The 57,019-nt window shown below is 67.4% G+C and carries 48 protein-coding genes and 1 pseudogene (2 of these 49 cut by a window edge); 33 read left to right on the top strand and 16 right to left on the bottom strand.

The features are described 5' to 3' along the window. Together Bsp3421_RS13960 and Bsp3421_RS13955 are read right to left on the bottom strand one after the other, a co-directional pair. Positions 1–1,155 carry the 5' portion of a lanthionine synthetase C family protein gene (locus tag Bsp3421_RS13960; protein WP_273996527.1) on the bottom strand. The gene continues 54 nt to the left of window position 1, outside the view, so 1,155 of the gene's 1,209 nt are visible here — the first part of the coding sequence; it begins with the start codon at positions 1,153–1,155; its stop codon lies off the left edge, out of view. Positions 1,156–1,978: 823 nt separating this feature from the next. Then, complete coding sequence (locus Bsp3421_RS13955) at positions 1,979–2,545, bottom strand: hypothetical protein (RefSeq protein ID WP_273996526.1); 567 nt, start codon at positions 2,543–2,545, stop codon at positions 1,979–1,981. 523 nt (positions 2,546–3,068) lie between these two features. Here Bsp3421_RS13955 and Bsp3421_RS13950 point away from each other — a divergent pair. From Bsp3421_RS13950 to Bsp3421_RS13925, 6 genes are all read left to right on the top strand, one after another. After that, positions 3,069–4,493, top strand: a complete 1,425-nt coding sequence (locus Bsp3421_RS13950) for a purine-cytosine permease family protein (protein WP_273996525.1) — start codon at positions 3,069–3,071, stop codon at positions 4,491–4,493. Continuing rightward, positions 4,490–5,395 (top strand): NAD-dependent protein deacetylase, encoded by a 906-nt coding sequence (locus Bsp3421_RS13945; protein ID WP_273996524.1) that lies wholly within the window; start codon positions 4,490–4,492, stop codon positions 5,393–5,395. Before Bsp3421_RS13950 ends, Bsp3421_RS13945 begins: the two co-directional genes overlap by 4 nt. Continuing rightward, positions 5,392–6,045 carry a DUF938 domain-containing protein gene (locus tag Bsp3421_RS13940; protein ID WP_273996522.1) on the top strand — a complete coding sequence of 218 codons (654 nt, stop codon included), beginning with the start codon at positions 5,392–5,394 and terminating at the stop codon, positions 6,043–6,045. Before Bsp3421_RS13945 ends, Bsp3421_RS13940 begins: the two co-directional genes overlap by 4 nt. 95 nt (positions 6,046–6,140) lie before the next feature. Then, positions 6,141–7,553, top strand: coding sequence for an NADP-dependent phosphogluconate dehydrogenase (gene gndA, locus Bsp3421_RS13935; RefSeq protein WP_273996521.1), 1,413 nt, complete (start codon positions 6,141–6,143; stop codon positions 7,551–7,553). 205 nt (positions 7,554–7,758) lie between these two features. Then, entirely contained in the window at positions 7,759–8,088 is a 330-nt protein-coding gene (locus Bsp3421_RS13930) for a DUF4148 domain-containing protein (protein ID WP_273996520.1), read from the top strand. A 655-nt stretch (positions 8,089–8,743) separates the two neighbouring features. Beyond that, positions 8,744–9,460, top strand: coding sequence for a peptidoglycan DD-metalloendopeptidase family protein (locus Bsp3421_RS13925; RefSeq protein ID WP_273996519.1), 717 nt, complete (start codon positions 8,744–8,746; stop codon positions 9,458–9,460). Between the two features lie 16 nt (positions 9,461–9,476). On the opposite strand, the gene Bsp3421_RS13920 is transcribed toward Bsp3421_RS13925, so the two are convergent. Continuing rightward, a complete protein-coding gene (locus Bsp3421_RS13920; RefSeq protein ID WP_273996518.1) occupies positions 9,477–10,115 on the bottom strand; it encodes a Pr6Pr family membrane protein in 639 nt (212 codons plus the stop codon). A 240-nt stretch (positions 10,116–10,355) separates the two neighbouring features. On the opposite strand from Bsp3421_RS13920, the gene Bsp3421_RS13915 reads away from it, so the two are divergent. The 5 genes from Bsp3421_RS13915 to Bsp3421_RS13895 all read left to right on the top strand — a co-directional run bounded on the left by Bsp3421_RS13915 (position 10,356) and on the right by Bsp3421_RS13895 (position 15,998). Further along, positions 10,356–10,892, top strand: coding sequence for a cytochrome b (locus Bsp3421_RS13915; protein ID WP_273996517.1), 537 nt, complete (start codon positions 10,356–10,358; stop codon positions 10,890–10,892). Positions 10,893–11,030: 138 nt separating this feature from the next. Further along, positions 11,031–11,390 carry a DUF2946 domain-containing protein gene (locus tag Bsp3421_RS13910; protein ID WP_273996516.1) on the top strand — a complete coding sequence of 120 codons (360 nt, stop codon included), beginning with the start codon at positions 11,031–11,033 and terminating at the stop codon, positions 11,388–11,390. Positions 11,391–11,474: 84 nt separating this feature from the next. Beyond that, the gene (locus tag Bsp3421_RS13905; protein WP_273996515.1) at positions 11,475–13,631 is read left to right on the top strand and encodes a TonB-dependent copper receptor; all 2,157 of its coding nucleotides are present in this window, start codon (positions 11,475–11,477) and stop codon (positions 13,629–13,631) included. Positions 13,632–13,868: 237 nt separating this feature from the next. After that, on the top strand, positions 13,869–14,960 hold the full coding sequence (locus Bsp3421_RS13900; RefSeq protein ID WP_273996514.1) for an esterase/lipase family protein: 1,092 nt from the start codon (positions 13,869–13,871) through the stop codon (positions 14,958–14,960). Between the two features lie 3 nt (positions 14,961–14,963). Continuing rightward, positions 14,964–15,998 carry a lipase secretion chaperone gene (locus Bsp3421_RS13895; RefSeq protein WP_273996513.1) on the top strand — a complete coding sequence of 345 codons (1,035 nt, stop codon included), beginning with the start codon at positions 14,964–14,966 and terminating at the stop codon, positions 15,996–15,998. Between the two features lie 3 nt (positions 15,999–16,001). Here Bsp3421_RS13895 and pdxR read toward each other — a convergent pair whose 3' ends face one another. Beyond that, positions 16,002–17,522 (bottom strand): MocR-like pyridoxine biosynthesis transcription factor PdxR, encoded by a 1,521-nt coding sequence (pdxR, locus tag Bsp3421_RS13890; protein ID WP_273996512.1) that lies wholly within the window; start codon positions 17,520–17,522, stop codon positions 16,002–16,004. 107 nt (positions 17,523–17,629) lie between these two features. On the opposite strand from pdxR, the gene Bsp3421_RS13885 reads away from it, so the two are divergent. From Bsp3421_RS13885 to Bsp3421_RS13870, 4 genes are all read left to right on the top strand, one after another. Beyond that, positions 17,630–18,718, top strand: a complete 1,089-nt coding sequence (locus Bsp3421_RS13885) for an ABC transporter ATP-binding protein (RefSeq protein WP_273996511.1) — start codon at positions 17,630–17,632, stop codon at positions 18,716–18,718. Between the two features lie 67 nt (positions 18,719–18,785). Beyond that, positions 18,786–19,832 (top strand): ABC transporter substrate-binding protein, encoded by a 1,047-nt coding sequence (locus tag Bsp3421_RS13880; RefSeq protein WP_273996510.1) that lies wholly within the window; start codon positions 18,786–18,788, stop codon positions 19,830–19,832. A gap of 102 nt (positions 19,833–19,934) precedes the next feature. Further along, entirely contained in the window at positions 19,935–21,194 is a 1,260-nt protein-coding gene (locus Bsp3421_RS13875; RefSeq protein WP_273998401.1) for an ABC transporter permease, read from the top strand. A gap of 22 nt (positions 21,195–21,216) precedes the next feature. Next, positions 21,217–22,056 (top strand): ABC transporter permease, encoded by an 840-nt coding sequence (locus Bsp3421_RS13870; RefSeq protein WP_273996509.1) that lies wholly within the window; start codon positions 21,217–21,219, stop codon positions 22,054–22,056. A gap of 43 nt (positions 22,057–22,099) precedes the next feature. Here the strand turns inward: Bsp3421_RS13870 and Bsp3421_RS13865 are convergent, their stop codons facing one another. Next, a complete protein-coding gene (locus Bsp3421_RS13865) occupies positions 22,100–23,848 on the bottom strand; it encodes a S53 family peptidase (protein WP_273996508.1) in 1,749 nt (582 codons plus the stop codon). 737 nt (positions 23,849–24,585) lie between these two features. Between Bsp3421_RS13865 and Bsp3421_RS13860 the strand changes: the two genes are divergently transcribed. Both Bsp3421_RS13860 and Bsp3421_RS13855 read left to right on the top strand, forming a co-directional pair. After that, positions 24,586–25,941: an MFS transporter gene (locus Bsp3421_RS13860; RefSeq protein WP_443111514.1), complete on the top strand. Its 1,356-nt coding sequence runs from the start codon at positions 24,586–24,588 to the stop codon at positions 25,939–25,941. 332 nt (positions 25,942–26,273) lie between these two features. Further along, positions 26,274–26,828, top strand: a complete 555-nt coding sequence (locus tag Bsp3421_RS13855; protein WP_443111449.1) for a LysE family transporter — start codon at positions 26,274–26,276, stop codon at positions 26,826–26,828. 94 nt (positions 26,829–26,922) lie between these two features. Here Bsp3421_RS13855 and Bsp3421_RS13850 read toward each other — a convergent pair whose 3' ends face one another. The 3 genes from Bsp3421_RS13850 to Bsp3421_RS13840 are packed head-to-tail and all read right to left on the bottom strand — an operon-like array spanning position 26,923 to position 28,674. Continuing rightward, positions 26,923–27,117, bottom strand: a complete 195-nt coding sequence (locus Bsp3421_RS13850; protein ID WP_273996506.1) for a DUF1289 domain-containing protein — start codon at positions 27,115–27,117, stop codon at positions 26,923–26,925. Between the two features lie 3 nt (positions 27,118–27,120). Continuing rightward, positions 27,121–28,392 carry a CDF family Co(II)/Ni(II) efflux transporter DmeF gene (gene dmeF, locus Bsp3421_RS13845; protein WP_273996505.1) on the bottom strand — a complete coding sequence of 424 codons (1,272 nt, stop codon included), beginning with the start codon at positions 28,390–28,392 and terminating at the stop codon, positions 27,121–27,123. Between the two features lie 9 nt (positions 28,393–28,401). Beyond that, a complete protein-coding gene (locus Bsp3421_RS13840; protein WP_028206235.1) occupies positions 28,402–28,674 on the bottom strand; it encodes a metal/formaldehyde-sensitive transcriptional repressor in 273 nt (90 codons plus the stop codon). 158 nt (positions 28,675–28,832) lie between these two features. On the opposite strand from Bsp3421_RS13840, the gene Bsp3421_RS13835 reads away from it, so the two are divergent. Further along, positions 28,833–29,060 carry a hypothetical protein gene (locus Bsp3421_RS13835; protein WP_273996504.1) on the top strand — a complete coding sequence of 76 codons (228 nt, stop codon included), beginning with the start codon at positions 28,833–28,835 and terminating at the stop codon, positions 29,058–29,060. A 174-nt stretch (positions 29,061–29,234) separates the two neighbouring features. On the opposite strand, the gene Bsp3421_RS13830 is transcribed toward Bsp3421_RS13835, so the two are convergent. The 6 genes from Bsp3421_RS13830 to Bsp3421_RS13805 form a co-directional block, all read right to left on the bottom strand. Further along, positions 29,235–30,455, bottom strand: coding sequence for an ISL3 family transposase (locus Bsp3421_RS13830; RefSeq protein WP_273998400.1), 1,221 nt, complete (start codon positions 30,453–30,455; stop codon positions 29,235–29,237). Positions 30,456–30,621: 166 nt separating this feature from the next. After that, a complete protein-coding gene (gene acnA, locus Bsp3421_RS13825) occupies positions 30,622–33,339 on the bottom strand; it encodes an aconitate hydratase AcnA (RefSeq protein ID WP_273996503.1) in 2,718 nt (905 codons plus the stop codon). A 50-nt stretch (positions 33,340–33,389) separates the two neighbouring features. Then, positions 33,390–34,841: a bifunctional 2-methylcitrate dehydratase/aconitate hydratase gene (locus tag Bsp3421_RS13820; protein WP_273996502.1), complete on the bottom strand. Its 1,452-nt coding sequence runs from the start codon at positions 34,839–34,841 to the stop codon at positions 33,390–33,392. A gap of 16 nt (positions 34,842–34,857) precedes the next feature. Then, positions 34,858–35,367, bottom strand: a complete 510-nt coding sequence (locus Bsp3421_RS13815) for a hypothetical protein (protein ID WP_273996501.1) — start codon at positions 35,365–35,367, stop codon at positions 34,858–34,860. A gap of 165 nt (positions 35,368–35,532) precedes the next feature. Then, complete coding sequence (locus Bsp3421_RS13810; protein ID WP_273996500.1) at positions 35,533–36,537, bottom strand: HpcH/HpaI aldolase/citrate lyase family protein; 1,005 nt, start codon at positions 36,535–36,537, stop codon at positions 35,533–35,535. Positions 36,538–36,680: 143 nt separating this feature from the next. After that, on the bottom strand, positions 36,681–37,664 hold the full coding sequence (locus tag Bsp3421_RS13805) for a malate dehydrogenase (protein ID WP_273996499.1): 984 nt from the start codon (positions 37,662–37,664) through the stop codon (positions 36,681–36,683). A 298-nt stretch (positions 37,665–37,962) separates the two neighbouring features. On the opposite strand from Bsp3421_RS13805, the pseudogene Bsp3421_RS13800 reads away from it, so the two are divergent. The 7 genes and pseudogenes from Bsp3421_RS13800 (at position 37,963) to gltA (ending at position 43,861) form a co-directional block, all read left to right on the top strand. Next, a pseudogene (locus tag Bsp3421_RS13800) lies at positions 37,963–38,782 on the top strand (GntR family transcriptional regulator). A 157-nt stretch (positions 38,783–38,939) separates the two neighbouring features. Next, positions 38,940–39,356 carry a succinate dehydrogenase, cytochrome b556 subunit gene (sdhC, locus tag Bsp3421_RS13795; RefSeq protein ID WP_273996498.1) on the top strand — a complete coding sequence of 139 codons (417 nt, stop codon included), beginning with the start codon at positions 38,940–38,942 and terminating at the stop codon, positions 39,354–39,356. Positions 39,357–39,360: 4 nt separating this feature from the next. Continuing rightward, positions 39,361–39,729: a succinate dehydrogenase, hydrophobic membrane anchor protein gene (gene sdhD, locus Bsp3421_RS13790; RefSeq protein ID WP_273996497.1), complete on the top strand. Its 369-nt coding sequence runs from the start codon at positions 39,361–39,363 to the stop codon at positions 39,727–39,729. A gap of 4 nt (positions 39,730–39,733) precedes the next feature. Continuing rightward, on the top strand, positions 39,734–41,509 hold the full coding sequence (gene sdhA / locus Bsp3421_RS13785; protein WP_273996496.1) for a succinate dehydrogenase flavoprotein subunit: 1,776 nt from the start codon (positions 39,734–39,736) through the stop codon (positions 41,507–41,509). Between the two features lie 21 nt (positions 41,510–41,530). Next, positions 41,531–42,232, top strand: a complete 702-nt coding sequence (locus tag Bsp3421_RS13780; protein WP_273996495.1) for a succinate dehydrogenase iron-sulfur subunit — start codon at positions 41,531–41,533, stop codon at positions 42,230–42,232. 1 nt (position 42,233) lies between these two features. Beyond that, positions 42,234–42,506 carry an FAD assembly factor SdhE gene (locus tag Bsp3421_RS13775; RefSeq protein WP_273996494.1) on the top strand — a complete coding sequence of 91 codons (273 nt, stop codon included), beginning with the start codon at positions 42,234–42,236 and terminating at the stop codon, positions 42,504–42,506. Between the two features lie 53 nt (positions 42,507–42,559). After that, a complete protein-coding gene (gene gltA / locus Bsp3421_RS13770) occupies positions 42,560–43,861 on the top strand; it encodes a citrate synthase (RefSeq protein ID WP_273996493.1) in 1,302 nt (433 codons plus the stop codon). Between the two features lie 50 nt (positions 43,862–43,911). Here gltA and Bsp3421_RS13765 read toward each other — a convergent pair whose 3' ends face one another. Beyond that, a complete protein-coding gene (locus tag Bsp3421_RS13765) occupies positions 43,912–44,892 on the bottom strand; it encodes an AraC family transcriptional regulator (protein ID WP_273998398.1) in 981 nt (326 codons plus the stop codon). A 119-nt stretch (positions 44,893–45,011) separates the two neighbouring features. On the opposite strand from Bsp3421_RS13765, the gene Bsp3421_RS13760 reads away from it, so the two are divergent. The 6 genes from Bsp3421_RS13760 (at position 45,012) to Bsp3421_RS13735 (ending at position 51,647) form a co-directional block, all read left to right on the top strand. Continuing rightward, positions 45,012–45,359: a VOC family protein gene (locus Bsp3421_RS13760; protein WP_443111448.1), complete on the top strand. Its 348-nt coding sequence runs from the start codon at positions 45,012–45,014 to the stop codon at positions 45,357–45,359. A gap of 44 nt (positions 45,360–45,403) precedes the next feature. Then, complete coding sequence (locus Bsp3421_RS13755) at positions 45,404–45,784, top strand: VOC family protein (RefSeq protein WP_273996491.1); 381 nt, start codon at positions 45,404–45,406, stop codon at positions 45,782–45,784. Between the two features lie 233 nt (positions 45,785–46,017). After that, a complete protein-coding gene (locus Bsp3421_RS13750) occupies positions 46,018–46,908 on the top strand; it encodes an ABC transporter six-transmembrane domain-containing protein (protein WP_273996490.1) in 891 nt (296 codons plus the stop codon). A gap of 349 nt (positions 46,909–47,257) precedes the next feature. Next, on the top strand, positions 47,258–48,493 hold the full coding sequence (locus Bsp3421_RS13745) for a DUF1479 domain-containing protein (RefSeq protein ID WP_273998397.1): 1,236 nt from the start codon (positions 47,258–47,260) through the stop codon (positions 48,491–48,493). A gap of 367 nt (positions 48,494–48,860) precedes the next feature. Beyond that, positions 48,861–51,185 (top strand): CHASE2 and HATPase_c domain-containing protein, encoded by a 2,325-nt coding sequence (locus tag Bsp3421_RS13740; RefSeq protein WP_273996489.1) that lies wholly within the window; start codon positions 48,861–48,863, stop codon positions 51,183–51,185. A 120-nt stretch (positions 51,186–51,305) separates the two neighbouring features. After that, on the top strand, positions 51,306–51,647 hold the full coding sequence (locus Bsp3421_RS13735) for a zinc ribbon domain-containing protein YjdM (RefSeq protein ID WP_273996488.1): 342 nt from the start codon (positions 51,306–51,308) through the stop codon (positions 51,645–51,647). A gap of 159 nt (positions 51,648–51,806) precedes the next feature. Here the strand turns inward: Bsp3421_RS13735 and Bsp3421_RS13730 are convergent, their stop codons facing one another. Beyond that, positions 51,807–54,668 (bottom strand): glycosyl hydrolase family 18 protein, encoded by a 2,862-nt coding sequence (locus Bsp3421_RS13730; RefSeq protein ID WP_273996487.1) that lies wholly within the window; start codon positions 54,666–54,668, stop codon positions 51,807–51,809. Positions 54,669–55,026: 358 nt separating this feature from the next. On the opposite strand from Bsp3421_RS13730, the gene gbpA reads away from it, so the two are divergent. Further along, entirely contained in the window at positions 55,027–56,427 is a 1,401-nt protein-coding gene (gene gbpA, locus Bsp3421_RS13725) for an N-acetylglucosamine-binding protein GbpA (RefSeq protein WP_273996486.1), read from the top strand. Positions 56,428–56,683: 256 nt separating this feature from the next. Continuing rightward, a protein-coding gene (gene gspG, locus Bsp3421_RS13720; RefSeq protein WP_273996485.1) for a type II secretion system major pseudopilin GspG crosses the window boundary here: on the top strand, positions 56,684–57,019 show its 5' portion. The gene runs 99 nt beyond the window's last position; the window shows 336 of its 435 coding nt (coding positions 1–336); its start codon is at positions 56,684–56,686; the stop codon falls past the right edge of the window.

Genomic DNA, 57,019 nt, shown 5'->3' with positions numbered 1-57,019 from the left:
CAGATAGACGGCGAAGCCGGGGTCGCCCGTCCATAATGCGTAGCGCAACTGACCATACTTGCGCTCGGCCGCGCGGGTCTGCGCGATCCCGTGCATCGCGAAGGCGCGCGCACGCGCCAGCCACATCGGATCGCCCGTTCGCCGATGAAGCGCGAGAAACGCATAGCCGTTGCCGCCCGTGCCGTGGCACAGATTCGAGCCCTTCGTCAGCGGTCCGGCCGCCCAGATCGCTTCACCCGCGGCCTGCAGCAGCGGATCGAGCGCATCGCCGGGCATCCGGGCGAGGCAGATCACGAATCCCGGCGCGCCGTGGCAGAACTGCATCATCCAGGGCGTTGCCGCACCCGGCTGCGCGTGAAGGCGGACGGGCCAGTTCGCGTGCCCGTCCTCGATGCGCGCCGCGCGCTGCACGGTGTTCACGATGCAGGCTTCCCAGCGCCGCCAGCGCTCGTCGCCCAGCAGACGGCGTCCGGCGATCAGCGGTACGGCCGTCGCGACGAAGCCATGCGCACCGCCGAGATAGCTCGCGCGGCGTCCATACAACTCGTGCACCCAGTAATGGCACGCGTGTTCGGGGCACCATTGCAGCACATCCCACAGCGCGTCCGCCCCTTGCCTGAACAGTTCGGCCCAGCGCGCTTCGCCGGTGCGCGCATGCAGGAAGCGCGCCGCGAGCAGCGTGCCGGGCGCACCCCACATCAGTTCGCGCGTGGGATGCGCGTGATTCGATGCGATCAGCACCGCCAGCTGGTCCGCGAGTTCAGGGCGGGGGCGGTGCGCGTACTCGAGCATCAGAATCGGCGTGTCGCCCATCAGGTACGACGCCGCCGGTGCGTCGGGTTCGGCTGAAAGCCAGGTGCGATTGCGCGCGAGCAGTGTCGCGAGATGTGCGCCCTCGGTCGCGCGGGTCGCGCCGATGCCCCGCGCGGCGAAATGGCCGAGCGCCCAACTCGTTCCGCATGCGCCGTGATAGAGCGGCGTGAGGCTGGGCGTATCGTCGCCCGGATCCGCGTCGAGCGGATGGACGGGCCAATAGGCTTGCGCGTCGAAGCGCGCCTCGGTATCGGCGACGATGTGCCGGATCAGGTCGATGGCCGCTGTCGGATCCCAGGCGGCGTCGATCAGCGGTTCGTGGCGGGCGGGGTCGAACAGCACGGATGGCTCGTCGGTGGGGCGCGGTGGCGAAAGCGTCATGCTAGCGCGGATTCGCGGCCGGGCGAACGCGCATCGCGGCGCGCGTCCGAATCCGTATCGGGCGGATCGCGGGGCCTGCATGGTCGGCGCGCCGCGCGATGCGCCGCGCAGTCACGCGGCCACAGGGCGAAGGCCCCGACCGCTTTTGCGACCGGGGCCTTCTGGCATCAAATCCTTTGGCACGAGGAAGGGATGCGTGGCGAAGTATAGCGGCGATACAGTCGGTGTCAAAGGCGATAAATAGAGGAAATCGTTTGCGAATCGAAAAAGAAATAGAGGGATCATGTCAAACGAAATCCGGCATGACTCGCCTGGGCAAATCGGCACGGACGGATGGCATGGTCGTGCAATGCGGAAGGTGGGCCGGCGGCGCCGAAATGTGTGGTTTCAGGGCAAGGTAGGAATAGCGGGCGGCCCTGATCGCAGGGCGTTGCGAACCCACGGCGATCGGACGTCGTCTCCGTCAGGCCCGGATATTTCCTTCGCAATTAAATGCGAAAGTGTCTGTGTGTCCATGCCGGCCAGACGGAATGAACGCCGGCACACCACCGGCGTATCGCGGGCCGAATATATGTTTTCAGTCCTATCTGATCGCCGACCACTGACTGTTGCGATCCTGTATGCCACCGACCTCGGCCCTGTAGTCGATCGCGTCACCGCTGAAGGTGCAACTTCGTATCGCATGGCTTCCATCGAAGTCGAGACGGCGTGATCTGCCGCCCCGAATTCGCAGCGTATGCAGGAGACGCACCTGTTCTAAGACGTACCCGGTAAGGTTCCGATCTTATTGCTTCATTGGTTGCCGTGACACGGATATCGGCTCTGAAATCGCCCGTACCAGCCTGTACCGCAGCCCCGACGTGCCACTATTGTCGTAGCGGATGTCATCGATTTTCCACTCGCCGAGCTCTTTCTTTAAAACGAGCACATTGGTCACGCTTGGCCTGGTATCGCCAACCAAGACATAACGGATCTCGACTTCAGGATGACTCCGCGTGCCGGAAACCGATCCCAACAAGCAGGTGGACGCTGCATCGGATACGCTTGTCCAGACTTGGTCTCCCATTTCGGGTTTGCCGCCAGTCGCAGCCTGTACCGCTGCGCTTCTGGCCACTGCGCGACTGTATAGATCCGCTGCTTCCGAGGTCAGGACCTGTCGATAGATTCCAGGCGGATCAGCGGAATCCATTGCTGATTTCGCAGTGACAATTTTCCCGCAGAAATTTTTGACGACTCGCCCGGCCTCGCTTTTGGACAGCGGCGAAAAAGCCCAGGCGACACTTGAGCTTGCAACGAACATCGCAAACCCGATCATCAGGAAGTGTTTTGCTTTACGCATAATAAATTGCATCGATATAAGGATTTCCACTCGCGGCATCTCGCGCGTATGCGGGCATATGCCCAGCGTCAGTGCGCTTGCGCAACTGCAACGGAACGAAATTCGTCAGGGAAATAATATTTGATATGTGCATCGCGTCACGGCGATGCCGGAGTATAGACGCACCTTGCCGGCTACAGGCTTCGCTAACATTTGTTGACTTCGCGATGGCTTCCCCGCGGGCGGATTTGCATGCTGTCGGCACTTATATGAGGCACATGCATTTCCCATTCGCCGCATCGCGAAGTCCGTATGTTCCGAACGCGTCGCCCGTTCCTCGCTGACCGAAGCGCCTGTCATTCGGCGTGCCAGTCGGCTGCATTGCCACAATTTTTTGAGAATCCATGCGGGTTGCGATCCGGCGCGCATGCGCAGTCGCCCTCGTGTCGGGGCTGAACCAACCACGAGCGTAAACCCGGACGTCATTTCGGTTGTCTATACAATTTGACGCGATTAGGGTGGTGTCCGGAACCGTTGCCACTACCCACTCGACGCCATGCCCAATTCTCCCGCTCCGACCCGCCGCCCGCTGCGCGAGCGCCGCACCATCGATTACATTCCGGACCACGAGCGTCATGGCAGGCTGTCGAGCCAGTTCACGCTGTGGCTCGGCGCGAATCTTCAGATCACGGCGATCGTCACGGGCGCGCTCGCGGTCGTCTTGGGCGGCGATGTGTTCTGGTCGCTGATCGGCCTTGCATTGGGCCAGCTGCTGGGCGGCGCGGTGATGGCGCTGCACGGCGCGCAGGGGCCGCAGCTCGGCCTGCCGCAGATGATCTCGAGCCGCGTGCAGTTCGGCGTGTACGGCGCGGTGATCCCGCTCGTGCTGGTGTGCCTGATGTACGTCGGCTTCTCCGCGAGCGGCACCGTGCTCGCGGGGCAGGCGCTTGCCCAGCTGTTCGGCATCGACGACGCGGCGGGCATTCTCGCGTTCATCTCGGTCGTCGTGGTGCTCGCGGTGTTCGGCTATCGGATGATCCATGCGCTCGGCCGCGTGTCGAGCCTGGTCGGCGTCGTGGCGTTCGTCTACATGTTCACGCGCCTGCTGTCCGGTCACGATATCGGCGCGCTGCTTGCGATCCGCGCGTTCACGCTGCCGAACTTCCTGCTCGCGGTGTCGCTGTCCGCGTCGTGGCAGATCGCCTACGGCCCCTACGTCGCCGATTATTCGCGCTACCTGCCGCGCACGACGCCCCCGCGCCGCACGTTCTGGGCGGTCGGGCTCGGCTCGGTGCTCGGCGCGCAGGCGTCGATGGTGTTCGGCGTCTTCGCGGCGGCGCTCGCCGGGCAGCAGTTCGCCGGCCATGAGGTGCGCTTCATCGTGAGCCTCGGCGCGAGCGGCGCGGCGGCGGCCGCGCTTTATTTCGCGATCGCGTTCGGCAAGCTGACGATCACGACGCTCAACGCGTACGGCAGCGTGATGTCGATCGCGACGATCGCGACGGGCTTCTCCGGCCGCAACCAGATCTCGCTGCGCGCGCGCATGGCCTATGTGCTGACGATGGTGGTGGCGGTCGCATGGCTCGCGCTCGCGGGCCGCCATGCGTTCCTCAAGGAGTTTTCCGCGTTCATCCTGTTCCTGCTCGCGTTCTTCACGCCGTGGAGCGCGATCAACCTGGTTGATTTCTACTGCGTGACGAAGGAGCGCTACGACGTGCCGGCGCTGTACGATCCGAATGGACGCTATGGGCGCTGGAACGTGCCCGGGGTGGCGATCTACGTGATCGGCGTGCTGGTGCAGATGCCGTTCCTGTCGACGCATTTCTACACCGGCGCGCTCGTCGAGCGTCTGGGCGGCACCGATATCTCGTGGATCATCGGCCTCGTCGTGCCCGGGCTTCTGTATTATGTGGCGGCACGCAGGAAGGCCGCGCACGTTCCGGAGCGGCTGATCCTGCCGGACGAACCCTCGTTGCCATGACCGATCCTGCTTTACCGCGCGTCGCCGATGCGGCGCGCGCCGTCCCCGATGCCGAGTCGCTCGACGCGCTGCATGCGTTCGTCGAGCGTCATCCGCGCCTGTTCGTGCTGAGTGGCGCGGGCATCAGCACCGAATCCGGCATTCCCGGCTATCGCGACGGCGAAGGCCGATGGATGCGCTCGCAACCGATCCAGCTGCAGGAATTTCTCGGCTCCGAACACGCGCGGCGGCGCTATTGGGCGCGCAGCATGCTGGGCTGGCCGGTGGTCGGCCGTGCGCGGCCGAATGCCTCGCATCGCGCGCTGGCGGCGCTCGCCGACACCGGGCGGATCGCGCGGCTCGTCACGCAGAACGTCGATGGCCTGCATCAACGCGCGGGCAGCCGCGACGTGATCGAGCTGCACGGCGGAATCGACGGCGTGACCTGTCTCGCCTGCGGCGCGCACCACGCGCGGGCAGCGATCCAGCTGCAACTGGAAGCCGACAATCCGGCGCTGCTGGAGGCGGAGGCCGAACCCGCCGCCGACGGCGACGCGCACCTCGAATGGGCGGCGCTCGACACGTTCCATGTGCCGGCGTGTACGCGATGCGGCGGCATGCTGAAGCCCGCCGTGGTGTTTTTCGGCGAAAGCGTGCCGCGCGAGCGCGTGACGGCCGCGGCCGATGCGCTCGCGTCGGCCGATGCGATGCTGGTCGTCGGATCGTCGCTGATGGTGTATTCCGGCTATCGCTTCTGCGTCTGGGCCGAACAGCAGCGCAAGCCGATCGCGGCGCTCAACCTCGGGCGCACGCGTGCCGATCCGCTGCTGGCGCTGAAGGTCGACGCCCCATGCGGTGCGATGCTCGCCGCGCTGGCCGAGCGCATCGGCGCGGCGCTGAACGACGACACGGAGAATCCATGACGACCGCCCCTCATCTTCCCGCCGGCGGCGATGCGGCGCGGCAGTGGTCGCCCGCCGCCGAGCGCAATCGCGAGCCAATCCTCGCGGTGCTGCGCGAGATCCTGCCCGCGCATGGCACCGTGCTCGAAATAGCGAGCGGCACGGGGCAGCACGCGGTGCATTTCGCCGCCGCGCTGCCGACGCTCGCCTGGCAGCCCAGCGATGCGGATCCGGCCGCGCGCGCGTCGGTTGCCGCATGGGCGGCGCAGGCGGCGCTGTCGAACCTGCGCGCGCCGCTCGCGCTCGACGTGTGCGAGACGTCGTGGCCGCTCGCGTCCGCGGACGCGCTCGTGTGCTGCAACATGATCCATATCGCGCCGTGGCGCGCGGCCGAGGGCCTGTTCGCGGGCGCGGCGCGCGTGCTGCCCGGCGCGGGCGCCCCGCTGGTGCTGTACGGCCCGTTCCGGCGCGCGGGCGCGCATACGGCGCCCTCCAACGCGGCCTTCGACGCGCAGTTGCGCGAGCGCGATCCGGCCTGGGGCGTGCGCGATCTGGAAGCGGTCGTCGCGCTCGGCGACGCGGCCGGCTTCGCGTTCGACGCGGCCATTCCGATGCCCGCGAACAACTTCTGCGTGGTATTCCGGCGGCTGCCGGCGCACCGCGGCGCGTGACCCAAAGCAGCGCTGCTCCGCAGTTTCCCTTATCCTTTCGCCTGTGCGCGCGGCTCGAGTGGGTCGCGCCCTGTTTTTATCCGGAGAATTGAATAATGGGCAAGCAAGCAATCGGTGTGGTCGGACTGGCGGTGATGGGTCGCAATCTGGCCTTGAATATCGAGAGCCGGGGTTATGCGGTGTCGGTCTACAACCGCAGCCGCGAGAAGACCGATGAACTGATCGCCGAATTTCCCGACCGCAAGCTCGTCCCGACGTACTCGCTCGAGGAGTTCGTCGCATCGCTCGAAACGCCGCGTCGGATCCTGATGATGGTGAAGGCGGGCGCCGCGACCGACGCGACCATCGCGGCGCTCAAGCCGCTGCTCGCGAAGGGCGACGTGCTGATCGACGGCGGCAACACGCATTTCACCGACACCGTTCGCCGCAACCAGGAGCTGGCGCAATCGGGCCTGCATTTCATCGGCACCGGCGTGTCGGGCGGCGAGGAGGGCGCATTGCACGGCCCGTCTATCATGCCGGGCGGCCAGCGCGACGCCTACGATCTCGTCGAGCCGATCCTCAAGCAGATCGCCGCGAAGGCGCCGGCGGACGGCGAGCCCTGCGTCGCCTATATGGGCCCGGACGGCGCGGGCCACTACGTGAAGATGGTTCACAACGGCATCGAGTACGGCGACATGCAGCTGATCGCCGAGAGCTACGCGGTGCTCAAGCAGGTCGCGGGGCTGACGAACGAGGAACTGGGCCGGGTGTACACCGACTGGAATCAGGGCGAGCTGGACAGCTACCTGATGGAGATCACCGCGAAGATCTTCGCCAAGAAGGACGACGAGACGGGCCAGCATCTGGTCGACGTGATTCTCGACCGCGCCGCGCAGAAGGGCACCGGCAAGTGGACGAGCCAGAACGCGCTCGATCTCGGCGTGCCGCTGCCGCTGATCACGGAATCGGTGTTCGCGCGCGTGCTGTCGTCGCTGAAGGAGCAGCGCGTCGCGGCGAGCAAGGTGCTGAGCGGCCCGGCGCCCGCGCCCATCGAGGGCGACCGCGCGGCATTCGTCGAGGCGGTGCGCCGCGCGCTGTACTTCAGCAAGGTGATTTCGTACGCGCAAGGTTTCGCGCAGCTCGACACGGCCTCGAAGGAATACGGCTGGAGCCTGGATCTCGGGACGATCGCGAAGATCTTCCGCGCAGGCTGCATTATCCGTGCGCGGTTCCTGCAAAAAATCACCGACGCGTACGTGAAGGCGCCGGGATTGGCGAATCTGCTGCTCGATCCGTACTTCCAGGACATCGCCGCCAACTACCAGTCCGCGCTGCGCGACGTGGTGATCGCCGCGGTGAAGGCCGGCGTGCCGGTGCCGGCGTTCGCGTCGGCGATCGCGTACTTCGACAGCTATCGTTCGGCCCGCCTGCCCGCGAACCTGGTGCAGGCGCAGCGCGATTTCTTCGGCGCGCACACGTTCGAGCGCACCGACAAGCCGGGCAGCTTCCACGCGAACTGGTCGTAACACGGCATGGCGCTCGGCGGTAATTGTTGCAAGTATCTATTCTATTAGTAGGGTTTTGGGCGAATGGATCTTCGATTGTTATCGCCGAGGAAACAGAGTTTTCGTCGATACATGGTTTTCCCTAGGTGACCGGATGGCTAGACTGTAGTCAATCGCTGCAGACAATGGTGTGTGCGGCGAACAAGAAGGTCACGGAGGTTTGATCATGAAATCGCTTATCGCTGCTGTCGCTACCGCTGCTGTCTTCGCTGTCCCCGCCGTTTCGTTCGCTCAACAAGCGAATGGCCCGGTGACCCGCGCCCAGGTGCAGGCTGAACTGACGCAACTGCGCGCGGCCGGCTACAACCCGAGCAACGACCGGGTGAACTACCCGACCGAAATCCAGGCCGCGGAAGCCCGCATCCACCCGCAACAAAGCGTGGCGAACGCCGATACCAGCGGTTATGGCGCACAGCCCGCCGCCGCCGCCGAAGCAGGCGCACCGGCCAAGGTGAAGCGTATCGCCGACGGCGCGCCGGTTTTCAAGGGTCACTGATTGACCGCGCGGTACGGTCGCACCAGGCGCTCACGCCTGACGCGACACCAGCCTGACGTCACCCCGAGCAGCCCACGGTTCCGTACGACGGAGCCGTGGGCTGTTTGCTTGGGTGCATCCGTCCGGGCACGAACGGCACGTTGGTCGTCGCGGCGAAAGGCGGATTGCGTCGGCGCGCCTGCGACCGTTTCACGGGTTTCCGTCGCATGCGTTCCCGTTGACGGAATGACAACGCACGCGCCGTCGCGCGGATAGCGTTCGAGACAAGAAGGTTGCCGCTGGCACCGGGGCGACTGCGTCGCCGTGTTCCGTAATCCCGTTTCAGCGAGTACCATCCGTCGGGCATGGGGCCAGGGTTGTCGTTACGCCTCCGGGCGTCGGTCACGCTCACCCCGCGGCTGTCGTTGTGCACGGCCGAGCCGTGGCGGGTCGATTTCGTGGCGCCGATCCAGGGCGCCGCGCCCGGCGACGCGAGATGCGTCGGCCGCGAACCCGAGCCGCCGGACAGCGGCCATCCCGGCGGCGCGAGGCGTGCGCGGGAAACCTCGTGCGCTTTCCGGGGTCCCAGAGGACGCCGCTGTGGCGAACCGGTGCGACGCGCGGCGACCGCGCCGATCGGAAACCAACGGAGGTTTGCTTGATAAAAACGCGCTTCATGACCTATCAGGACGCGGGCCGCATCGCGTGCATGCTGGCTGCGGCGGCGGGCATGGTGCTGGCGGCCGGCTGCACGATGACGCCCTGGACCGATTCGTGGCAGCCTGCCGCGCGCGCGACGCCGTCGCCGTCATCCGCCTCTGGCGTGATGGCCGGCTACTACCGCGTGAACCCCGGCGATACGCTGGGCGGCATCGCCACCGCGTTCGGCCAGCGTCCGCAGGATGTCGCGTACTGGAATCATCTCGCGGTGACGGACATGGTCGCGCCCGGCCAGGTGCTGCGGGTCGCGCCGCCGCCCGCGATCACGTCGCTCGCGCCCGCGCCCGCGCCATCCGCGCCGGCGGCGCTGGCCTGGCCTGCGCAGGGCGCGGTCACGTCGGGCTTCGCCGGCGGCAAGAACCAGGGCATCGTGATCACCGCGCGCGGCGGCGACCGGACCGTGCGCGCAGCCGCGGCCGGGCGCGTGGTCTATGCGGGCACGGGCGTCGCGGCCTATGGGCCGCTCGTGATCGTGAAGCACGAGAACGGCCTCATTACCGCCTACGGCCATGCGGGCAAACTGCTCGTCAACGAAGGCGACGCCGTGAGCGCCGGGCAGCCGGTCGCGGAAATGGCCACGGATGCCGGCGGCCGCGCGAGCTTCGAATTCGAGGTGCGCCAGAACGGCAAGCCGGTGGATCCGCTCGGCTTCCTGCCGCGCAACGGCGGCTGAGCGCGGCGGCCGGGCGCTAGGCGCCGCCGATGCGGATCGCCCGCGCGCCGCGCGGCCGGTTGCCGAGCCAGACCACCAGCGCGGCGAACGCGATGCCGCCGATCGTGATCGCGCCACAGTGCGCGGCGACGTTCAGGTAGCCGTGAGGGCGCGGATCGACGAACGGATACGGATACCAGTCGACGAGCGGCCCGCGCACCAGCGTATAGACGAGATAGGCGATCGGGAACGCGAGCCAGCGCAGCATGTGGGTCCAGTCGAGCCGGGTGCGGGGCGCGAGGTAGAGCCAGTCGAGCAGCAGCGCGACCGGCATGATCCGGTGCAGGATCCAGTTGCTGTAGGTCGGCGTGCCATGCACGAGCGAGTCGGCGTGCGCGAGCAGCACTTCGTAGACGATGCCGGTGATCGACATGTACAGCACCGCCGCGCCGCGCGCGGATTCGTAGAACGGCGCGGGCGGACGGCGCGCGAACCACAGCCCCGCCAGCAGCACGGCGGCGGCGTACAGGTTGCTGAGCTGGGTGAAATAGCTGAAGAAGTTGCTGAGGCTGAAGGTGGGGAAGCCCCATTTCAGTGCGATGCTGTAGCCGGTCGCGGACAGGATCAGAGCCCCGGCCAGCACCCGGTAGGCGGTGACGAAGGTGGTCTTGTTCATGCGGCTTCCATGGGGCGATCGAGAGGGCGGGGCCGCGCGACGGGCAGGCTGACTTGTCGAGAATAGCGCATCCGTCAGGGCCTCGCGGCGATTTTCGGCGGGCGGCGCGCAGGGCGGCGCGCAAGCTGCGCAAAATCTGACGAATCCATGCGAATCCGGCGCGCGGGCTCGCTACAATCGGGGCCGAGGTCCGGCCACGCCGCCGGTTGCCCATTCCCCCATACGCACCACGAGCCCGCCATGAAGCCGATCCTTGCGAAGCCTCAGCGCTACACCCCGCCTGCCATCTTCTTTCACTGGGCCATCGTGCTGCTGGTCGCGCTCGCCTATCTCGCGATCGAGATCCGCGGGCCGAAGGGCAGCGACAGCCGCACGTTCTGGACCAACGTGCATTTCTGCGCCGGGATGCTCGTGCTCGGGCTGTCGATACTGCGCGTCCTGTGGCGCTTCGCGAGCCGCGCGCCCGCGCCGCTGCCGCAGCCCGCGCCGCTCATCTGGCTGTCGCGGCTCGTGCACGTCGCGCTCTACCTGTTCATCCTCGTTCAGCCACTGCTCGGCATCCTGTTCGTTAACCTGGGCGGCAAGCCGGTGCCGCTCGTATGGATCAACGCGTCGCTGACGCTGTTCGAGCCGAATCCCGCGCTGCGGCCGGCGGCCAAGGCCGCCCATCTGTTCATCGGCAACCTGTTCTACTACGTGATCGGCCTGCACGCGCTCGCGGCGCTCTGGCATCACTTCATCAAGCGCGATGCGACCTTGCGTCGCATGACGTTCTAGTTCCCCGGCCGCCACGCCCGCGCGACTTGGTTGTCCCGGCAACCATGTCGCGCGGCGCGCGCCCGGGCCCTGTGCAGCGGCGCATCCTTTCTGTACCATTCCGGCTGCTTTACACCTTCCCTCCACTAGCCGCCGCCGATGCCGTATCGCTTTCGCAAACTGACCGTCTGGCTCGGCATGCTGGCGATCTGGCTCGCGGTCGTCGCGCCGCTCGTCTCGCAGGCGAGCCTGCGCGCGCATGCGCTGCCCGACGCGGTGGTCTGCGGCACCGGGCACGAAGGCGAGCCCGCCCCGATGGGCGCGCATCATGCGCTGCATCTCGATGCGTGCGGCTATTGCGCATTCTTCGCGCACACCCCCGCGCTGGGCGGGGCGACGCCGGGCGCGCGCGCGGCATCGCTACCGGCCGGCGGCGTGCTGGCGAACCCCGCCGGCGTCGTACCGCGCGAATTCGCCTATCGGCGCGCCCAGGCGCGTGCGCCACCCGAAACTGCCTGACACGTTTCCCGTTTTTCGTTCATGCAGCCCCGTATCCGTTCGATGCACGCATCGCGCGGCGGGGATACTTTTGGGTGTCGATTCATGTCTATCAAATCCTCGCGCGGTACGCGCACGGCTGGCGCGACCGCTTCGCGCCGTTATCGCCGACTGCTCGGCGCGACGATGCCGGCGCTCGCCGCAAGCGCCTTCCACGCCGCGCCGGCCGCCGCGCAAGTCCCGCCGGCCGCGCCCGCGCCGGCCGCGCATGTGCACGCCGACGCGCCGCTCGTCGAAGCACCCGTGTCGCCCACCATCGAGGTGGTCGCGTCGCCCGACGTGACGCCGCTCGTGGTCGTCACTGATCCGAAGACGCCGCGCCAGCCCTTGCCCGCGAGCGACGGCGCGGACTATCTGAAGACCATCCCGGGCTTCGCCGCGATCCGCAGCGGCGGCACCAACGGCGATCTCGTGCTGCGCGGCATGTTCGGATCGCGGCTGAACGTGGTCGCGAACGGCATGTCGATGCTGGGCGCGTGTCCCGGCCGCATGGATGCGCCGACGTCCTACATCGCGCCGGAAAGCTACGACAAGGTGACCGTGGTCAAGGGCCCGCAGACCGTGCTGTACGGTCCCGGCGCATCGGCGGGCACGGTGTTGTTCGAGCGCGTGACGCCGCGCTTCAAGGCGCCCGGCATGCGGTTCGACGGCAGCCTGGTGGGCGGCTCGTTCGGGCGCAACGACCAGAACCTCGACGTCACCGCGGGCACGCCCGATTTCTACGGCCGGGTCACGGCCAATCACGCGCATTCGCAGGACTACAAGGACGGCAACGGCGATACGGTGCCGTCGCAATGGGACAAGTGGAACGCCGACGCGGCGCTCGGCTGGACGCCCGACGACAATACCCGCCTCGAATTAACGGCGGGCACGGGCGACGGCTACGCGCGCTACGCGGGGCGCGGCATGGACGGCGCGCACTTCCGACGCGAGACCTTCGGCCTGCGCTTCGAGAAAAAGCATATCGGCAAGGTGCTCGAGCGCATCGAGGCGCAGGTCTTCTACAACGAAGCCGATCACGTGATGGACAACTACACGCTGCGCAGTCCGGATCCGACCAGCAGCATGCCGATGCGGATGGCCTCGGAGGTGCGGCGGCGCACGCTGGGCGGGCGGGTGGCCGCGACGCTGCGCTTCGCGGACGATTTCAAGCTCGTGACCGGCGTCGATGCGCAGTCGAACCGGCTCGACTCGCGCGGCGCGATGGGGCGGCAGAACTACGGCGACAAGCCGTGGAATCCGCAGGCGAACATGTGGAACCTGGGCGCGTTCGGCGAACTGACGTGGTATGCCGACGAGCGTTCGCGCGTGATCGGCGGCGCGCGGCTCGACTACGCGAGCGCGCGCGACAAGCGCGCGGCGATGAGCGGCATGAAGATGACGATGGCCAATCCGACCTTCGACGACGATCGCACGCGCGTGCTGCCGAGCGGCTTCATCCGCTACGAGCGCGATCTCGCCGCGCTGCCCGTCACCTGGTATGCGGGCGTCGGCCATACCGAGCGCTTCCCGGATTACTGGGAACTGTTCTCGGCCAAGCGCGGCCCGGCCGGGAGCGTGAACGCGTTCTCGGCGATCAAGCCGGAGCGGACGACCCAGCTCGACGTCGGCGCGCAATACAAGGGCGATCGGCTCGACACCTGGGTATCCGCGTACGCGGGCTATGTGCAGGACTTCATCCTGTTCGACTACGCGGCGGGCATGATGGGCCCGACCAGCCGCGCGACCAACGTCAACGCGCAGGTCATGGGCGGCGAACTGGGCGCGTCGTGGCGGCCGGTCGCGCCGTGGCGCTTCGAGACCTCGCTCGCCTACGCGTGGGGCCGCAATGCGACGAGCGGTGACCCGCTGCCGCAGATGCCGCCGCTCGAGGCGCGCTTCGCCGCCGAGTACACGCGCGGCGCATGGTCGGCAGGCGGCCTGTGGCGCGTTGTTGCGCCGCAGCGTCGCTATGCCCTGAACGAGGGCAACGTGGTGGGCCGGGACTTCGGGCCGAGCGCCGGCTTCGGCGTGCTGTCGCTGCATGCGCAGTATCGGATCAACAAGGCGGCGCAACTGTCGATCGGCATCGACAACGTGCTCGACAAGGCTTATGCGGAGCACCTGAACCTGGCCGGCAACGCGGGCTTCGGTTATCCGGCCAACGCGCCGGTGATGGAGCCCGGGCGCATCGCATGGGTGCGCCTGAGCACCCGCATGTGACGATCGCGCAGGCTGACGCCGCGGCGCAGCATGCGTCATGGTGGACGGCGCCCCGCCGGGCGCCGTCCACGTCGTCAAGAGTATTAGAAATCCCGTTCTAAACGCGACAAATGATCATTAGGTGTGCTTCACTCCGTCAGTCGGCGCACGGGCGTTCGTTTTAATCGTCAAACTCTGTCAAGCAACGCATCCGGGCGCGCCGTACAGGGCAACATCCCTACACATAAGGAGACGAAGATGGCCAGATCGATGCGTTCGAGGGTGGTGGCGGGTGTGATGGCGTGTGCGATGAGCGCGGCGCCGGCGGCAGGGATCACGGCATTGCTGTCGCTGGCGGCGCCGCAGGCGGCGGTGGCGGCGACGGCGACGGACAACTACGCGGCGACGCGTTACCCGATCATCCTCGTGCACGGCTTGACGGGCACCGACAAGTACGTGGGCGTCCTCCCGTATTGGTATGGCATCCAGGAAGACCTGCAATCGCACGGCGCGACCGTCTACGTGGCGAACCTGTCCGGCTTCCAGAGCGACGATGGCCCGAACGGGCGCGGCGAACAGCTGCTCGCCTACGTGAAGCAGGTGCTCGCGGCCACCGGCGCGACCAAGGTCAATCTGGTCGGCCACAGCCAGGGCGGCCTGACGTCGCGCTATGTCGCGGCGGTCGCGCCTCAACTGGTCGCATCGGTCACGACGATCGGCACGCCGCATCGCGGCTCCGAATTCGCCGACTTCGTGCAGAACCTGCTCAAGGTCGATCCGACCGGCATCTCGTCGACGGTGCTCGCGGCCTTCGTCAATGTGTTCGGCATTCTGACGAGCAGCACGCACAACACCAACCAGGACGCGCTCGCCGCGCTCCAGACGCTGACCACCACGCAGGCTGCGAGCTTCAATCAAAGTTATCCGAGCGTGGGCCTCGGTGCGCCCGGCTCCTGCCAGACCGGCGCGGCAACCGAGAACGTCGGCGGCAACACCCACCTGCTGTATTCGTGGGGCGGCACCGCGATCCAGCCGACCTTCTCGGTGCTCGGCGTGACGGGCGCAACCGATACCAGCACGATTCCGCTCGTCGATCCGGCGAACGTCGCCGATCCGTCGACGCTCGCGCTGCTCGGCACCGGCACCGTGATGGTCAACCGCGGCTCGGGCGCCAACGACGGCGTGGTGTCGCGTTGCAGCTCGCTGTACGGGCAGGTGCTCAGCACGAGCTACAAGTGGAACCACCTCGACGAGATCAACCAGTTGCTCGGGGTGCGTGGCGCGTATGCGGAGGACCCGGTCGCGGTGATCCGCACGCACGCGAATCGTCTCAAGAACCAGGGCGTGTGAACGATGCCGGGTGATCGTCGCGGGACCGCGCGCCGGGGCGCGCTGTATGGCGTGGCGGGGCTCGTCGCGGCGGGCGCGGTCTGGTATTTCGCGGCAGCGCCGCGGGCGCCCGCGCAGGTGGCGACGCCCGCGTCCGACGTGGTTGCGGCGGCGTCCGCGCCGCCGGCCGCCGCCGTCGGCGCGAGCGGGGCCGGCGCGCTGCCGGCGTCGCTCGCGGGCTCCAGCGCGCCGCGCCTGCCGCTCGACGCGCAAGGCCATCTGGCGAAGTCGCGGGCCGTGCGCGATTTCTTCGACTATTGTCTGGCCGCGCAGAGCGACCTGACGGCAGCGGAGCTCGACGCGCTCGTGAAGCGCGAGATCGCCGCGCAGCTCGACGGTTCGCCCGCGCAACAGGAGGCGCTCGACGTATGGCAGCGCTACGGCCGTTATCTCGCCGAGCTGGCGCGCCTGCCCGATGGCGGCGGGGTGCCGGACAAGCTCGATACGGGGGCGATGCGGCTCGCGCTCGACGCGCGCGCGTCGCTCGCGAGCCGCACGCTGGGCGACTGGAGCGAACCGTTCTTCGGTGCGGAACAGCAACAGCAGCGCCACGATCTCGCGCGCCTGAAGATCGCGCAGGACCCGAACCTCACGCCGGCGCAGAAGACGGCGCGCCTCGCGGCGCTCGACCAGGAACTGTCGCCCGCGCAGCGCGCGGAGCAGGCGCGCATCAAGCAGCAGCAGGATGCGATCGGCCAGATCGCGCGCCTGCAGCAGTCGGGCGCGTCGCCCGACGAATTGCGCGCGCAGCTCGCGCAGACGCTCGGGCCGGCCGCGGCCGAGCGGGTCGCGCAGATGCAGCGCGACGACGATGCATGGCAGGCGAAGTACCGCGACTACGCGGCGGCGCGCGCGCAGCTCGATGCGCAAGGCTTGTCGCCGCAGGACCGCGACGCCCAGCTCGCGCAGTTGCGGCAGCGTTACTTTACCGAGCCGGGCGAAGCGCTGCGCGCGGCGTCGCTCGATCGCGGCGGCGACGCGGGGCCGCGTGCGCAGTGAGCTTCAGGCAGCGCGCGGCGAGGTGTGGATCAGGTGGGTGTCGATGATGCGCGCGAGCGTGTCGAACGCGGGTGCGATGCGCGCGTGCGGCACGCAGGCGTACCCGAGCAGCAGCCCCGCGCGCGCGGTCTCCGCCTGGCTGTAGTAGATGGTCAGCGGCCGCACGATCACGCCCGCGTCGAACGCGGCCTGCGTGACCTGTCGATCGTCGCAGCGGTCGGGCAGCCCCAGCACCAGATGCAGTCCCGCCTCGTCTCCCATCACCGGCAGCACCTCGCCGTAGCGCGCGCGGATTGCGTCGATCAGCAATTGGCGACGCTCGCCGTACAGCGCGCGCATGCGCCGGACATGCGAGGTCAGGTGGCCGTCCAGGATGAATTCGGCGAGCACGGCCTGCTGCATCAGCTGTCCCTCGCGATACAGCTCGGACAGTCCGATCCGGAAGGTCTCGACGAGATGCTCGGGCACGACCATGTAGCCGAGCCGCAGCCCGGGGAACAGCATCTTGCCGAGACTGCCGACATAGATCACGCGCCCGGCGTCGTCGAGCCCCTGCAGTGACGCGAGCGGACGGCTGCCGTAGCGGAATTCGCTGTCGTAGTCGTCCTCGATGATCCAGCACTGGTGCTGGCGCGCGTATTCGAGCAGCATGCGTCGCCGCGCGAGGCTCATCACCATGCCGAGCGGGTACTGGTGCGACGGCGTGACGAGCGCGAGGCGCGGCGGCGCCTGCATGTCGTGCGCGCGCGGCGCGAGGCCCTCCTGGTCGACCGGCACCGGCGACAGGTGCAGCCCGGCCGCCTGCAGCACGCTGCGCGCGCCCCAGTAGCAGGGCTCCTCCACCCACGCGCGGTCGCCGACGTCGGCGAGCAGGCGCACCGCGAGATCGATCGACTGATGGATGCCGGTCGTGATGATCACCTGGTCGGGCGAGCACTTGACCGAGCGCGCGACCCGCAGGTAGTCGGACAGCGCGCGCCGCAGCGGCCGGTAGCCGCCGCCGGGCGCGTAGGTCAGCAGGTCCGGGTTCGCTTCCTTCCACAGCCGCGCCTGCAGCCGGCTCCAGGTCCGCGCGGGGAATTCCGCGACGTCCGGTACGCCCGGCATGAAGGCGCCCCATTGCCGCCTCGACACCCCGGCGTGCTCGATCAGCCGCCGGCCGCGCGTCGACAGTCCGCCGCGCGCGCCGGGCCGTGCGCGCGCATCGTCGGGATGCGGCGGCGCGGCATCCGGCGCGTGCAGCGCGGCGGCGTCGGGGCGGGTGTCGGCGACGTAGGTGCCGCTGCCCGTCGTGGTCAGCACGTAGCCTTCGGCCGTCAGCTGATCGTAGACGTGCAGCACCGTGTTGCGCGCGATCGCAAGATCGGTCGCGAGCGTGCGCGAGCTGGGCAGCTTGGTGCCCGGAGCCAGCTCGCCCGTCAGGATCGCCTGCTGCATCAGCCGCAGCAGCTGCCGGTACATCGGTTCGGCGGACCCGCGTTCCAGCCGCGTGGTCAGCCAGTCGGAAAGGATCACGGTGTCCAAAGTGGTTCTACCGGGAATATTGAAATGGCTCCCTATTGTAGAACCGTGCCCGTCTTATAGTGAAACGCAACGCAAAAATGTTCCGCGCACGAAGAGGGGAAGTCACGATGTCCACCGATGATGTGATCGTCAGCTTTCGCGGCGTGCGCAAGACTTACGACGGCGAGACGCTGGTCGTCAAGGCGCTCGACCTCGACATTCGCCGTGGGGAATTCCTGACCCTGCTCGGGCCGTCCGGCTCCGGCAAGACCACCTGCCTGATGATGCTCGCGGGATTCGAATACCCGACGGGCGGCGAGATCCGCCTCGACGGCGCGTTGCTCAACCGGGTGCCGCCGCACAAGCGCGAGATCGGCATGGTGTTCCAGAACTACGCGCTGTTTCCGCACCTGAGCGTGGAGCAGAACGTCGCCTATCCGCTCGCGGTGCGCCGGGTGCCCGCGCCCGAGCGCGCGGCGCGCGTCGCGGACGCGCTGCGGATGGTGCAGATGGAGCGGTTCGCGAAGCGCCATCCGGCCCAGCTGTCGGGCGGCCAGCAGCAGCGCATCGCGCTCGCGCGCGCGCTCGTGTTCGCGCCCAAGCTCGTGCTGATGGACGAGCCGCTCGGCGCGCTCGACAAGCAACTGCGCGAACACATGCAGTACGAACTGAAGGCGCTGCACGAAAAGCTCGGGCTGACCTTCGTGTACGTGACGCATGACCAGGGCGAGGCGCTGACGATGTCGGATCGCGTCGCGGTGTTCGACAAGGGCGTCGTGCAGCAGCTCGACACCGTCGATCGGTTGTACGAGACGCCGTGCAACGCGTTCGTCGCGAATTTCGTCGGCGACAGCAACCGCCTGCGCGGCACGGTCGCGCGCGTCGACGGCGAACGCTGCGAACTGCAGCTCGACGACGGCACGCGGCTCGTCGGCAGCCCGGTCGGCGCGGTGCGCGCGGGCGCGCCCGCCGTCGCGTGCATCCGGCCCGAGCGGATGCGCATCGCGCCGGCCGGCTCCGCGCGCGATAACGCGCTGAGCGGCGAGGCGCGCGGCCTGATTTATTTCGGCGACCACGTGCGGATGCGCTGCGCGGTGCCGGGGCAGGACGAGTGCGTCGTCAAGGTGCCGCTCGGCGCCGTCGCGCTCGACGATTTTTCACCGGGCGCGCCCGTCGCGCTCGCCTTCGCGCCCGAACACCTGCGCGTATTCGCGTAGGCGCGTGGGCGCTTTCGCCGCACTCGCACGATTCATCCCGCGGTCACCCGTCCTCAGAGGAGTCACCATGAAGCCTGCATTCTTCGCGCCGCGCCGCGCGGCCGTCGCGCTCGCGCTCGCCACGTGCGGCGCGTCCGCGTTCGCCGCCGAACTGACCGTCGTCAACTTCGGCGGCGCGAACGGCGATGCGCAGAAAGCCGCGTTCAACCAGCCGTTCGAGCAAGCCACCGGCAACCGGGTCACGGCCGTCGAGTACAACGGCGAGCAGGCCAAGGTGAAGGCGATGGTCGAGGCGAAGCACGTGAACTGGGACGTCGTCGAGGTCGAGTCGGGCGACCTGAATCGCGGCTGCGACGAGGGGCTCTACGAGAAGCTCGACTGGGCCCGGATCGCGAAGAAAGCGGACCTGATTCCCGAGTCGCCGCAAACCTGCGGGGTCGGCTTCTTCGTCTGGTCCACCGCGCTCGCCTACAACGCCGACCGCCTGAAGGGCGCGCCCGCGGGCTGGGCCGATTTCTGGGACGTGAAGAAATTCCCGGGCAAGCGCGGCATGCGCAAGGGCGCGCGCTACAACCTCGAATTCGCGCTGATGGCGGACGGCGTCGCGCCGAAGGACGTCTACGCGGTGCTCGGCACGAAGGCGGGCCAGGACCGCGCGTTCCGGAAGCTCGACCAGCTGAAGCCCTACATCCAGTGGTGGGAGGCGGGCGCGCAGCCGCCGCAGTTCCTGGTGGCGGGCGACGTGGTGATGTCGACCGCGTACAACGGCCGGATCGACGCGGCGCAGAAGGAAGGCAAGAACCTCAAGGTCGTATGGAGCGGCAGCATCTACGACCTCGATTACTGGGCGATTCCGAAGGGCTCGCCGAACAAGGCGCTCGCGGAGCAGTACATCGCCTATTCGCTGACGCCGAAGCCGCAGCAGACCTATGCGCAGCACATCGCCTACGGTCCGGCGAACGTCGCGGCGATCCGCGCGCTCGATGCGAAGACGCTCGCGAACCTGCCGAACTCGCCCGCCAACGGCCGCCATGCGGTGCTGCAGGACATCGGCTTCTGGACCGATCACAGCGACGAACTCGAGCAGCGCTTCGCGGCCTGGGCGAGCAAGTAGGCGCGGCCGCGCCGTGCGCGGTCAACGGTTGCGCGGGCTGCCCGTCGGGGCGCCGCGCGCTGTCGCCGGCCTCGCGCCGGCAGGAGGGGGAGAGTGGATACGATGACGATCGCGACCGGGCCGAACGGTTCGGCGCCCGCGCTCAAGCGCGAGCTGAAGGCTGCCGGCGCGCGTCGGCGGGCGCTGGCGCTGCTGCTCGTCGCGCCGCTCGCGGTGTTCTTGTTGCTGGTGTTCGTGGCGCCGATCGGCGTGCTGTTGACGCGCGCGGTGCAGAACCCCGAGATCGCGACGGCGCTGCCGCATACCATCGCCGCGCTCGCGGGCTGGGACCGCCGCGCGGCGCCCGGCGATGCGGCCTACGGAGCGCTCGCCGCCGACCTCGCGGTGGTGGCCGACAGCGATGCGATGGGCGCGCTCGCGCGCCGCCTGAACACGGAGATTCCCGGCTATCGCTCGCTGGTCGCGAAGACCGCGCGCGCGATGCCGCTCGCGGCGGACGGCGGCGGGGCGCTCGCGCCCGCGCAGGCGCGCGCGAAGCTGATCGAACTCGATGCGCGTTGGGGCGATCCCGCGTACTGGCAGGTCATCGCGAAGAACGGCGGCCGCTATTCGCCGTTCTACCTGCTCGCGTCGCTCGATCACCGGCAGGACGGCTTCGGCCGGATCGCGCCCGCCGATCCCGACCAGTCGATCTATCTGGCGATCTTCGGCCGCACGCTGCTGATCGGCTGCGCCGTGACGCTGTTCGCGCTGGCGCTCGGCTATCCGCTCGCCTACTGGATCTCGACCTTGCCCGAGCGGCGCGCGAACCTCGTGATGATCGTCGTGCTGATTCCGTTCTGGACCTCGGTGCTGGTGCGGGTGGCCGCATGGATCGTGCTGCTGCAGAACGAAGGGCTCGTGAACCGCGCGCTGCTCGGCGCGGGGCTCATCGACGCGCCGCTCGCGCTGCTGTTCAATCGGACCGGCGTATACATCGCGATGACGCACATCCTGCTGCCCTTCATGATCCTGCCGCTCTACAGCGTGATGAAGGGCATTCCGCGCACCTGCCAGCGCGCGGCGGTGTCGCTCGGCAGCCATCCGTTCGCGGCGTTCTGGCGCGTCTACGTGCCGCAGACCTACCCGGGCGTCGCCGCGGGTGCGCTGCTGGTGTTCATCCTCGCGATCGGCTACTACATCACGCCCGCGCTGCTGGGCGGGCCGAACGACCAGATGGTCAGCTACTACGTCGCGTACTTCACGAACGTGACGATCAACTGGGGCATGGCGTGCGCGCTGGGCGGCCTGCTGCTCGCCGCGACGCTCGTGCTGTATGCGCTGTATGGCCGCTTCGCACGCAACCGGCCCGGGCTCGGTTGATGCGCACTGCTTGGGGATGCCGATGAAATTGCCTGCCGGACCGTGGTTTGCGCCGCACCTGACGCCCGCCGAACGCGCGTGGCGCGTCGCCCAGCGCGCGTTCGTCGCGCTGACGCTGCTGTACCTGATCCTGCCCGTGCTGGCGATCGTGCCGCTGTCGTTCTCGTCGAGCACGTTCCTGGTCTACCCGATGCCGGGCTGGTCGCTGCGCTGGTACGCGAATCTGCTCGGCTCGGACGAGTGGCGCACGGCGGCGAAGAACAGCTTCATCGTCGCGCCGGCCGCCACCGCGCTCGCGACCCTGCTCGGCACGCCGGCCGCGGTCGGGCTCACGCGCGCCGAATTCCGCGGCAAGGGCGTGCTGATGGCGGTGCTGCTGTCGCCGATGATCGTGCCGGTGGTGGTGGTGGGCGTCGGCATGTATCTGTTCTTCGCGCCGCTCGGGCTCGCGAACACGTACACCGGCCTGATCTGCGCGCATGCGGCGCTCGGCGCGCCGTTCGTCGTGACGACCGTGTCGGCGACGCTGCAGGGCTTCGATCGCAATCTGGTGCGGGCGAGCCAGTCGCTCGGCGCGGGGCCGCTGACGACGTTCTTTCGCGTCACGCTGCCGACGATCGCCCCCGGCGTGATGTCGGGCGCGCTGTTTGCGTTCGCGACCTCGTTCGACGAAGTGGTGGTGACGCTGTTCCTCGCGGGCGCGGACCAGACCACGCTGCCGCGCCAGATGTTCACCGGCATCCGCGAGAACATCAGCCCGACGATCGCGGCGCTCGCGACGATCCTGATCGTGTTCTCGACCAGCCTGCTGCTCGCGCTCGAATGGCTGCGCGGCCGCCAGGTGGCGCGCGCGGTGGCCTGAGCGCGCGGCGCGGGGCGGATGGGCCCGGCGCCGCGCCGCAGGCTTAGCGGAAGGTGCCCGCCTGGATCGCCTGGTTCAGGTTGGAGATGTCGATGCTGCCCCAGCCGGTGGTGTAGTCCCAGCCGGCGCCCGCGTTGTAGCCGTAGCCCTGGTAGCCGTTGTTGCCGGACACCACGTCATAGCGCACGAGCGACGGGTTGGACGGGATCGAGCGGTAGAAGCTGCCGGCCGGGAAGCCGAGGTTGCCGCCGTTGGCCGCCAGGATGCGCGCCCAGAAGCCCGTGAACAGCGGCGCGGACAGGCTCGTGCCGCCGATCTGCTGCTGCTGGCCGCCGCTGTAGATCAGCGCGCCGGTGCTGGACGCCGCGTCGAACGCCACGTCCGGCAACTGGCGGTTGCTGCCCGACTGCCACGACGGATTCGGCGTGATGGTGCTGACGCCGCCGCCCGTCGACCACAGCTTGCCGTTGCCGTCGAGCCCTTCGTTCCACACCGTTTCGCTGCTCAGCGCCGAGCCCGACGTGTAGAGCGTCGTGCCGCCGATCGCGAGCACGTGCGGCGACGAGGCTGGCCACGACACCGTATAGTTCGAGCCGTCCGGATAGCCGCGGTTGTTGCACTCGTACACGCCTTCGTCGCCCGACGACACCGAGAACGTCTGGCCTTGCGCGACCGCCTGCGTGAAGATCTGTTCCTCGGCGCTCAGCGTGCCGTCCGCGTTCGCGTCGGTTTCGCACCAGCCGAGCGACACGTTGATGACCTTCGCGACGTTGTCCGACACCGCCTGGTTGAACGCCTGCGTGAGGCCGGTGTTGCCCGTCGCGCCGTCGTCGGCCATGTAGAAGATCAACTGGCCGACCTGGCCGCCCGCCGCGCCGACGATCGACTGGCTGTCGAGATCCCATTCGCCCTGACCCTCCGGATCGTCGGCGTAGTTGCCGTTGGGGCCGTTGGTCTGGATCGCCTGCGTGTTGACGGACGCATAGCCGTTCGCGCTCGTGAACTGCTGCAGATCCTGCAGCGCCTGCGACACGCCGCCCTGCGTGATGATGCCGACCGTGGTGTTCGCGGCGGCGGGCACGTTGGTCGCGTCATAGATCGCGGGGAATTCGGACGGCTGGTGGGCGGTCGCCGTGCCGTCCGCGAGCCTGGTCGGCTTCGAGATCGCGGTGACCTTGAGCAGCGGATGGGCGCGCGCCACGCTCTGCAGGCCGAGCACCGCGCCGACCGTATCGCCGAGCGCGCGCGGCACTTGCGCGCTCGCCGAATTGGCGAAGCCCGCATGGCCCGCGTATTCGAAGTGCACGAGCGGCGTGTTGAATGCCGCCTTCACGGTGCCCGCCGTGCCGCGCGCCGATACCAGCAGGCGGTTCGATGCGACCTTCACGTCGATGAAGCCGTTCTTGCGCAGATAGGCGCTGACGGCCTGCACTTGCGCGTCGGTCGGCGCATAGTCGGCGAGGAATTGCTGGTGGGTCAGGAAGTGGCGGTACTTCGGGCTGCGCGGATCGTTCACGTCGCGGGCCAGCGCCTGCAGGCGGGCTTCGTTGCGCAGCTTGAGGCTGAGTACGACGTGCGTGCCTTCGCCGGCGGCCAGCTCGGTGGACGCCGGGTGGGCGCCCCTCGCCAACGTTTGCAACTGCGCGCCGGTCAAGAAAGCTTTGGTGTGCGTATCGACCCAATCCGTCGTCGCTCCGTGCGCCACGCCTGCGGCGATGACGAGCGGCCACGCGCAGGCCAGTCGCCTGCACAACGGGGAGAGGGAGAGTGCAAATCTGACGTTCCTGTTCATCGAGTGTCCCTTTGAGGAATTGCGACGTTTTATGTGGCCCGGATCCTTTTGAAATCACGAGCGAGATGAGCGTATGCGAACGAAATAGCAGTCGGTAGCTGTTACTGTTGACAGAAAAATGGTGGTCAGCGATTTCAATATCTGGGTATGCCGTGAAAGGCTTGGGGCGGGGGAGAGCGAGGAATGAAGCGTGCGGAAAAGTGCATAAATCCCGTTAATGATTCGGGATCCATAGAATGAAAATAGGCGCTATATGAAGCCAATGGAAGATGAAAAATTCGTGACGGAAAATCGATAAGATGGCTTCGGGGTATATCGAATCGCGGCTTGGCGGTCGGGCCCGGCCGCGAGCCTCGCGGGAGGCCGCGCGATGCGGTGTGCGCGGGATGGCGTTCGGCGACGAAGGTGTGTGTCGACGCGGGGTCCGCCGGGCCGGGCGCGCGCGATGCGCGCGAATACGGTGCGCGCCTTTTCTCATCGAGGCCGGTCGAGGCGCGACAAAGCTTTCGATTGGCTGACGCGCGATGCGCGCGTCTGCACGTCTCGCGCGGCTCTGCAACAATGGCGGGACGGCGGCGCGCGCATCGCGCGCCGCCGGGTCGTTCAACCTGTCATCCGGAGCCGGCCGGCGCGCGTCATCGCCGCAACCGCTTCCGCGTGCCCCGCCGTAGAGTTCCATCTTGTCAGATACAGTCCTTCCCGCCGGCGTCGCGCAGCCGGCGTTCAATTGGCGTGCGATGGCCGCGATCCTGCTGGCCGTCGCGCTCGCGACCGTCGATACCGCGATCGCGAACACCGCGCTGCCTGCGATCGCCGCCGACCTGCACACGGCGCCGGCCGCGTCGGTCTGGATCATCAACGCCTACCAGCTCGCGATGGTCGCGACCCTGCTGCCGCTCGCGGCGCTGGGCGATATCGTCGGCCACCGGCGCATCTATATCGGCGGGCTCGTCGTGTTCACGCTTGCCTCGCTGGCATGCTCGCTGGTGTCGACGCTGCCGATGCTGACCGCGGCCCGGGTGGTCCAGGGGCTCGGCGCGAGCGCGATCATGAGCGTCAACACCGCGCTGATCCGCTGCCTCTACCCGCCGCACCGGCTCGGGCGCGGCGTCGGCCTGAACGCGCTGATCGTCGGCGTGTCGTTCGCGATCGGTCCGACTCTCGCGTCGCTGATCCTGTCGCTGGCCGATTGGCCGTGGCTGTTCGCGGTCAACGTGCCGCTCGGCCTCGTCGCGCTCGCGGTTGCGATTCCGTCGCTGCCGCAGACCGCGCGCGGGACGCACAGCTTCGATCCGCTCGCCGCGCTGTTCAACGTCGTGACCTTCGCCGCGCTGATTTTCGCGCTCGGCGAGGCCGCGCAGCGCGGCCCGCTCGTGATCGTGCTGGCCGCCGCCGCGCTCGCGCTCGGCTTCGGGCTGCTGCTGGCCTGGCGCGAGCGCGGGCGGCCCGCGCCGATGCTGCCGGTCGACCTGTTCCGCCGGCCGGTGTTCGCGCTGTCGGCGCTGACGGCGGTCTGCGCGTTCAGCGCGCAGGGGCTCGCGTTCGTGTCGCTGCCGTTCTACTTCGAAGAGGTGCTGCATCGCTCGGCGGTCGAGACGGGTTTCCTGATGACGCCGTGGTCGGTGGTCGTCGCGCTGGCCGCGCCGATCGCGGGCCGGCTGTCCGACCGCTATCCGCCGGGATTGCTCGGCGCGGTCGGGCTCGCGCTGCTGTGCGTCGGGATGGCGCTGCTCGCGGCTCTGCCGCCGTATCCGCACGTGGTCGACATCGGCTGGCGCATGGCGCTGTGCGGCGCGGGTTTCGGGTTCTTCCAGTCGCCGAACCTGAAGGCGCTGATGGCGAGCGCGCCGCCCGAGCGCAGTGGCGGCGCGAGCGGGATCATCGCAACCGCGCGGCTGATCGGGCAGGCGACGGGCGCGGCGCTGGTCGCGCTGAGCTTCGGCCTTGCGGGCCGGCATGGGTCGACGCTCGCGCTGACGCTCGGTGCGCTGTTTGCCGGCGCGGCGAGTGTCGCGAGCGGCTTGCGCCTGTTTGCGCGGTCGCATCGGCAGGGACAGCCGGTGGCGGCGCGGGGAGGAAGGGGCCGGGCGTGAGGGCCGGCGCTCGTCGGGACCGCCGAGCATGCGGCGCCGCAGGCGCGGACAGATGCATTGCCCCCGGGGCGGCGGCCCGGCGCGCCTTGCTGTCGAGCGTGTTCCGTGGCGGATCGATCCGCGAGCCTGGGCGCTGCCCGGCTCGCGCGTACCGCGCGTACCGCGCGTACCGCGCTCAACGCGCTCAACGCGCTCAACGCGCTCAACACGCTCAACACGCTCAACACGCTCAACACGCTCAACACGCTCAACACGCTCAACACGCTCAACACGCTCAACACGCTCAACACGCTCAACGCGACGTGCCCGGCTTGTCCGCTGCGTGAAGCTTCGTGGTCGCGCGCAATGCCGTCGCCCTGTCGCGCAGGAACGGATTGGCTACGGCGGTCGGCATGGGCATCGGCTCGGTGTGCTTCAGCGGCATCGCCCTGGCGGGGCTTTACTCCCTGTTGAGCCGCGTGGAATGGTTGTACGTGGGGCTCAAGGTGGCGGGCGGCGCTTACCTGCTTTATCTGGCGGTGAAAATCTGGCGTGGAGAGGCCGCGCCGCTGTCGATCGACCCGGCATCGCCAACGACGACGGCGAGTCTGGGCAGTTCGTTCCGGACGGGCTTGAGCACGCAACTGACCAACCCGAAGACCGCCATCGTGGATGGCCGCATCTTCGCGGCGCCATTGCCGCAGACGCCGCCTCTCTGGTGCTACATCGCATTGCCGCCGCTCGTGTTCGCCGTCGAATGCGGCTGGTATGCGGTCGTCGCGCTGTGTTTCTCGAACCGCGCGCTGGGGCGGTGGTATCTGGATGCGAAGCAATGGATCGACCGCGCCGCGTCGGCCGCCATCGCGGCGCCCGGGTTGCGCCTGATGCTTGCCGCGGGGCGGGGATAGCGTCCGCATCCACCCAGGCGGCGTGGGGGCGGTGCGCGATGCCGCGCGCCCGGGCCGTCCCGGGGCGGCGGCCCGGGCCCTCGCCGCGTCGACTTCATCCCTGCGGGTTCGGGGCGGCGCGCTTCACCTTGGCCTGCCGCCGGGCTCTCTCGTTGAGGATCTGGTGACGGCGATGGCCGGTCATTTTCTTCCAGCCGCGAATTTCATCGCGCGTGCGAAAACAGCCGATGCAAAGTCCGGATTTGCCGTCGAATGCGCATACGTCGATGCAAGGCGATTTGAGTCCCATGGTTCAGCCGGCGGCGTGCGCCGGATTCACTTCGACCGTCAAGTGCGACAGCGTCTTGAAGCGTTTGAGCGCGGCATGGTAGTAGCCGGGCGTTCGCTGCGACGCCGCCGTGGCCACCGAGATCGCGGCGCTCATGTGGCCCGGGCCCACGCGCCATACATGGAGGTCGAGCACGGTATCGCCGTTGTCTTCGATCACGTGGCGCACGCTCTCGGCCATGCGCCGGTCAGGGCTCATGTCGAGCAGGATGCGGCCCGTATCGCGCATCAGGCCCCACGACCAGTTCGCGATCACGAGAGCGCCGATCACGCCCGCGAGCGGGTCCATCCACAGCCAGCCGAACGCGCGCGCCAGCAGGAGGCCGACGATCGCGAGCACGGATACCGCGGCGTCCGCGATGACGTGAATGTACGCCGAGCGGATGGTGTGGTCGCGGTTTGTCGCGGCGTGAACACCCTCGTGCTCGTGCGCGTGCTCCTCGAACGCGATGCGGTGCTCGTCGCCCGCGAGGTGAACGACGGCCTCGAATGCGTGAGGTTCGGGAATCTCCTCCTTCGACTCCAGATAACCCTCGCGTTCGGCGAATGCGAAGGTCTGGCGTGTGCCGTCGGGGCGGACCGTCGTGACGGAAGCCTCGTCGGCGCCGAGTTTGGAAGGCGGTGCTTGCGGCGTGATGCGGAACACGGGCGGCACGCCGTCCTCGAAGACCGTCACGGCGAATGTGCCTGCGCGGCCGACGATGCGATGCTCCGCTGCGTCGTGGGCGTGCCCGTGACCGTGCGCATGGTCATGGCCATGACCATGGCCGTGATGGCCGCCGCTCAGCAGCCAGACGCTCGCGAGATTGACCAGGAGGCCGAGCACGGCGATGGGAATCGCCTGGGCGAAGTGGATGGGCACGGGCGCGAGAAAGCGCGAGACGGCTTCGTATCCGATCAGCAGCGCGATCATGGCGAGCACGATGGCGCTGGTGAAGCCCGCGAGATCGCCGAGCTTGCCCGTACCGAATACGAAGCGCGTGTCGGCCGCATGCCTGCGCGCGTAGGTGTACGCGAGCGCGGCGATCAGCATCGCGCCGGCGTGCGTCGACATGTGCAGGCCATCGGCGACGAGCGCGAGCGAGCCGAACAGGCTGCCGCCGACGATCTCGGCCACCATCATCGCGCTGCACAGCGCAATCACCATCCAGGTCCGGCGTTCGTTGTCCTCGTGGGCGGCCCCCAGGAAGATATGGTCGTGGCCTGCCCCGAAAGCGGAATCTTCGAACGGGCTCATGTTTTCCTCTTACTTGAAGTAGCTGTGGACGACTTCGATCAGCTGCTCGGTGCCGCTGCCGTGCTCGTCGTCCGGCTCGGCGTCGACGAGATGCGTCCGGATGTGGTCCTCGAGAACCACGGCCAGCAAGCCGTTCATCGCGCCGCGGCTGCTGGTGATGAGTTGGAGCACATCCATGCAGCCGCGCTCTTCTTCGAGCGCACGCTCGATCGCCTCGACCTGCCCCTTGATGCGGCGAACCCGGTTGAGGAGCTTCTGTTTCTCGCGAATCGTATGGCTCACGGCCTGCCTCCTGAATACGATAGGGGGCAATCTTACTTCGGATAGGGTAGGGGGGTATACGTTTACTTCGTGGATTCCGATTCCGCGCCTCGCGACACCTGAGGGCAGCCCGAATCGATGACGTGACGTTCTGCGAGGGACCGGGTGGGTGTCACCCGATGGCGGTGACGAGAGAGGCCCTGAGGATTGATCGGAAGGCGATGCTCGGCCTTGCAGGGGAAGCCGAGGTGCCTGCCGGTCACGCGGCAGGCGTCATCGATCGATTGTGCGACGTGGTCGGCCAGTTTGCCGCCAACGCCGAGAACCAGTTTCCGCGAGCAATCGCCGGAGATGCCCTGCGGACCATTCAAACTCGAATCGACGAGAACATCGACCTGCTCCGTTGAAGCAGCGCGGCCTTTCGATAGGGCTATGGGGGTGTCGGCAAGCGAAGCGTTCGAGGGTGGGCGGGTCAACGCCATCAAGGTCGTCGAACGCCGGGCTCATTGCCGACGCGACACGTTCTGTCTGAAGATCCGCGCTGCCTTCCCCGGTAATCCGCGATGAACCAAAAAAAAGGTTCATCGCGGATTACCGGGGAAGGCAGCGCGGATCTTGAGGAAGAAGTATTCCTCATCCCGGTAGCCGTAGGCCCGACGCTTGATGACCTTGATGGTGTTGTTGATGCCTTCGACGACGCTGGTATTGAGCGGGTGTTTGCAGCGAGCCAGAATGCCGTGCCAGTAGCTTTGCAGGCGTTCAGCGAACAGTTTGAGCGGCGTAATGCCGCTCTGCTGAGCCTGCCTGATCCATTGTCCCCATGCCTTCTGAGCCCAGGCGGGTCTCTGGTAGAACCAGAGTCGCTTGAGTTCATCGCGTAGCAGATAGACGCACAGCAACGGCTGGTTGGCTTCCAGCAGTTCATTCAGATGTACCGCCTGATCTGCCCGCAAGTTCTGGCGATTGCGCAGCAGCAGCCAGCGGCTCGACTTCAGTACTTTGCGCGCAGGACGGTCATGCCGAAGCTGATTGGCCTGATCGACTCGTACCCGGTCAATGACTTCACGTCCGTACTTGGCCACCACGTGGAACAAGTCATAGACGACTTCCGCCTGCGGGCAGTTCGCCTTGATTTCCAGCTCATAGGCGGTCGTCATATCGATGGCGACCGCCTCGATGCGCTCGGCAACGCCTTCGGGAAGCTGCTCGAAGAAGGCTCGGGCGGTTTCGCGTGAGCGGCCCTGGCCGATCCATAGCACTTGCCGGCTGATCGGCTCAACAACCACGGTGGCATAGCGATGGCCCTTGTGGAGCGCAAACTCGTCCATGGCCAGATACCGCACCTGTTCCCAATCCGGCTCAACAATGCTGGCTTGCAAACTGGCTTTGTCGATCGATTTGACAGTGTGCCAATTCAGACCATAGAACGCAGCAACAGCCTGTACGCTGGCGGACTTCAGCAAGATCTCGCAGGCCTTGGCAAAGCGGGCAGTGACCCGTTGGTAACGCCCCAGCCAATCCAGCCTCTCCAACCGAGGGCCGCCGCAGTGGTCGCACCAGACTCGTCGGCGCGGCACATGGAGCACCACCCGGTATTCAAATAAGGGCAGATCCCGCACCCGCCGAACGGTCGTCTCGTGAATCTGCTGGCACCGTTTGCCGCATTGCTCGCAGACCATCACTTTGCTGACCGGCTTGAGATACAGCGACAGGGTTCGGCTTGCCTCCGACGGCCATTCCACTCGCTCAACCCGGTAGCCCGTCCAGCATCCCAATGCCTGTAGTGCTTTGCGATCCAGCAATTTGGCCTCCAACGCCCGTTTCCACTGGCGTCAGATTACCAACTGCACCCAAAGCTTCCACGGTTTCCCGCGATGAACCAAAAAAAAAAAGCCCGGCGGAGCCGGGGCGTCAAATCGGCCGCGCACCGCCTTGCGGAGGCACGCGGCACCTGCAAAAGCAGGGCGCTTAGGCTGCGAGCAGCGAGCGCAGCACGAACGGCAGGATCCCGCCGTGCTTGTAGTAGTCGACTTCGATCGGCGTATCGATGCGCAGCAACACCGGCACGCGCTTCGTTTCGCCGTTCTTGCGATGGATCACCAGCGTGACGTCCTGCTGCGGCTTGAACGCGTCGCCCAGATCCTCGATGTCGTAGGTCTCGTCGCCGGTGATGCCGAGCGACTGGATGCTGTCCGCACCCTTGAACTGCAGCGGCAGCACGCCCATGCCGACCAGGTTCGAACGGTGGATCCGCTCGAAGCTGCGTGCGATCACGGCCTTCACGCCGAGCAGCTGCGTGCCCTTCGCCGCCCAGTCGCGCGACGAGCCCGTGCCGTACTCTTCGCCCGCGAACACGACGGTCGGGGTGTCCGCGCCGACGTACTTCATCGCGGCGTCATAGATCGACAGCTGTTCGCCGCTCGGCTGGTGGATCGTCAGGCCGCCCTCGACGCGCGAACCGTCGGCCTTCGCCGGGATCATCAGGTTCTTGATCCGCACGTTCGCGAAGGTGCCGCGCATCATGACGTCATGGTTGCCGCGACGCGAGCCGTAGCTGTTGAAGTCGGCCTTCTGCACGCCGTTTTCCTTCAGCCACTTGCCGGCCGGCGAATCTTCCTTGATCGAGCCCGCCGGGCTGATGTGGTCGGTCGTCACCGAGTCGCCGAAGATGCCGAGCGCGCGCGCGCCCTGGACGGCGGCGATCGATGCGGCCGGCTCCATCGAGAAGTCGTTGCCGAAGAACGGCGGCTCCGCGATGTAGGTCGACTTCGGCCAGTCGTAGACTTCGCCCGTCTCGCCTTCGATCTTGCTCCAGAGGTCGCCCTTCTTGGTCAGCTTCGCGTAGTTCTCCTCGAACTTCTTCGGGTCGAGCGCGAACTTGAGCAGCGCATGGACTTCCTCGCTCGTCGGCCAGATGTCGCCGAGGTAGATGTCCTTGCCGCCCTTGCCCTGGCCGACCGGCTCGGTCATCAGGTCGCGCGTGATGTTGCCCGCGATCGCGTACGCCACGACGAGCGGCGGCGACGCGAGGAAGTTCGCGCGGATGTTCGGGTGGATCCGCGCTTCGAAGTTACGGTTGCCCGACAGCACGGCCGCCGCGACGATGTCGTTCTTGACGATCGCTTCGTTCAGTTCCGGCGTCAGGTCGCCCGCGTTGCCGATACAGGTCGTGCAGCCGTAGGCCGCGACTTCGAAGCCGAGCTTCGCGAGGTAGGGCAGGAGGCCCGTCTTCGTCAGGTATTCGGTGACGATCCGCGATCCCGGCGCGAGCGAGGTCTTGATCTTCGGGTCGACCGTGAGGCCGGCCTCGACCGCCTTCTTCGCGAGCAGGCCGGCCGCGAGCAGCACGCTCGGGTTCGACGTGTTCGTGCACGAGGTGATCGCCGCGATCAGCACGTCGCCGTTCTTCACCTTCACGTTGTTCGAGGTTTCGTACTGCGCGCCGAGGTCGTTGGCCTTCTTCGCGAAACCGTTGTCGGCGACGGGCTTCGAGAACAGGTCGGTGAAGGTCGACTTCACGTGGCCGATCTCGATGCGGTCCTGCGGACGCTTCGGGCCCGCGAGCGACGGCGCGACCGTGGCGAGGTCGAGCGTGAGGGTCTTCGTGTAGTCGATCTCGCCGGCCTTCGGGATGCCGTACAGATCCTGCGCCTTGAAGTACTTCTGGAACGCGTCGATTTCCGCCTTGGTGCGGCCCGTGCCCTTGAAGTAGTCGATGGTCTTGTCGTCGACCGGGAAGAAGCCCATCGTCGCGCCGTATTCCGGCGCCATGTTCGCGATCGTCGCGCGGTCCGGCAGCGCGAGCGTCTTGGTGCCTTCGCCGAAGAATTCGACGAACTTGCCGACGACCTTCTCCTTGCGCAGCATCTCGGTGATCGTGAGCACCAGGTCGGTGGCCGTCACGCCTTCGCGCAGCTTGCCCTTCAGCTCCACGCCGACCACGTCCGGCGTCAGGAAGTACACCGGCTGGCCGAGCATGCCGGCTTCCGCCTCGATGCCGCCCACGCCCCAGCCGACCACGCCGATGCCGTTGATCATCGTGGTGTGGCTGTCGGTGCCGACGAGCGTGTCCGGGTAGTACACGGTGTCGCCGCTGTCAGCCTTCTTGTGCACGCCGCGCGCGAGGTATTCGAGGTTCACCTGGTGGACGATGCCGACGCCCGGCGGCACGACCTTGAACGTGTCGAAGGCCTGCATGCCCCACTTCATGAACTGGTAGCGCTCGTTGTTGCGCTGGAATTCCAGCTTCATGTTCAGGTCGAGCGCGTCTTTCTGGCGGAAGTAGTCGATCTGCACCGAGTGATCGACGACGAGATCGACCGGGACCAGCGGCTCGATCTTCTTCGGGTTCTTGCCCGAGCGCTCGGCCACGCCGCGCATCGCGGCGATGTCGGCCAGGAGCGGCACGCCGGTGAAATCCTGCAGCACGACGCGCGACACGACGAACGGGATTTCGTCGACGCGCTTGCCGTTCGGCTTCCAGTTCGCGAGCTGCTCGATATGTTCTTCCGTGATCTTCTTGCCGTCGTAGTTGCGCAGCACCGATTCGAGGACGATCCGGATCGAGACCGGCAGCCGTTCGATCTTGGTCTTCAGTTCCTTGCCGAGCTTCGGCAGCGAGTAGAACTTGCCTTTACCGGAACCGGTGTCGAATTCCTTGAGGGTTTTGTGGAGGTTGTGGGCCATGGTATTTTCCTGGGTTTAAGGCGAGGAAAGAAACTCCGTACTGTTGACGGCTAGATCACGTACAGATCGACGTATTCATTGACCGGCATCGCTTCGAGCTTTGCCTGGTCCAGCGACACGTCGAGAATCGCTTGTTGCTGCTTGGGTGGGAAACGGCGCGCGAGGTTGGCGCGGAACTTCCCGACCAGCAGCGGGATGCCTTCCGCACGTCGCCGGCGGTGGCCGAGCGGGTACTCGACCGTCACCTCCGCCAGCGTCGTTCCGTCGTCTAACTCGATCGTCAGCGCGTTCGCGATCGAGCGCTTGTCCGGATCGTGATAATCCTTCGTGAACTGCGGGTCTTCCACGCAGGTGATCTTCGCGCGCAGCGCGTCGATGCGCGGGTCGCGCGCGACCTCGTCCTCGTAGTCGGCGGCCGTCAGGCGGCCGACCAGCAGCGGCACCGCGATCATGTACTGGATGCAGTGGTCGCGGTCGGCGGGGTTCGCGAGCGGCCCCGTCTTGTCGATGATGCGCAGCGCCGCTTCGTGCGTGCGCACGGTGATGCGCCGGATCGTCTCGGCCGGCCGGCCGAGCGCGGCGAGCTGCGCATGCAGCGCGAGCGCGGCTTCGGCCGCGGTCTGCGCGTGGAATTCGGCCGGAAACGCGATCTTGAACAGCACGTTCTCCATCACGTAGCTGCCGTACGGGCGCTGGAAGCGGAACGGCTGGCCGTCGAACAGCACGTCGTAGAAGCCCCAGGTCGGCGCGCTCAGCGCAGACGGATAGCCCATCTCGCCCGTGCGCGCGATCAGCGCGAGGCGCACCGCGCGCGCGGTCGCGTCGCCCGCGGCCCACGACTTGCGCGAGCCGGTGTTCGGCGCGTGCCGGTAGGTGCGCAGCGCGTGGCCGTCCACGATCGCGAGCGACACCGCGTTCAGCAGCTCGTCGCGGGAGAGGCCCAGCAGCTGGCCGACCACGGCGGTCGAGGCGAGCTTGACGAGCAGCACGTGGTCGAGGCCGACGCGGTTGAATGAATTCTCGAGTGCGAGGCAGCCCTGGATCTCGTGGGCCTTGATCATCGCGAGCAGCACCGCCTTCATCGCGAGCGGCCGGCGGCCCGCGGCGACGGCGCTGCGCGACAGCCAGTCGGCCGTCGCCAGGATCCCGCCGAGGTTGTCGGACGGATGACCCCATTCGGCGGCGAGCCAGGTGTCGTTGTAGTCCAGCCAGCGGATCATCGCGCCGAGACTGAAGGCCGCCTGCACCGGATCGAGCTGGTGCGAGGTGCCGGGCACGCGCGCGCCGTGCGGCACCACGGTGCCGGGCACGACGGGCCCGAGCAGTTTCGTGCAGGCGGGGTAGGACAGCGCCTCGAGCCCGCACCCGAGCGTATCGATCAGGCAATGGCGCGCGGTTTCGAGCGCGAGCGCACTGTCGATACGGTAGTCCAGCACGTAGTCGACGAGGTCGACCAGCACCGGGTCGAAATCGGGACGCACGTTCGGAAGCGGGGCGGACATCGGGCGGGCCGGCGGCTTAGTTGCCCGGCTTCAGTTCGTTCGACTGGGTCGGCGCCGGCGTGCCCTGCGCCATCTCGGCGGTCTTGCACTCGTCGGCGAGGCGGCTGTCGTCCTTGTCGCTGAACAGCATGCCCTTGGTCGGGATCACGACCAGCTTGAGGCCGCTCGCCGGATCGTAGAACACGTCCGCGCCCGTCGTGGTCGTCTGGCGCGGCAGCTTGTAGTTCTTGTTGGCCCAGTGCACGGTTACGATCTGGTCGCGCTTCATGTCGCCGGCGAGGTCGTACGACAGACCTTCCTTGCACGACCACTTCACCGCGCCTTCCGGCATCGGATCGACCTTGGCCGCGGCGGCCGCGCGAGCCTTCTTGCTGCGCGGGATCAGCTGCTTCTTCGGCGCCGGACGCTTGGCGGTGGCTTTCTTCGTCGCAGTCGTGGACGATGCCTGCGCGAATGCGCTCGGGGCCGTGACCAGCATCGTGGCGGACAAGGCGCCGATGGCGGTGGCGATCAGCAGTTTCTTCATGGAGTCAGAACCTTTCGTTTATCAGTTAACAAGGGCGGACGGAACGCGTGCCCGCCGGGTTGAACTGCACGCGCCCCGTAAGCGCGCAGCGGCCGCTATTTTCGCCTATTTGGCCGCACTTACAGCAAGTTTTCGACCGGTTATCGCATGCGCACAACGCCTGTCTCAACCGTGCCCGCCCGCCGCCGCGCCGAACCATGGCGCGGCCCCTGCGGGCAGCGGCCGGCCCGCCGCATGCGCGCGGCGCAGCACCGACCAGTAATAGCGGTAGCTCGCGCGGTCGTGCAGCGCGTCGCCGTGGCGCGTCGGGCCCCAGTCGGCCGCCTGCGCGGCCAGCAGGATCGCGGCGGCGAGGGCGACTTCGTCGTGGCGCGGCGCGAACGCGGCGACGATCTCGGGGATCTGCGCCGGATGGATGCTCCACATCCGCGTGAAGGCGAATTCGTCGCGTGCGCGCCGCGCGTCGTCGGCGACGACCCGCATCTCGCGCACCTCGGTGCTCACGTTGTGCGACGGCGTCTTGCCGTGCGCATGGCAGGCCGCGGCGATCTCGAGCTTCGCGCGGCGCACGAGCGGATGCTCGAACTGGCCGGGCGAGCGCATCGCGCTGTCGGGAATCGCGCCGTGGTGGGCGGAGACGAAATCCATCAGCCCGAAGCTCAGCGTCGAGACGCCCGGCAGCGCGGCGATCTGGTCGACCTGCCGGAGCGCGCCGTGCGTCTCGATCAGCACGTCGATCGGGATCGGCTGCGCGATGCCCAGCTCGCGGCGCGTGCCTTCGATGAACGCGCACATCTCGGCGGCGTCGGCCGCGCCGCCGACCTTCGGCAGCGCCAGGTGGGCAGGCGGGCGGGCCGCGCGCAGGATGGTGCGGACGTCGTCGCGCCAGTGGGGGTGGGTGAAGTCGTGGATGCGCGCGCCGACGCGGCCGAACCGGTTCGCGTCGCTGCCGAGCAAGGCGGCGACCCGCTCCGCATGGGCGGCTTCCTCGCCGACGGCGGCGCCGTCCTCGCAATCGAGGGTGAGGTCGAAGATCGGCCCCAGTTCCGCCTGCAGCGCAAGCGACTTGAGCATCAATTTTTCGCTGCCCGCGTAGTGATCGCAGCAGGGCAGGATCGTGGGGGGCGAAGCGCCGTCGTACAGCACTTCAGCGGGGGTGAGCGCGGACATCGTTGTGCTTCGGATCTAGACCAGCGTGAAAAAATCGGATTCGGGCGGGCTCTGGCGGGCGCGAGGCGCCGGCAAAGCCCGTTCGGATCGGATCGGGGGCGGCGCGCCCGGGATCGCCCGGACGCGCCCGGCTTGCAACCGGCTTACTTCAGCAGGTGCGCGACGCCGTCGCGCTCTTCGAGCAGCTCGGCGAGCGTGCCGTCCATCTTCTCGCGCGAGAACGCGTCGATTTCGAGGCCTTCGACGCGCTTGTATTCGCCGTTTTCAGAGACGACCGGCACGCCGTAGATGATGTCTTCGGGGATGCCGTACGAGCCGTCCGACGGGATGCCCATCGTGACCCACTTGCCGTTGGTGCCGAGCACCCAGTCGCGCACGTGGTCGATCGCCGCGTTGGCCGCCGACGCCGCCGACGACAGGCCGCGCGCCTCGATGATCGCCGCGCCGCGCTTGCCGACGGTCGGGATGAACGTATCGCGGTTCCACACGTCGTCGTTGATCAGCTTCAGCAGCGATTCGCCCTCGGCGCTCGCGAAGCGGAAGTCGGGGTACATCGTCGGCGAGTGGTTGCCCCACACGGCGAGCTTCTCGATCGACGCGACCGGCTTGCCCGACTTGGCGGCGAGCTGCGACAGCGCGCGGTTGTGGTCGAGGCGCAGCATGGCCGTGAAGTTCTTCTTCGGCAGGTCCGGCGCCGACTTCATCGCGATGTACGCATTGGTGTTGGCCGGATTGCCGACCACCAGCACCTTCACGTCGCGGCTGGCGACTTCGTTCAGGGCCGCGCCCTGGACCGTGAAGATCTCGGCATTGGCGGACAGCAGGTCCTTGCGTTCCATGCCCTTCGAGCGCGGGCGGGCGCCGACCAGCAGCGCCACGTCGGCGTCCTTGAAGGCAACCTTGGGATCGTCGGTGATCACGACGCCCGCGAGCAGCGGGAACGCGCAATCATCGAGATCCATCACGACGCCTTTGACGGCGGCTTGGGCTTGCGGGAGGTCGAGCAGTTGCAGGATGACCGGCTGGTCCTTGCCGAGCAGGTCGCCGTTCGCGATGCGGAACAGCAGCGAGTAAGCGATCTGACCTGCGGCGCCGGTGACGGCAACGCGCTTTGCGGGCTTAGCCATTGAAAATCTCCAGGACGATGAGCGTGGGACGCTAGGAAAAACGCCATTCTATGCGCGTTATGTGTCGCGTTGCTTTTAAAGCAGGGCGGAGGAGTCGCGGATGCTGGCGCGATACGCCTGAAGACAGGACGAGGCGCGAGGCCCGGGACGCGCTTTGCAGCCCGCGAACCCTTGCTCGCCCCGGAGTGTAGGAGCCGGGCCCGCCAAAGTCAAACGGTATCTTATGTCTTATATAAGACAGATGTTTTGCCGGGAATGAACTGGACGTAAAACCCGGGTTTATGTTGAAATGCGCGCCATGACATCGAACCAGGCGAACACGGCAAATCCGGGCGGCGCGGCCGCCACGGGCGCGGCGGCCGGCCAGGGCGGCGGCGAAGCCGCGCCCGCGCCGTCGCCTTCGCCGACTTTCAGCCCACTCTACCAGCAGATCAAGGCATTGATCACGCAGGGCCTCGAGACGGGCGAGTGGAAGCCAGGCGAGATCATCCCGAGCGAGGTCGAGCTGGCGGCCCGCTACAAGGTCAGCCAGGGCACGGTGCGCAAGGCGATCGACGAACTGGCGTCGGACAACCTGCTGGTGCGCCGGCAGGGCAAGGGCACCTTCGTCGCGACCCACAGCGAGGAGCGCGCGCAGTTCCGCTTCCTGCGCCTGCTGGCCGACGACGGCGTCGAGCACCCGCACGTGAGCCGCCTGCTCGAGTGCCGCCGGATGCGCGCGCCCGCCGAGATCGCCCGTCAACTCGACCTGAAGCCCGCCGACCCGGTCGTGCAGGTGCGCCGCCTCCTCGAATTCGACTCCGAAGTCACCGTGCTCGACGAAATCTGGCTGCCGGGCGCGATGTTCCGCGGCTTGACGTTCGAACGCCTGAGCGAGTACAAGGGGGCCGCTCTACGCGATGTTCGAGAGCGAGTTCGGCACGCGCATGATCCGCGCCTCGGAGAAGATCCGCGCGGTGGCGGCGGAGCCGTGGGTGGCCGAGATCCTGAGGGTGCCTTCGGGATTTCCGCTGCTGTCGGTCGAGCGGGTGTCGTATACATACGGGGATCGGCCTGTGGAAGTGCGGAGGGGTTGGTATGTCACAACCGGGTACTACTATCAGAACGACCTGAGCTGATTCGGGTGCGGGCCGACGGCGTTCCCACGCGCCAAGCAGGTTCCGGGCCGCCTTTGTTCCGCGTCGCGCAACGATCCCGAGCGGGTTTTCGCTGCAGCGCGGTATGAAAAGGCGCTAAAATTACAGATTAGTGTGACAACATAGTAGGGGGTCTAGCATGACTGATGCAGTAAGAAAACCGAGACCGGAGTACCGGAACATCGGCTTCGGCGACATCACGCTCAATTATCGGTTGCCGCTCGCAGCCAAGCTTTCGATTCTTCACCGGGTCAGCGGCGCCTTGCTGTTCCTGGCGCTTCCATTCCTGCTGTACCTCTTCGACCAGAGCCTCACCTCCGAACTCAGCTTCGAGGTATTCAAGGCCTTCCTCTCCAACATCGTCGTCAAGCTGATCGTGCTCGCGCTCGCATGGGCGTTCCTGCATCACTTCTGCGCCGGTGTCCGCCACCTGCTGATGGACGTCAGCCACGATGCGGTCACGAAGGAAAGCGGCAAGCGGACGGCGGTCGTCGTGTTCGTCGTGTCGATCGCCCTGACGGTCGTCGTCGCGCTCAAACTGTTCGGAGCATTCTAAGAATATGTCAGCCCCCAATCGAATCGGTTCGAAGCGCCTCGTCGTCGGCGCGCACTACGGCCTGCGCGACTGGCTCGCGCAGCGCGTCACCGCCACCATCATGGCGATCTACACGGTGATTCTGCTCGCCTGGTTCTTCACCGCGCGCGACTTCTCGTATGAAGGCTGGGCGTCGATCTTCTCGACCCAGTGGATGAAGCTCGCGACCTTCGTCACGCTGCTCGCGCTGTTCTATCACGCGTGGGTCGGCGTGCGCGACATCTGGATGGACTACGTGAAGCCCGTCGGCGCGCGCCTCGTGCTGCAATCGCTGACCATCGTCTGGCTGCTCGCGAGCGCGGGCTACGCCGCGCAGATTCTCTGGAGAGTTTAAAAGAATGGCTGCAATCAAAACTTCCCTGCCGCGTCGCAAGTTCGACGTGGTGATCGTCGGCGCGGGCGGCTCGGGGATGCGCGCGTCGCTGCAACTGTCGCGCGCGGGCCTGTCGGTATGCGTGCTGTCCAAGGTGTTCCCGACCCGTTCGCACACGGTTGCCGCGCAAGGCGGGATCGGCGCGTCGCTCGGCAACATGAGCGAGGACAACTGGCATTACCACTTCTACGACACGATCAAGGGCTCCGACTGGCTCGGCGACCAGGACGCGATCGAGTTCATGTGCCGTGAAGCGCCGAACGTCGTGTACGAGCTGGAACACTTCGGCATGCCGTTCGACCGCAACGCGGACGGCACCATCTACCAGCGTCCGTTCGGCGGCCACACCGCGAACTACGGCGAGAAGCCGGTCCAGCGCGCGTGCGCGGCGGCCGACCGCACCGGCCACGCGCTGCTGCACACGCTGTACCAGCAGAACGTCGCGGCGAAGACGCAGTTCTTCGTCGAATGGATGGCGCTCGACCTGATCCGCGACGCGGACGGCGACGTGCTCGGCGTGACCGCCCTCGAAATGGAAACGGGCGACGTCTACATCCTCGAAGGCAAGACCACGCTGTTCGCCACGGGCGGCGCGGGCCGGATCTTCGCGGCGTCGACCAACGCGTTCATCAACACCGGCGACGGCCTCGGCATGGCGGCCCGCTCGGGCATCGCGCTGCAGGACATGGAGTTCTGGCAGTTCCATCCGACGGGCGTGGCGGGCGCGGGCGTGCTGATCACCGAAGGCGTGCGCGGCGAAGGCGGGATCCTGCGCAACGCGAACGGCGAGCGCTTCATGGAGCGCTACGCGCCGACCCTGAAGGATCTGGCGCCGCGTGACTTCGTGTCGCGCTCGATGGACCAGGAAATCAAGGAAGGCCGCGGCGTCGGTCCGAACAAGGACCACGTGCTGCTCGACCTGTCGCACATCGGCGCCGAGACGATCATGAAGCGTCTGCCGTCGATCCGCGAGATCGCGCTGAAGTTCGCGAACGTCGACTGCATCAAGGAACCGATTCCGGTCGTCCCGACCATCCATTATCAGATGGGCGGCATCCCGACCAACATCCACGGCCAGGTGGTCGGCACGTCGCGCGACCACAAGGAGCCGGTCAACGGCTTCTACGCGGTCGGCGAATGCTCGTGCGTGTCGGTGCACGGCGCGAACCGCCTCGGCACGAACTCGCTGCTCGACCTCGTGGTGTTCGGCCGCGCGGCCGGCAACCATATCGTCGAGCACGTGAAGAACCAGCGCGACCACAAGCCGCTGCCGGCCGATGCCGCCGACTTCGCGCTCGAGCGCCTGAACAAGCTCGACAAGTCGTCGTCGGGCGAGTACACGCAGGATATCGCGAACGACATCCGCGCGACGATGCAGAAGCACGCGGGCGTGTTCCGCACCTCGGCGCTGCTCAAGGAAGGCGTCGACCAGATGGCCGGCCTGAAGGAACGTGCCGAGCACGTCCACCTGAAGGACAAGTCGAAGGTGTTCAACACCGCGCGCGTCGAGGCGCTGGAACTGGCGAACCTGATCGAAGTGGCCCGCGCGACGATGGTGTCGGCGGAGGCCCGCAAGGAAAGCCGCGGCGCGCACGCGCACAGCGACTACGAACACCGCGACGACGAGAACTGGCTGCGCCACTCGCTGTGGTACAGCGAAGGCGACCGCCTCGACTACAAGCCTGTTCAAATGAAACCGCTGACGGTCGAATCCGTGCCGCCGAAGGCACGTACGTTCTAAGCCGAGTCCAAGGAATCCGAAATGGCCAAACGCATTTTTGAAATTTACCGCTACGATCCGGACAAGGACGCCGCACCGCGGATGCAGACGTACGAGCTGGATCTCGAGCACGAGCGCATGCTGCTCGACGCGCTCGTCAAGCTGAAGGCGGTCGACGAGACGCTGTCGTTCCGCCGCTCGTGCCGCGAGGGCGTGTGCGGGTCGGACGCGATGAACATCAACGGCAAGAACGGTCTTGCCTGTCTGACGAACCTGAACGACCTGCCGCAGAAGATCGTGCTGCGCCCGCTGCCGGGCCTGCCCGTCGTGCGCGACCTGATCGTCGACATGACGCACTTCTTCAACCAGTACCACTCGATCAAGCCGTACCTGATCAACGACGCGCCGCCGCCCGAGAAGGAGCGCCTGCAGTCGCCGGAAGAGCGCGACGAACTCGACGGCGTCTACGAGTGCATTCTGTGCGCGAGCTGCTCGACGTCGTGCCCGAGCTTCTGGTGGAACCCGGACAAGTTCGTCGGCCCGGCGGGCCTGCTGCAGGCTTACCGCTTCATCGCGGACAGCCGCGACAACGCGACCGCCGAGCGCCTCGACAACCTGGAAGATCCGTACCGTCTGTTCCGCTGCCATACGATCATGAACTGCGTCGATGTGTGCCCGAAGGGCCTCAATCCGACGAAGGCGATCGGCAAGATCAAGGAACTGATGGTTCGCCGCGCGGTTTGACATGGACGATCCGTCGCACCAGTCCAACCCGCACCGCCGCGCGCGCCTTCGCTGGCGCGCGCGGCGCGGCCTGCTGGAGAACGATCTCATTTTCGAGCGTTTCTTCCGCAGCCACGAGCATGACCTCACCGATGCAGACGTGGGCGCGCTCACGCGCCTGCTCGATCTGAGCGACAACGACCTGATGGACTTGCTGCTCGCGCGCAGGGAACCAGAAGGCGACCTTGCAGGCCCGGATGTGTCCCGGCTGCTGGAGATGCTGCGCAGTGCCTGACCGCGCTGCTCCGTTATCGAATCCCGTTTCTAATTTTCGATTGAGGATGTGCCATGACTCCGTCTGATGTAAAAGCCACGCTATCGTTCAGCGATAACTCGCCGAGCGTCGAACTGCCGATCTACAAGGGCACGATGGGCCCGGATGTGATCGACATCCGCAAGCTGTACGGCCAGACCGGCAAGTTCACGTATGACCCGGGCTTCATGTCGACGGCGTCGTGCAATTCGGCGATTACCTATATCGACGGCGACAAGGGCGAGCTGCTGTATCGCGGCTACCCGATCGACAACCTCGCGCAGAACGCCGACTTCCTCGAGTCGTGCTACCTGCTGCTGAAGGGCGAACTGCCGAACGCCGCGCAGAAGAAGGAATTCGTCGACACGGTCACGAAGCACACGATGGTGCACGAGCAGATGCACTTCTTCTTCCGCGGCTTCCGCCGCGACGCGCACCCGATGGCGATCCTGGTCGCCGCGGTCGGCGCGTTGTCCGCGTTCTACCACGACTCGCTCGACATCAACGATCCGCGTCACCGCGAAGTGTCGGCGATCCGCATGATCGCGAAGCTGCCGACGCTCGTCGCGATGGCGTACAAGTACAGCACCGGCCAGCCGTTCGTGTATCCGAAGAACTCGCTGTCGTACAGCGCGAACTTCATGCACATGATGTTCTCGAACCCGTGCGAAGAGTACAAGGTCAACGACGTGCTGGTGCGCGCGCTCGACCGCATCCTGATCCTGCACGCGGACCACGAGCAGAACGCATCGACCTCGACCGTGCGTCTCGCCGGTTCGTCGGGCGCGAACCCGTTCGCGTGTATCGCGGCCGGTATCGCGTGTCTGTGGGGCCCGGCGCACGGCGGCGCGAACGAAGCCGCGCTGAACATGCTCGAGCAGATCGGCTCGCCGGACAACATCCCCGAGTTCATCAAGCAGGTCAAGGACAAGAACTCGGGCGTGAAGCTGATGGGCTTCGGTCACCGCGTCTACAAGAACTACGACCCGCGCGCGAAGCTGATGCGCGAGACCTGCTACGAAGTGCTGAACGAGTTGGGCCTGCACGACGACCCGCTGTTCAAGCTCGCGATGCAGCTCGAAAAGATCGCGCTGGAAGACGAATACTTCGTGTCGCGCAAGCTGTACCCGAACGTCGACTTCTACTCGGGCATCGTCCAGCGCGCGCTGGGCATCCCGACCTCGATGTTCACCTGCATCTTCGCGATGGCCCGCACGGTCGGCTGGATCGCGCAGTGGAACGAGATGATCGCCGATCCCGAGCAGAAGATCGGCCGTCCGCGCCAGCTGTTCATCGGCGAGGCGCCGCGCGAAGCGAAGCCGATCTCGGCGCGCTGAGCATGAGCGGGCCGCGCGCGAGCGCGGCCGGTCGCGAACACCCCGACGGTTCACGCCGTCGGGGTGTTTTTTTTGCGCGCGGCGGCGCGGTCGAGCGAGGGCGGGCGCCTGTCGAGATCGGCCGGGCCGGGCTCGGCGGCGTGCGCCGCGAAGCTCTGGCGGTAGGCGCGCGGAGTCATGCCGCGCGTCGCGCGGAACTGGCGGTTGAAGTTCGCGAGGCTCGGAAAGCCCGAGCGCGCGGCGACGAGCGCGATCGGCCAGTCGGTCGCGCTCAGTCGCCGGGCCGCGTGCGCGACGCGAAGGCGTTGCAGGTAGTCGCGGATGCGCGTGCCGACATGCTGTTCGACGCGGCGTTGCAGCGAGCGCGTCGAGCAGTGCGCGGCGGCCGCCAGTTCGGCGAGGCACAGCGGCTCGTGGAAGCGGCGCTCCAGCACGTCGAGCACGCGCTCGAAGCGTTCCGCTTCGGGCAGCGCGTCAGGCGCGCAGGCGGCCGCGAGCGGCGTGGCCGCGGCGTCGGCCAGTTCGGCGAGCGTGTCGAGCGCGGCGGCGAGCCGCACGCGCGGCGCGGGCGAGAGCAGCGCGGGCGAGAGCAGCGCGGGCGAGAGCAGCGCGGGCGAGAGCAGCGCGGGCGAGAGCAGCGCGGGCGAGAGCAGCGCGGGCGAGAGCAGCGCCGCGCAGGCGGCCGGATCGAAGCTCAGGCCCGGCGCCGCGCGCCGCAGCAGGCTGCCCAGGCCAGCGTACTCAGGGCAGCAGTCGGCGACCCGGCGCGCCCGGTCGCCGGTGAACCACAGCGCGAGGGCAACCTGCGGCGCGGCGGCGTCGAGGCGGGCGTTCGAACGCCAGGTATGCGGCAGGTTGGGCGGGACCAGCACGAGATCGTCGCCCGTGTAGTCGGCGACGTTGTCGCCGACGAAGCACCGCCCGCGGCTGTTCAGCGTGAGCGTCAGTTCGTACTCCGGGTGCTGGTGCCACTCGAACGGGATCGCCGCGAGCTTGCGGTGATAGATGCGGATCGAGCAGTCGTCCGGAATCGCGACGCGTTCTTAGGCGGTTTCATCGGCCCGGATTCCCATGACGGTTCGGATTGGGCGTGGCCTCATCGTGGAGGACCCGCGCGCGGGGAGCAATGCCGATGTTGTCATGGGCGTGCATGGGAGTCACCGACCTGGAACGGGCGTATGCGTTTTATGCGCCTTTGATCGGCGCGTTGCAACACGTGCTCGAATGCCGCGGGCCGGGCGGCATGGCCGGCTGGCTGGCCGCCGGCGCCGAGGGGCCGCTGTTCGTGAGCGGCCGGCCGTTCGACGACCGCGCGAGTGCGTCCGGCAACGGCACGGCGGCGGCGTTCGACGCGGCGTCGCGCGTGCAAGTCGATCCCGGCCATGCGCCGACGTGGGGCCGGCCGCCGGGGCCGCACGATCATTTGAAATTCCACGACGCGTGTTTTCGCGATCCCGACGGCAACACGCTGCGCGTATGCTGGCATTCACCGCAATGAAGACGGCCGGCCATCCGGCCGCGCCGACCGACAGGAGACCCGCCATGCCCGTGACAGGCTTCAGCCATTTCAACCTGCGCGCGCCGCGCGCGCTGCTCGATACGCTGTGCGCGTTCTATCGCGACGTCGTGGGGCTGGAAGCCGGGCCGCGCCCGGCGTCTTCCCGCTATGGCTTCTGGCTGTACGCGGGCGGGCGCGACGTGCTGCATATGAGCGAGACCTCGCCGGGCGACGTGCGCGCGGTCGATGTGTCGACGACCTTCGACCATATCGCGTTCGCGGCGACCGACCTCGCAACCGTCGAGCGCGTGCTGGCGGAGCGCGGCATGGCTTATCGGCGCATCGTCGATGCGACGAGCGCCCGCGTGCAGCTGTTTTTCCGCGATCCGGCGGGCAATGGCGTCGAGCTGAGCTTCGACGCGTGAGCCTCGGCGGCGCGCCACAAATCCGCACAGTCCGGGCCGGGGCGCCTGATTAGAATCAAAACATTACGATTTCATTTCAACGAATGGGCAGTCGTCATCGCGCGGCAAGGGCGACGTCCGGCTCGCGCCCGAGGGGAAGCGCGATCAGGGCGCCTCTCCGTCGCGCGCCGACGGGCCGCGCCGCTCGCCGCCAGCCTGTCCCCGCCTGTCCTTTACCCGCCGGTGCTCACACCATGACGATGAATTCCCCTCCCGCGGACGCCGGCCTGTCGCCGGGCCGTCTGCTGCGCGCCATCGCGGCGCGCTACCGCTCGCGCCTCGCGCTGACCTACGGACTGACTGGCGTCGAGAACATCGCGGAACTGCTGTATCCGTCGGCGATCGGCCTCGCGATCGACGGGCTGCTGTCCGGTCGCCCGCACGGGCTCGTGCCGCTGATCGCACTGTGGTTCGCGCATCTGGTGGTCGGGCTGTGCCGGCATGTGTACGACACCCGGCTGTTTACGCGCATCTATGCGCATCTGGTCGGCGACATGGTCGAGCGGCAGCGCGGCACCGGGGTCGACGACAGCCACGTGGCGGCGCGTGTCGCGCTGTCGCGCGAGGTCGTGAGCTTCTTCGAGGCCGACGCCCCCGCGATGGCGACCCACCTGATCCGGATACTCGGCGCGGCGGCGATGCTCGCGTACTACGACTGGGTGGTCGGCGCGTTCGCGCTTGCGATGCTCGTGCCTGTCATCTGGATCAACAAGCGTTTCGCCGCGCGTGCGTACCGGCTGAACAGCGCGCTCAACAATCGCCTGGAGCGCGAGATCGGCATCGTCGTCCATGCGCCGCTGCGCGTCGTGCGACGGCACTTCGAGAAGGTGCGCTTCTGGCGCGTGCGGATCTCCGACGCGGAAGCGAGAACCTGGGGCGCGGTCGATCTCGTGATGATGGCCTTCACCTTCAGCGTGCTGCTGCGCATCGGCCACGGCGGCGCGACGGTCGGGTCGATCTATGCGGTGCTGTCGTATGTGTGGATGCTGTACGAAGCGGTCAGCCAGTTGCCGATGATCGTCCAGAGCGTGTCGCGCGTGCGTGATATCGGCGAGCGGATCGCGCACGCGCCGGGCGGCGAATGAGCGGGGCGCGTCGGCGAACGGCTCGACGCGATGCGGCGGGCACGCGCTCCAACGTGCGGTATGCCGCGCGGGCGCGCCATGTGCGCGCGCCGGGCGGCGTAACGCCATGCGACCGGCACCCGCGCCAACGTGCGGCCGGCGCGCCGTGCGGGCCCCTCGGGCGTCGGGGCGATCACGTCACGGCCGGGCCGCGCGCGATTCGCGCGGGACGCCCGCCCGCGCCGTCCCGGGCGGTGGATGCGCCGATCCGGCGGAAAAGGATCGAAACTTGGCGTAAAGCGCGCCATGCGAAGCCCCGGCATGATCTACCCTGCATCGTCCCTTGGACGACCTTCAGGAGGAGATCGACATGCGCTTCGACATCGAGGATGTGCCGGCGGCCATCCGTGCGACCAAGCAGACCTTGCGCGCCGCGCTGCCCGAGCGCACTCGGGTGTTCCGCGAACTGGAAGGCGAACTCGCGCGCCAGGTCGACGAGATCCGCCGCGATGAGGCGCTTGGGCGCGACGTCATTCCCGTGCTGCATTCTGCCGACATCGCGTCGAACCGGGTCGCGCCCGGCGCGCCGGCGGCGATCCGTCGTCGCGGCGCCTGCGTGATCCGAGGCGTATTCGACGCGCAGCAGGCGCGCGACTGGAACGACGAGATCGATGCGTACGTCGACGCGAACCGCCTCGACGCGCGGCTCGCGCACCGGGCCGAGGATCGGTATTTCGGCGCGCTGGCGTCGAGCCGGCCGCAGATCTACGGCATCTACTGGTCGCGGCCGCAGGTCCTCGCGCGGCAGTCGGTCGAACTGACCCGGGTGCGGGCGTTCCTGAACGGCCTGTGGCGCGCGCACGCGGGCCTCGATCCGTCGCGCGTGCCGGCCTACGCCGATCGTCTGCGTCGCCGCCCGCCCGGATCGGCGTCGCTCGGCTTGTCGCCGCACGTCGACGGCGGCTCGGTCGAGCGCTGGCTCGGCCCGAACTTCCGGCAGGTCTACCGGCATGTGCTGGCGGGCGATTGGCGCGGCTACGATCCGTACGATCCCGCATTCCGGCCCGAGGCCGAGGAGATTCCGTCGCCCGCCGTGTGCTCGATGTTCCGCACCTTCCAGGGCTGGACCGCGCTGACGGCGCAAGGCCCGGGCGATGGCACGCTGCAGCTGATCCCAGTGGCCAATGCGATGGCCTACGTGCTGCTGCGCGCCCTGCAGGATGACGTGGCCGACGACGACCTGTGCGGCGCCCGCCCGGCGCGCGCGCTGTCGATCCTGCCCGAATGGCATGCGCTGCTGCTCGACGCGCTCGTGCCGATCCCGGCGATGCAGCCGGGGGACGCGGTGTTCTGGCATTGCGACGTGGTTCATGCGGTGGAGGACCAGCATCGCGGCAGTGGTTACAGCAACGTGATGTACATCGCGGCCGCGCCCGCCTGCGCGAAGAACAGCGCCTATGTGCGCCGCCAGTGGGCGAGCTTCGCGCGCGGCGAGAGCCCGCCGGATTTCCCCGCCGATCATTTCGAGACTGATTTCGCGGGGCGCGGCATGGCTGTCGACCTGAGCGCGCTCGGCCGCGAGCAGATGGGCGCCGAGCCGGCCTGATGCGCCGCCGGGGCGCGGGAAAAGCGGGGCGGGAGATGGTTTTAATATAAGTACTAAATCGAATTTTATTAAATCGATTAAATCCTAAAAATCGCGCCAATATGCAATCGGACTGCGTTGTCCGGCAAGATTCGGGCTTGCCCGGCGCTGCGCTTGTTCGGACTCGAACGTGCGGCCAGGCACCCGACCCGCCGCACCGGCGGGGTGCGCGTCGCAGGCGCGGCGTCGGGATTTTCCAGGCGGGGCCCCGGCGCTATATCATGCGGTGCAGGGCCCGGCCGTGCCGCTCCCGTCCCATTCCATTGGCCCGGCCCTTCGAGGCGGGCCAATGGAATGGGCCATAACAATCAGAAGAGGAACCCCGTACATGCTGCCCAGATGGTTCGATCGCATCGCGCGCCGGGTGTCCGGGGGCCGTCCATCCGGCTGGCTGCTCGCGCTGGTCCTGCTTGCGTTGACCGCGCTCGGCTATACGCCGTCGGTCGAGACGCTGTTCGCGCCGCTCGATCGCGTGCACTGGGATCTGGTTTCGCGCCACGACAACGCTGCGCACCGCGGCAAGGTCGCGGTGGTGGTCGTCGATGCGCGCACGATCGCGGCGCTCGGGGCGAGCGCCAGCTACGCGCGGGCGACGCATGCCCGCCTGCTCGAACGGCTCGACGGCGCGGCGAGCGTTGCACTCGATTTCACGCTGGTCAGCCCGAATCCGCAGGACGCGGTGCTGGCGCGCGCGATCGCGCGGCACGGGCGGGTCGTGCTGACCGAGCAGTCCAACGCCGTGGCGGGCCGCACCGACGTCGTGCTGCCGCCGGCGGCGCCGCTCGCGCGGGCGGCGGCGGCGATCGGGCAGCGCAACCTCATGCTCGGCGCCGATCACGCGGTGCAGGGCATCGTGCCGTTCCTGAAGGTCGACGCGTCGGGCACCGAGGAGCCGCACGTCGCGCTGCAGATGCTGCGCGTCGCCGGCCTGCCGTTGCCGCTCGGCGACGTGCGCCACTACGCGCAGGACCACGTGACGACGATGGGGCACATCGTGCACGATGCGCTCGCGCTGTCGTTGCCGCGCCAGTTCGATCTTCAGCAGTACTCCTATGTCGACGTGCTGGACGGACGCGTGCCGGCTTCCGCGTTCGCTGGGCGCGTCGTGTTCGTCGGCGACACCGCGACGGATCTGTCCGGCGGTCCTTACGTGCTGTCTGCGGCGGGGCGGCCCCTGAGCCGGGTGCAGGTCGATGCGCTTGCCACCGACGCGCTGCTGGGCGGCCATCTGATCCGGCGCGTGCCGTACGCGTTGCAGGTGCTGATCGGCCTCGCGGTCGCGCTCGGCATGATCGTGATCTGCACGCGCGCGTCGGGGGCCCGGCTCTACGGGCTCGCGCTCGGATGGGTCGCGTTGTTCGTCGCGAGCGCGATGGCGGTGCCGCTGGGGTGCGGCTACTGGATGCCGGCCGGCCCGACCGTGGTGATGTGCGGCGTGATCTACGCGATCTACGGCTGGCGTCGCGCGAGCGCGACGCACAGCTTCCTGCGGCGGGAGTTCGATGCGCTGCGCGCGGGCGGCGGCCGGCATCTCGCGAACCTGGCGCCGGCCGCGACGTCGGAGGCCGCGAGCCCGGCGCCGATTGACGGGATCACCGAGCTGATGCAGCAGATCCGCGCGTCGCGCACCGCGTATGTCGACCTCATCCGCGCGCTGCCTTATCCGGTGTTCGTCGAGCAAGGGGCGCAGCTCGTGCTCAGCAACGAACAGGGGCAGGAAATGCTCGCCCGCCTCTCCCGCCTCGCCGGTGCCGACGGTGACCGCGCGATGCTCGCGCTCGCGCGCGACGAGATCCGTGCGGCAAAGGCGGCGCGCGCGATCCGGACGGTCGAGCTGGAGATCGACGGCCGCATTCACATGATGATGGTGACGCCGTTCGGCGACGGCGGCGATCACGGCGATGCGGGCAGCATGATCTGCTTCGTCGACGTGCACGACATTCGCGCCGCGGCGGAGAGCGACCGCCTGACCCTGCGGAGCATGGCACACGATCTGCGCAACCCGCTCGCGACGATGCTGGCCTTGCTCGAGGAGCGCAGTGCGCGCGGCGCGGGTGCGAGCGCGGATGCGGATTTCCTCGGCGATCTGCACCGGCTCGTCGACTACAGCCTGCGCGTCGCGCAGGACTTCACGCAGCTCGCGCGCGCCGAGCATCTCGATGCGCGCAGCTATCTGCCCGTGTCGCTGAACGATCTCGCGGCGGAGGCCGTGGATCAGGTCTGGCACAGCGCGACCGCGAAGCGGATCGAGGTCGGAGGGCCGCACGACGAGGGCGAGGAACTGTTCGTGCTCGGCCATCGCGACATGCTGCTGCGTGCGCTCGTGAACCTGCTCGACAACGCGATCAAGTATTCGAGCGAAGGCACCGAGATCGACGTCCGGATCCGCCGGCAGGGCGACGAGGTTGCGCTCGGCATCGAGGATCACGGATTCGGGATTCCAGCGGCAGCGCTTCCGCGCCTGTTCGAACCGTTCTTCCAGGTCGACGGCGCGCGCGCCGATGCGAGCCAGGGCGTCGGGCTCGGCCTGCCGTTCGTGCAGACCGTGATCACGCGTCATGGCGGGCGGGTGGAGGTGGAATCGGTGCTGGGCGAAGGCAGCCGCTTCACGGTGCGGCTCGCGCGCACCGAAGCTGCACGGCTCGAGGAATGAGTGAGCCGGGGGGACGCGGCGCGTGCGGCCGATCCGCGCAGCCGGTCGGGCGGGACCCGGGCCGGATGCGCGGGCGGCTATACTGGCGCGCTTTATTGGATTTCACCCGAAGGATCGCCGATGAGCACATTGCCCCCTTGCCCGAACTGCCAGGCCGACTACACGTATGAGGATGGCGCGCTGCTGGTCTGCCCGTCCTGCGCGCACGAATGGTCGGCGCAGGATGCCGCGCCGGCCGAAGCGGCCGGCCGCGTCTATCGCGATGCCGCCGGCAACCTGCTCAACGACGGCGACACCGTGACGGTCATCAAGGACCTGAAGCTGAAAGGCGGCTCCGGCGTCGTGAAGATGGGCACCAAGGTCAAGAACATCCGCCTCGTCGACAGCGATCATGACATCGATTGCAAGATAGACGGGTTCGGCGCGATGAGTCTCAAGACGGAATTCGTGCGGAAGGCGTGAGCGCGACGGTTCGGGCGTGCCAGGCGGACGGCAGGCCGCGCAAGCGCTCGCGACCCTGCCGGGTGAGAACGCTTGCATGGATTGCCCCGGGCGTGCGGGAGCCGGCTGGGCCGGCTCCCGTCTTTCACGCTGGATCATCCGTATGCACGGATGGCATCGTCATTTGCCGTTGTAGACCTCCCATGCCTGATTCCAGGCGCTGCCCTTGCCGGGTTCGTATGCCCACTTGGCCATCGAGCACCAGCCGCTGAACGGCGCGGGCTTGCAGCGGTAGAGCTTGCCGTCGTTCGACACGATGTCGCCGGCGTTGTAGCTGGCGCCTTCCTGGTATGCGGGGTGGTTGCCGCCGCCGCTGCCGCCGCCGTTGCCGCCGCCGTTGCCGTTGCCGCCGCCGTTGCCGCCGCCGTTGCCACCGCCGTTGCCACCGCCGTTGCCGCCGCCTTCGCCCACCAGCGTCCACGCATCGTTCCACGCGAAACCCTTGCCAGGTTCATAGGCGCTCGGCGCACCCGAGCACCAGCCGCTGTACGGGAACGGCTTGCACTGGTACAGCTTGCCGAGGTTCGACACGATGTCGCCCGCCCGATACGGCGTGCCGGACTGGTATTGCGGATGCTGGCCGCCTGCACCGCCGCCGTTGTCCTGCGCCTTCACGCGCACCGCGTGCCTGGCCGTCGACGCGAGCTTGCCGTCGCTGACCGTCACCGCGAACTCGAAGGTCTGGTCGGCCTTCAGCGCCGGCGCCGTGAAGTTCAGCGTCGCGCCGTTCGGCTGTGCGCCGATGCCGTTGGGCACGGTCCACTTGAAGCTCAGCTTGTCGCCGTCCGGATCGCTCGACTTCGCGGCCGACAGCGTGACCGGCTGGTTCGCCCCGGCCGTCGTCGGGCCGCTCAGGTCGGCGACAGGCGGGCGGTTCTCGCCCGGCCCGGTCACGGGTTCCGCCTTCGCGACGATGGTCACGTCGGCGCTCGACGAGAGCCCGGCCGGATCCTTGACCGTCACGCGGAACGCGAAGCGCGTGTCCTGTTCGACCGCGGGCACCTTGACCGTGGTCTTCGCGCTGGCCGGGTCCGCGATCGTCAGCGCCGCGCCATGGATCTGTTCCCACTTGTAGGTCAGCTGGTCGCCATCGGGGTCGCGCGACTTCGATGCGTCGAGCGCCACCGTCTGCGCGCCCGTCACCGTCGCACCCGTGCCCGCGTCCGCGAGCGGCGGGCGGTTCGGCGTACCGCCGCCGCTGCCGCCGTCGTGGCCGAGGCCCTCGTGCATCGCGTTGAGGATGTCGCCGTTGTCCGCGTCGATCTCCCACGAGAACATGCCGCCCAGCCGATGCTTGCGCACATAGTCGCCCTTCGCGTGCACCGAGCGCGCATTGTCGTACGTGACGAGTTCGCCCGTGCTCTTGTTGAACACATACGGCGCCTCGGCCTGCTGGTCGTAGTGGAACTCGAAGCCGTTGATGCCCGTTTCGTTCGGCCCGATCATCTTCGCGACCATGGCCTTGTAGTCGAGGATGCCTGGCTCCCAGCCGCCGCCGATCGGCCCCGTCGCCTTGCCGGTGAACGGGTTGCCGTCGGTATAGCCGGACACGCCGGTCCAGCCGCGGCCGTAGGCCGCCGCGCCGACCACGAGCTTCTTCGGATCGACGCCCTGGTCCAGCAGGGCCTTGATCGAGTTGTCCGTCGTATACGCGGTGTCGGGCTTCCAGGCCGGCGCGTAGAGCGCGGTCTGGTGTCCCAGCTCCGTCATGCTGAACGCACCGTAGTAGTCGTACGTCATGTCGAAGATGTAGTCCATGTACTGCGTGGCGTTCTTGTAGTTCACCACGTCGATCTTGTCCTTGCCCGCGCCGATCGCCGAGGTCAGCTCGTAGGTCTTGCCGGTGTCCTTCGACACGCGGTCGAGCATCTGCCGCAGTTCCTTCATCAGCGTCACGTACAGCGCGCCGTCCGTCTGCGGATTGCCGAGCGCGCCGTTCGCGCCCTTGCCGCCGGGGAATTCCCAATCGATGTCGATGCCGTCGAAGAACTTCCAGGTGCGCAGCAGCTGCTCGGCGGAATCGACGAACACCTTGCGCTTGCCCGCGTCGTGCAGGTGGAAGAACGGATCGGACAGCGTCCAGCCGCCGATCGACGGCAGGATCTTCAGGTTCGGGTTGCGCTTCTTCGCGGCCATCATCTGGCCGAGCACGCCCTTGAGCTGCGACTTGGCGGTCTGGCCCGGCAGCGTCATGCCGATCTCGCCCCAGGTGTCGTGGATCGCGACGCTGAAGTCAGGCAGCCCCGCGCAGGTCTGCTGCAGCGCGCGGAACGAATTCGGCACGTCGCGCGCGAGCGAGGCGTTGATGTCGGCGCCGCCGCAGATCGGCACGAAGCCGTACAGGATGTGCGTGAGGTTCTCGACCGGCACGTTGTCGACGTTGAACTTGCGGTCGTACACGGACCAGGTCGCGAAATAGGTGCCGACCACCGAGTCGGAGCGGTTCGCGAACGGCTTGTGGTTCTTGCTCGCGTTGTTCGGCAGCGGATCGGCGAGTTCCGGGATGGTGTCGAACACGATCACGTCGAGCGGCGCGCTGTCGGTCGAGGCGCCGTTCGCATCGACCACGCGAACCTGCATCTTCTTCACGCCCGGGGTCTTGACTCGGGTGACCACCTTGCCGCTTTGCGTGCCGCCCGGGGTGAGCTTGATCTCGGAGTCGGCATCGACGACGCCGTCGACCACCGCGAGCGCCTTCACGGCGGTGCCGTTGCTCCAGATGTCGAAGGGCAGTGGGACGTTGACGTTCTTGTTGAGCTTGACGACGTCCTTGTACGGGGCGCTGCCGGCCTTCTGCAGGTCGATCTCCACGAAGCCGTGCGGCTGCGAGGTGATTTCATAGGCCTTGAGGCTCGGCGCGCCGGGCGCGGCGAGCGCGGCGTTCGCGAAACACAGCGCGCTGGCCGCCGCGATGGTCGCGCAGATCAGCGTCTGCGCGCGCTCGTTCGTAGGCGGGTAGTGCGACGGCGAGCGAGGTTGCATGTTAAGTATCTTCAATTTGCGGGTCATCCTTGAGTGATGAAAGGCGTGTCTGGATCGACCCGCGCATTCTTTTTCAATGCGCATGCGCCGGCAAAGAATCTCAACGCTTGCTCAATCGCGGCGCCGGACGTTGATAAATCATTCAGGATGGTTGGGCGGAAGCGGGATGGCCCGCACACTGCGATCCGCATCCGGGCAATGCAGGAATGCGCGATGCATGGGCGCCGGGGCTTGCCGCCGGCATTGAGTCACGCCCGAACCCATTTCCGATCAACCGATTCCTTAAATCCATCTCATGAGCAAGCATTCAGCGAGTCGTACGCTATTCAAACTTTCGCCGTTCGTCGCATGCGCAACGATGTTCTTCGCGCAACATGCGTTCGCGCACGGCTACCTGTCCGATCCGCCGTCGCGCAACCTGCTGTGCAGCTCGAAGGCAGGCTCGCCGCAGAACGCCAACTGCGGTTCCGTCACCTACGAACCGCAGAGCGTCGAAGGCAAGCAGGGCTTCCCGCAAGCGGGCGCGCCTGACGGCCAGATCCCGAGCGGCGGCGTGGTGCAGTTCAGCGAGCTGAACGAGCAGAACGCCGTGCGCTGGAAGATCCTCGACCTGAAGCCGGGCCGGCACGATTTCAAGTGGACGTTCACTGCGCCGCACGTCACCAAGGAATTCAAGTACTACATCACGAAGCAGGGTTGGAATCCGAACGCACTGTTGACGCGTGAACAGTTCGACCTGACGCCGTTCTGCACGATCGACGGCGGGATGAAGAAGGCCAACGAGATCGGGCCGCACGGCTGCACGATCCCGTCCGATCGCACCGGCCATCACGTGATCCTGTCGACGTGGCACGTCGGCGATACGGCGGGGATGTTCTACAACGTCGCCGACGTCAACATCACGAAGGACGGCGGCGGGACCGATCCGGGCAAGCCGGGCTGGAAGGACGTCGGCGACATCATGCCGTCGCAGCACGACCTCGGGGTCGGCGACAAGGTGCATAACCGCGTGTTCGGAGCCAGCGGCGAGATCGCCGGCATGAAGACCTCGATGACGATCTCGTCGGCGCAGAACGGTGAGAAGAACATGTGGCCGATGCTGCTCGCGAAGGAAATCAATCGCACCCAGTCGGCGAAGCTGATGGCGGGCGTGAAGAACGGCGGCGCGATCGAGCCGGTGCCGGGCATGAACGACGTGTACGCGAAGGACGGCAGCGGCGTCACGCGCACCGAGACCACGGTCGAGAAGAAGCCGGAAGGCGGCATCGACGAGGGCTTCAGCATCTCCAACAACAACGAATTCAAGATCGAGAACGGCAAGGCGACCGCGAAGTTCTTCCTCAAGTTCAACCACGCGAAGGAAACCGACGTCGGCCTCAAGGTGTTCGACGGCAGCCAGAAAATGGTTGGCTCGACGAGCGCCAAGATGAAGTCGCAAGGCGATCTGTCGGTCGACATCGCGAACGCGAAGGCCGGCCCGCACACGGTCGTGGCGACCTCGCAGATCCAGGGCGGCAAGCTGGTGCAGGAATCCAGCACGTTCAAGCTGGTCGGCGATTCGGGCGGCGGCGAAGGCGCGCAGTGCGCGTCGGCGTGGGCGCAGGCCGCGGCCTACACGGGCGGCGCGAAGGTGCAGCACCAAGGTCGCACCTACGAGGCACGCTGGTGGACCCAGGGCGAGATCCCGGGCTTGCCGGCGACCACGGGCGCCGATTACACCGGCAAGGTGTGGAAGGATCTGGGCGCGTGCGCGAAGTAAGCCGCAACCGCTGATCCGGCCTGTCCGACGGGCCGCGCATCCCTGCGGGTGCGTGGCCCGTCCCCTTCCGGCGGCGCCGCGTTGAGACTTCTTTGAGCAAGTTTGAGGCGAACGCGGCGCCCCCGGAAAATAGCCTTTTCTCGTCAACCCTCGTTCACTTGTCCGGCGTGACGCATGCAACGACAGCGGCACGCGCCGCGATTCGAACGCCGGATTCCACGCGACCTCGCTCGCGTCATCACCCAGGACATCTACCGTGAAATTGAATCGTGCCGTACGTCGCGGCGTGCAACGCGGCTTTACTCTTTTGGAATTGCTTGTCGTACTTCTGATCATCGCGCTGCTGGCCGGCTACGTCGGCCCGAAGCTGTTCTCCCAGGTCGACAAGGCCAAGGTGCGCTCGACCGAGGCGCAGATGAAGACGCTCGGCGATGCGCTGACCCAGTTCCGGCTCGACACCGGCCGCTATCCGAGCGCCGACGAGGGGCTCGATGCGCTGGTCGCGCAGCCGCAGGGCGCGGATGGCTGGAGCGGGCCGTATCTGGCGAAGGCGGTGCCGAAGGACGCATGGGGCCGCGCCTATCAATGGAAC

Source organism: Burkholderia sp. FERM BP-3421, assembly GCF_028657905.1.
GTDB lineage: Bacteria > Pseudomonadota > Gammaproteobacteria > Burkholderiales > Burkholderiaceae > Burkholderia.
Note: the sequence above shows the minus strand (reverse complement) of the source record. Positions and strands in the feature narration are given on the sequence as shown.

Excerpts from the sequence above, each read along its gene's own strand:
- Bsp3421_RS13745 (WP_273998397.1), top strand. The coding sequence starts at position 47,258 with ATGCGCTTCGACATCGAGGATGTGCCGGCGGCCATCCGTGCGACCAAG.
- Bsp3421_RS13730 (WP_273996487.1), bottom strand. The coding sequence starts at position 54,668 with ATGCAACCTCGCTCGCCGTCGCACTACCCGCCTACGAACGAGCGCGCG.
- Bsp3421_RS13945 (WP_273996524.1), top strand. The coding sequence starts at position 4,490 with ATGACCGATCCTGCTTTACCGCGCGTCGCCGATGCGGCGCGCGCCGTC.
- Bsp3421_RS13920 (WP_273996518.1), bottom strand. The coding sequence starts at position 10,115 with ATGAACAAGACCACCTTCGTCACCGCCTACCGGGTGCTGGCCGGGGCT.
- gndA (WP_273996521.1), top strand. The coding sequence starts at position 6,141 with ATGGGCAAGCAAGCAATCGGTGTGGTCGGACTGGCGGTGATGGGTCGC.
- Bsp3421_RS13810 (WP_273996500.1), bottom strand. The coding sequence starts at position 36,537 with ATGTCCGCGCTCACCCCCGCTGAAGTGCTGTACGACGGCGCTTCGCCC.
- Bsp3421_RS13930 (WP_273996520.1), top strand. The coding sequence starts at position 7,759 with ATGAAATCGCTTATCGCTGCTGTCGCTACCGCTGCTGTCTTCGCTGTC.
- gltA (WP_273996493.1), top strand. The coding sequence starts at position 42,560 with ATGACTCCGTCTGATGTAAAAGCCACGCTATCGTTCAGCGATAACTCG.
- gbpA (WP_273996486.1), top strand. The coding sequence starts at position 55,027 with ATGTTCTTCGCGCAACATGCGTTCGCGCACGGCTACCTGTCCGATCCG.
- Bsp3421_RS13865 (WP_273996508.1), bottom strand. The coding sequence starts at position 23,848 with ATGAACAGGAACGTCAGATTTGCACTCTCCCTCTCCCCGTTGTGCAGG.
- Bsp3421_RS13755 (WP_273996491.1), top strand. The coding sequence starts at position 45,404 with ATGCCCGTGACAGGCTTCAGCCATTTCAACCTGCGCGCGCCGCGCGCG.
- sdhD (WP_273996497.1), top strand. The coding sequence starts at position 39,361 with ATGTCAGCCCCCAATCGAATCGGTTCGAAGCGCCTCGTCGTCGGCGCG.
- Bsp3421_RS13760 (WP_443111448.1), top strand. The coding sequence starts at position 45,012 with ATGGGAGTCACCGACCTGGAACGGGCGTATGCGTTTTATGCGCCTTTG.
- Bsp3421_RS13820 (WP_273996502.1), bottom strand. The coding sequence starts at position 34,841 with ATGTCCGCCCCGCTTCCGAACGTGCGTCCCGATTTCGACCCGGTGCTG.
- Bsp3421_RS13895 (WP_273996513.1), top strand. The coding sequence starts at position 14,964 with ATGCCGGGTGATCGTCGCGGGACCGCGCGCCGGGGCGCGCTGTATGGC.
- Bsp3421_RS13775 (WP_273996494.1), top strand. The coding sequence starts at position 42,234 with ATGGACGATCCGTCGCACCAGTCCAACCCGCACCGCCGCGCGCGCCTT.
- Bsp3421_RS13740 (WP_273996489.1), top strand. The coding sequence starts at position 48,861 with ATGCTGCCCAGATGGTTCGATCGCATCGCGCGCCGGGTGTCCGGGGGC.
- sdhC (WP_273996498.1), top strand. The coding sequence starts at position 38,940 with ATGACTGATGCAGTAAGAAAACCGAGACCGGAGTACCGGAACATCGGC.
- Bsp3421_RS13880 (WP_273996510.1), top strand. The coding sequence starts at position 18,786 with ATGAAGCCTGCATTCTTCGCGCCGCGCCGCGCGGCCGTCGCGCTCGCG.
- dmeF (WP_273996505.1), bottom strand. The coding sequence starts at position 28,392 with ATGAGCCCGTTCGAAGATTCCGCTTTCGGGGCAGGCCACGACCATATC.
- Bsp3421_RS13900 (WP_273996514.1), top strand. The coding sequence starts at position 13,869 with ATGGCCAGATCGATGCGTTCGAGGGTGGTGGCGGGTGTGATGGCGTGT.
- Bsp3421_RS13910 (WP_273996516.1), top strand. The coding sequence starts at position 11,031 with ATGCCGTATCGCTTTCGCAAACTGACCGTCTGGCTCGGCATGCTGGCG.
- Bsp3421_RS13905 (WP_273996515.1), top strand. The coding sequence starts at position 11,475 with ATGTCTATCAAATCCTCGCGCGGTACGCGCACGGCTGGCGCGACCGCT.
- Bsp3421_RS13875 (WP_273998401.1), top strand. The coding sequence starts at position 19,935 with ATGACGATCGCGACCGGGCCGAACGGTTCGGCGCCCGCGCTCAAGCGC.
- Bsp3421_RS13815 (WP_273996501.1), bottom strand. The coding sequence starts at position 35,367 with ATGAAGAAACTGCTGATCGCCACCGCCATCGGCGCCTTGTCCGCCACG.
- Bsp3421_RS13805 (WP_273996499.1), bottom strand. The coding sequence starts at position 37,664 with ATGGCTAAGCCCGCAAAGCGCGTTGCCGTCACCGGCGCCGCAGGTCAG.
- Bsp3421_RS13735 (WP_273996488.1), top strand. The coding sequence starts at position 51,306 with ATGAGCACATTGCCCCCTTGCCCGAACTGCCAGGCCGACTACACGTAT.
- Bsp3421_RS13850 (WP_273996506.1), bottom strand. The coding sequence starts at position 27,117 with ATGGGACTCAAATCGCCTTGCATCGACGTATGCGCATTCGACGGCAAA.
- Bsp3421_RS13860 (WP_443111514.1), top strand. The coding sequence starts at position 24,586 with ATGGCCGCGATCCTGCTGGCCGTCGCGCTCGCGACCGTCGATACCGCG.
- sdhA (WP_273996496.1), top strand. The coding sequence starts at position 39,734 with ATGGCTGCAATCAAAACTTCCCTGCCGCGTCGCAAGTTCGACGTGGTG.
- Bsp3421_RS13955 (WP_273996526.1), bottom strand. The coding sequence starts at position 2,545 with ATGCAATTTATTATGCGTAAAGCAAAACACTTCCTGATGATCGGGTTT.
- Bsp3421_RS13885 (WP_273996511.1), top strand. The coding sequence starts at position 17,630 with ATGTCCACCGATGATGTGATCGTCAGCTTTCGCGGCGTGCGCAAGACT.
- Bsp3421_RS13940 (WP_273996522.1), top strand. The coding sequence starts at position 5,392 with ATGACGACCGCCCCTCATCTTCCCGCCGGCGGCGATGCGGCGCGGCAG.
- Bsp3421_RS13835 (WP_273996504.1), top strand. The coding sequence starts at position 28,833 with ATGGCGGTGACGAGAGAGGCCCTGAGGATTGATCGGAAGGCGATGCTC.
- acnA (WP_273996503.1), bottom strand. The coding sequence starts at position 33,339 with ATGGCCCACAACCTCCACAAAACCCTCAAGGAATTCGACACCGGTTCC.
- Bsp3421_RS13750 (WP_273996490.1), top strand. The coding sequence starts at position 46,018 with ATGACGATGAATTCCCCTCCCGCGGACGCCGGCCTGTCGCCGGGCCGT.
- Bsp3421_RS13950 (WP_273996525.1), top strand. The coding sequence starts at position 3,069 with ATGCCCAATTCTCCCGCTCCGACCCGCCGCCCGCTGCGCGAGCGCCGC.
- Bsp3421_RS13870 (WP_273996509.1), top strand. The coding sequence starts at position 21,217 with ATGAAATTGCCTGCCGGACCGTGGTTTGCGCCGCACCTGACGCCCGCC.
- Bsp3421_RS13925 (WP_273996519.1), top strand. The coding sequence starts at position 8,744 with ATGACCTATCAGGACGCGGGCCGCATCGCGTGCATGCTGGCTGCGGCG.
- Bsp3421_RS13780 (WP_273996495.1), top strand. The coding sequence starts at position 41,531 with ATGGCCAAACGCATTTTTGAAATTTACCGCTACGATCCGGACAAGGAC.
- Bsp3421_RS13915 (WP_273996517.1), top strand. The coding sequence starts at position 10,356 with ATGAAGCCGATCCTTGCGAAGCCTCAGCGCTACACCCCGCCTGCCATC.